General features: G+C 69.6%; 54 protein-coding genes (2 of these 54 only partly in view). 30 read left to right on the top strand and 24 right to left on the bottom strand.

Features of this window, described 5'->3' with window-relative positions; genetic code table 11:
• A protein-coding gene (locus tag EHF44_RS21400) for a cytochrome c biogenesis protein DipZ (RefSeq protein WP_124685716.1) crosses the window boundary here: on the bottom strand, positions 1-627 show its 5' portion. Its footprint begins 1,161 nt before the window's first position; only the first 627 of its 1,788 coding nucleotides appear in the window; the start codon lies at positions 625-627; the stop codon falls past the left edge of the window.
• Positions 628-854: 227 nt separating this feature from the next.
• On the opposite strand from EHF44_RS21400, the gene EHF44_RS21395 reads away from it, so the two are divergent.
• From EHF44_RS21395 to EHF44_RS21375, 5 genes are all read left to right on the top strand, one after another.
• On the top strand, positions 855-1,598 hold the full coding sequence (locus EHF44_RS21395; protein WP_124685715.1) for a response regulator: 744 nt from the start codon (positions 855-857) through the stop codon (positions 1,596-1,598).
• Entirely contained in the window at positions 1,595-2,905 is a 1,311-nt protein-coding gene (locus EHF44_RS21390) for an ATP-binding protein (protein WP_216644006.1), read from the top strand. The genes EHF44_RS21395 and EHF44_RS21390 overlap by 4 nt, the downstream gene beginning before the upstream one ends.
• Positions 2,906-3,852: 947 nt before the next feature.
• Positions 3,853-4,398 (top strand): copper resistance protein CopQ, encoded by a 546-nt coding sequence (locus EHF44_RS21385; protein ID WP_124685714.1) that lies wholly within the window; start codon positions 3,853-3,855, stop codon positions 4,396-4,398.
• A gap of 72 nt (positions 4,399-4,470) precedes the next feature.
• The gene (locus tag EHF44_RS21380) at positions 4,471-4,890 is read left to right on the top strand and encodes an organic hydroperoxide resistance protein (protein WP_124685713.1); all 420 of its coding nucleotides are present in this window, start codon (positions 4,471-4,473) and stop codon (positions 4,888-4,890) included.
• A 72-nt stretch (positions 4,891-4,962) separates the two neighbouring features.
• The gene (locus EHF44_RS21375; RefSeq protein ID WP_124685712.1) at positions 4,963-5,511 is read left to right on the top strand and encodes a thioredoxin family protein; all 549 of its coding nucleotides are present in this window, start codon (positions 4,963-4,965) and stop codon (positions 5,509-5,511) included.
• Positions 5,512-5,571: 60 nt separating this feature from the next.
• Here EHF44_RS21375 and EHF44_RS21370 read toward each other — a convergent pair whose 3' ends face one another.
• On the bottom strand, positions 5,572-5,910 hold the full coding sequence (locus EHF44_RS21370; protein WP_124685711.1) for a cupin domain-containing protein: 339 nt from the start codon (positions 5,908-5,910) through the stop codon (positions 5,572-5,574).
• A 204-nt stretch (positions 5,911-6,114) separates the two neighbouring features.
• Complete coding sequence (locus EHF44_RS21365) at positions 6,115-6,441, bottom strand: hypothetical protein (RefSeq protein WP_124685710.1); 327 nt, start codon at positions 6,439-6,441, stop codon at positions 6,115-6,117.
• 254 nt (positions 6,442-6,695) lie between these two features.
• Here EHF44_RS21365 and EHF44_RS21360 point away from each other — a divergent pair, with 254 nt between their 5' ends.
• From EHF44_RS21360 to EHF44_RS21345, 4 genes are all read left to right on the top strand, one after another.
• On the top strand, positions 6,696-7,286 hold the full coding sequence (locus EHF44_RS21360; protein WP_124685709.1) for an HD domain-containing protein: 591 nt from the start codon (positions 6,696-6,698) through the stop codon (positions 7,284-7,286).
• A 112-nt stretch (positions 7,287-7,398) separates the two neighbouring features.
• The gene (locus tag EHF44_RS21355; protein ID WP_124685708.1) at positions 7,399-7,620 is read left to right on the top strand and encodes a DUF2188 domain-containing protein; all 222 of its coding nucleotides are present in this window, start codon (positions 7,399-7,401) and stop codon (positions 7,618-7,620) included.
• 27 nt (positions 7,621-7,647) lie between these two features.
• Complete coding sequence (locus tag EHF44_RS21350) at positions 7,648-8,157, top strand: CinA family protein (RefSeq protein WP_124685707.1); 510 nt, start codon at positions 7,648-7,650, stop codon at positions 8,155-8,157.
• A gap of 207 nt (positions 8,158-8,364) precedes the next feature.
• Positions 8,365-8,748 (top strand): NUDIX hydrolase, encoded by a 384-nt coding sequence (locus EHF44_RS21345; protein ID WP_124685706.1) that lies wholly within the window; start codon positions 8,365-8,367, stop codon positions 8,746-8,748.
• A gap of 94 nt (positions 8,749-8,842) precedes the next feature.
• Here the strand turns inward: EHF44_RS21345 and EHF44_RS21340 are convergent, their stop codons facing one another.
• A complete protein-coding gene (locus tag EHF44_RS21340) occupies positions 8,843-9,424 on the bottom strand; it encodes a DUF4142 domain-containing protein (RefSeq protein WP_124685705.1) in 582 nt (193 codons plus the stop codon).
• Positions 9,425-9,561: 137 nt separating this feature from the next.
• Between EHF44_RS21340 and EHF44_RS21335 the strand changes: the two genes are divergently transcribed.
• The 4 genes from EHF44_RS21335 to EHF44_RS21320 all read left to right on the top strand — a co-directional run bounded on the left by EHF44_RS21335 (position 9,562) and on the right by EHF44_RS21320 (position 12,714).
• Positions 9,562-9,819, top strand: coding sequence for a hypothetical protein (locus tag EHF44_RS21335; protein ID WP_124685704.1), 258 nt, complete (start codon positions 9,562-9,564; stop codon positions 9,817-9,819).
• Positions 9,816-10,415 (top strand): BON domain-containing protein, encoded by a 600-nt coding sequence (locus EHF44_RS28995; RefSeq protein WP_124685703.1) that lies wholly within the window; start codon positions 9,816-9,818, stop codon positions 10,413-10,415. The genes EHF44_RS21335 and EHF44_RS28995 overlap by 4 nt, the downstream gene beginning before the upstream one ends.
• A gap of 215 nt (positions 10,416-10,630) precedes the next feature.
• Positions 10,631-12,049: a selenium-binding protein SBP56-related protein gene (locus tag EHF44_RS21325; protein ID WP_124685702.1), complete on the top strand. Its 1,419-nt coding sequence runs from the start codon at positions 10,631-10,633 to the stop codon at positions 12,047-12,049.
• 74 nt (positions 12,050-12,123) lie between these two features.
• Positions 12,124-12,714, top strand: coding sequence for a hypothetical protein (locus EHF44_RS21320; protein ID WP_253700348.1), 591 nt, complete (start codon positions 12,124-12,126; stop codon positions 12,712-12,714).
• Positions 12,715-12,736: 22 nt separating this feature from the next.
• On the opposite strand, the gene EHF44_RS21315 is transcribed toward EHF44_RS21320, so the two are convergent.
• The 3 genes from EHF44_RS21315 to EHF44_RS21305 all read right to left on the bottom strand — a co-directional run bounded on the left by EHF44_RS21315 (position 12,737) and on the right by EHF44_RS21305 (position 15,194).
• Positions 12,737-13,621 carry an isocitrate lyase/PEP mutase family protein gene (locus EHF44_RS21315; protein ID WP_124685700.1) on the bottom strand — a complete coding sequence of 295 codons (885 nt, stop codon included), beginning with the start codon at positions 13,619-13,621 and terminating at the stop codon, positions 12,737-12,739.
• A gap of 75 nt (positions 13,622-13,696) precedes the next feature.
• Positions 13,697-14,251, bottom strand: coding sequence for a hypothetical protein (locus EHF44_RS21310; protein ID WP_124685699.1), 555 nt, complete (start codon positions 14,249-14,251; stop codon positions 13,697-13,699).
• A 67-nt stretch (positions 14,252-14,318) separates the two neighbouring features.
• Complete coding sequence (locus EHF44_RS21305; RefSeq protein ID WP_172966150.1) at positions 14,319-15,194, bottom strand: LysR family transcriptional regulator; 876 nt, start codon at positions 15,192-15,194, stop codon at positions 14,319-14,321.
• Between the two features lie 90 nt (positions 15,195-15,284).
• On the opposite strand from EHF44_RS21305, the gene EHF44_RS21300 reads away from it, so the two are divergent.
• The gene (locus EHF44_RS21300) at positions 15,285-16,049 is read left to right on the top strand and encodes a sulfite exporter TauE/SafE family protein (RefSeq protein WP_124685697.1); all 765 of its coding nucleotides are present in this window, start codon (positions 15,285-15,287) and stop codon (positions 16,047-16,049) included.
• Between the two features lie 18 nt (positions 16,050-16,067).
• Here EHF44_RS21300 and EHF44_RS21295 read toward each other — a convergent pair whose 3' ends face one another.
• Genes EHF44_RS21295 through EHF44_RS21285 form a run of 3 tightly spaced genes read right to left on the bottom strand, consistent with a single transcriptional unit; the run spans position 16,068 to position 17,456 of the window.
• Positions 16,068-16,430, bottom strand: a complete 363-nt coding sequence (locus tag EHF44_RS21295; protein WP_124685696.1) for a hypothetical protein — start codon at positions 16,428-16,430, stop codon at positions 16,068-16,070.
• Positions 16,431-16,438: 8 nt separating this feature from the next.
• The gene (locus EHF44_RS21290) at positions 16,439-16,861 is read right to left on the bottom strand and encodes a cupin domain-containing protein (protein ID WP_124685695.1); all 423 of its coding nucleotides are present in this window, start codon (positions 16,859-16,861) and stop codon (positions 16,439-16,441) included.
• Positions 16,862-16,919: 58 nt separating this feature from the next.
• Positions 16,920-17,456 (bottom strand): DUF3016 domain-containing protein, encoded by a 537-nt coding sequence (locus tag EHF44_RS21285; RefSeq protein WP_124685694.1) that lies wholly within the window; start codon positions 17,454-17,456, stop codon positions 16,920-16,922.
• Between the two features lie 135 nt (positions 17,457-17,591).
• Here EHF44_RS21285 and EHF44_RS21280 point away from each other — a divergent pair, with 135 nt between their 5' ends.
• On the top strand, positions 17,592-18,056 hold the full coding sequence (locus EHF44_RS21280) for a nucleoside deaminase (RefSeq protein WP_124685693.1): 465 nt from the start codon (positions 17,592-17,594) through the stop codon (positions 18,054-18,056).
• A 26-nt stretch (positions 18,057-18,082) separates the two neighbouring features.
• Here the strand turns inward: EHF44_RS21280 and EHF44_RS21275 are convergent, their stop codons facing one another.
• The 5 genes from EHF44_RS21275 to EHF44_RS21255 all read right to left on the bottom strand — a co-directional run bounded on the left by EHF44_RS21275 (position 18,083) and on the right by EHF44_RS21255 (position 26,909).
• A complete protein-coding gene (locus EHF44_RS21275; protein WP_124685692.1) occupies positions 18,083-19,579 on the bottom strand; it encodes a DUF1254 domain-containing protein in 1,497 nt (498 codons plus the stop codon).
• Positions 19,580-19,695: 116 nt separating this feature from the next.
• Positions 19,696-23,517: an autotransporter outer membrane beta-barrel domain-containing protein gene (locus EHF44_RS21270; RefSeq protein WP_124685691.1), complete on the bottom strand. Its 3,822-nt coding sequence runs from the start codon at positions 23,515-23,517 to the stop codon at positions 19,696-19,698.
• Between the two features lie 186 nt (positions 23,518-23,703).
• On the bottom strand, positions 23,704-24,648 hold the full coding sequence (locus EHF44_RS21265) for a Bug family tripartite tricarboxylate transporter substrate binding protein (protein WP_253700346.1): 945 nt from the start codon (positions 24,646-24,648) through the stop codon (positions 23,704-23,706).
• 247 nt (positions 24,649-24,895) lie between these two features.
• On the bottom strand, positions 24,896-25,864 hold the full coding sequence (locus EHF44_RS21260) for a Bug family tripartite tricarboxylate transporter substrate binding protein (protein ID WP_124685689.1): 969 nt from the start codon (positions 25,862-25,864) through the stop codon (positions 24,896-24,898).
• A gap of 133 nt (positions 25,865-25,997) precedes the next feature.
• A complete protein-coding gene (locus tag EHF44_RS21255; RefSeq protein WP_124685688.1) occupies positions 25,998-26,909 on the bottom strand; it encodes a LysR family transcriptional regulator in 912 nt (303 codons plus the stop codon).
• Positions 26,910-27,095: 186 nt separating this feature from the next.
• Here EHF44_RS21255 and EHF44_RS21250 point away from each other — a divergent pair, with 186 nt between their 5' ends.
• The 3 genes from EHF44_RS21250 to EHF44_RS21240 are packed head-to-tail and all read left to right on the top strand — an operon-like array spanning position 27,096 to position 31,817.
• Complete coding sequence (locus tag EHF44_RS21250; protein WP_124685687.1) at positions 27,096-28,451, top strand: MmgE/PrpD family protein; 1,356 nt, start codon at positions 27,096-27,098, stop codon at positions 28,449-28,451.
• A 39-nt stretch (positions 28,452-28,490) separates the two neighbouring features.
• Entirely contained in the window at positions 28,491-30,626 is a 2,136-nt protein-coding gene (locus EHF44_RS21245; RefSeq protein WP_124685686.1) for an acetate--CoA ligase family protein, read from the top strand.
• 45 nt (positions 30,627-30,671) lie between these two features.
• A complete protein-coding gene (locus tag EHF44_RS21240) occupies positions 30,672-31,817 on the top strand; it encodes an acyl-CoA dehydrogenase family protein (RefSeq protein WP_124685685.1) in 1,146 nt (381 codons plus the stop codon).
• A 27-nt stretch (positions 31,818-31,844) separates the two neighbouring features.
• Here the strand turns inward: EHF44_RS21240 and EHF44_RS21235 are convergent, their stop codons facing one another.
• The 4 genes from EHF44_RS21235 to EHF44_RS21220 form a co-directional block, all read right to left on the bottom strand.
• On the bottom strand, positions 31,845-32,570 hold the full coding sequence (locus EHF44_RS21235) for a response regulator transcription factor (RefSeq protein WP_124685684.1): 726 nt from the start codon (positions 32,568-32,570) through the stop codon (positions 31,845-31,847).
• A 252-nt stretch (positions 32,571-32,822) separates the two neighbouring features.
• Positions 32,823-33,047, bottom strand: a complete 225-nt coding sequence (locus tag EHF44_RS21230; protein WP_124685683.1) for a hypothetical protein — start codon at positions 33,045-33,047, stop codon at positions 32,823-32,825.
• Positions 33,048-33,188: 141 nt separating this feature from the next.
• On the bottom strand, positions 33,189-34,748 hold the full coding sequence (locus EHF44_RS21225; RefSeq protein ID WP_124685682.1) for a methyl-accepting chemotaxis protein: 1,560 nt from the start codon (positions 34,746-34,748) through the stop codon (positions 33,189-33,191).
• 165 nt (positions 34,749-34,913) lie between these two features.
• A complete protein-coding gene (locus EHF44_RS21220; protein WP_124685681.1) occupies positions 34,914-36,329 on the bottom strand; it encodes a PLP-dependent aminotransferase family protein in 1,416 nt (471 codons plus the stop codon).
• Between the two features lie 138 nt (positions 36,330-36,467).
• On the opposite strand from EHF44_RS21220, the gene EHF44_RS21215 reads away from it, so the two are divergent.
• Positions 36,468-36,920 carry a carboxymuconolactone decarboxylase family protein gene (locus EHF44_RS21215; protein ID WP_216644010.1) on the top strand — a complete coding sequence of 151 codons (453 nt, stop codon included), beginning with the start codon at positions 36,468-36,470 and terminating at the stop codon, positions 36,918-36,920.
• A 29-nt stretch (positions 36,921-36,949) separates the two neighbouring features.
• Here EHF44_RS21215 and EHF44_RS21210 read toward each other — a convergent pair whose 3' ends face one another.
• Positions 36,950-37,504 (bottom strand): host attachment protein, encoded by a 555-nt coding sequence (locus EHF44_RS21210; RefSeq protein WP_124685679.1) that lies wholly within the window; start codon positions 37,502-37,504, stop codon positions 36,950-36,952.
• Positions 37,505-37,857: 353 nt separating this feature from the next.
• On the opposite strand from EHF44_RS21210, the gene EHF44_RS21205 reads away from it, so the two are divergent.
• On the top strand, positions 37,858-40,293 hold the full coding sequence (locus EHF44_RS21205) for a penicillin acylase family protein (protein ID WP_124685678.1): 2,436 nt from the start codon (positions 37,858-37,860) through the stop codon (positions 40,291-40,293).
• Between the two features lie 343 nt (positions 40,294-40,636).
• Here EHF44_RS21205 and EHF44_RS21200 read toward each other — a convergent pair whose 3' ends face one another.
• A complete protein-coding gene (locus EHF44_RS21200) occupies positions 40,637-43,657 on the bottom strand; it encodes an FAD-binding and (Fe-S)-binding domain-containing protein (RefSeq protein WP_124685677.1) in 3,021 nt (1,006 codons plus the stop codon).
• An 83-nt stretch (positions 43,658-43,740) separates the two neighbouring features.
• Positions 43,741-44,433, bottom strand: coding sequence for a GntR family transcriptional regulator (locus EHF44_RS21195; protein ID WP_124685676.1), 693 nt, complete (start codon positions 44,431-44,433; stop codon positions 43,741-43,743).
• Positions 44,434-44,683: 250 nt separating this feature from the next.
• Between EHF44_RS21195 and EHF44_RS21190 the strand changes: the two genes are divergently transcribed.
• The 4 genes from EHF44_RS21190 (at position 44,684) to EHF44_RS21175 (ending at position 49,190) form a co-directional block, all read left to right on the top strand.
• On the top strand, positions 44,684-45,889 hold the full coding sequence (locus tag EHF44_RS21190) for a pyridoxal-phosphate-dependent aminotransferase family protein (RefSeq protein WP_124685675.1): 1,206 nt from the start codon (positions 44,684-44,686) through the stop codon (positions 45,887-45,889).
• 181 nt (positions 45,890-46,070) lie between these two features.
• Positions 46,071-47,072, top strand: a complete 1,002-nt coding sequence (locus tag EHF44_RS21185; protein WP_124685674.1) for a Bug family tripartite tricarboxylate transporter substrate binding protein — start codon at positions 46,071-46,073, stop codon at positions 47,070-47,072.
• Between the two features lie 72 nt (positions 47,073-47,144).
• Positions 47,145-47,651: a tripartite tricarboxylate transporter TctB family protein gene (locus EHF44_RS21180; RefSeq protein ID WP_124685673.1), complete on the top strand. Its 507-nt coding sequence runs from the start codon at positions 47,145-47,147 to the stop codon at positions 47,649-47,651.
• A gap of 12 nt (positions 47,652-47,663) precedes the next feature.
• The gene (locus tag EHF44_RS21175; RefSeq protein WP_124685672.1) at positions 47,664-49,190 is read left to right on the top strand and encodes a tripartite tricarboxylate transporter permease; all 1,527 of its coding nucleotides are present in this window, start codon (positions 47,664-47,666) and stop codon (positions 49,188-49,190) included.
• A 28-nt stretch (positions 49,191-49,218) separates the two neighbouring features.
• Here the strand turns inward: EHF44_RS21175 and trhA are convergent, their stop codons facing one another.
• Positions 49,219-49,836 (bottom strand): PAQR family membrane homeostasis protein TrhA, encoded by a 618-nt coding sequence (gene trhA, locus EHF44_RS21170; protein WP_124685671.1) that lies wholly within the window; start codon positions 49,834-49,836, stop codon positions 49,219-49,221.
• A 369-nt stretch (positions 49,837-50,205) separates the two neighbouring features.
• Here trhA and EHF44_RS21165 point away from each other — a divergent pair, with 369 nt between their 5' ends.
• From EHF44_RS21165 to EHF44_RS21145, 6 genes are all read left to right on the top strand, one after another.
• Positions 50,206-50,424: a hypothetical protein gene (locus EHF44_RS21165; RefSeq protein ID WP_124685670.1), complete on the top strand. Its 219-nt coding sequence runs from the start codon at positions 50,206-50,208 to the stop codon at positions 50,422-50,424.
• A gap of 49 nt (positions 50,425-50,473) precedes the next feature.
• Entirely contained in the window at positions 50,474-52,669 is a 2,196-nt protein-coding gene (locus tag EHF44_RS21160) for a phosphocholine-specific phospholipase C (RefSeq protein ID WP_124685669.1), read from the top strand.
• Between the two features lie 136 nt (positions 52,670-52,805).
• Positions 52,806-53,204 (top strand): FKBP-type peptidyl-prolyl cis-trans isomerase, encoded by a 399-nt coding sequence (locus EHF44_RS21155; protein ID WP_124685668.1) that lies wholly within the window; start codon positions 52,806-52,808, stop codon positions 53,202-53,204.
• Between the two features lie 21 nt (positions 53,205-53,225).
• On the top strand, positions 53,226-53,975 hold the full coding sequence (locus EHF44_RS21150; protein ID WP_124685667.1) for a sulfite exporter TauE/SafE family protein: 750 nt from the start codon (positions 53,226-53,228) through the stop codon (positions 53,973-53,975).
• A gap of 150 nt (positions 53,976-54,125) precedes the next feature.
• Complete coding sequence (locus EHF44_RS28435; protein WP_172966149.1) at positions 54,126-54,263, top strand: hypothetical protein; 138 nt, start codon at positions 54,126-54,128, stop codon at positions 54,261-54,263.
• 165 nt (positions 54,264-54,428) lie between these two features.
• Positions 54,429-54,749 carry a hypothetical protein gene (locus EHF44_RS21145; RefSeq protein WP_124685666.1) on the top strand — a complete coding sequence of 107 codons (321 nt, stop codon included), beginning with the start codon at positions 54,429-54,431 and terminating at the stop codon, positions 54,747-54,749.
• A gap of 64 nt (positions 54,750-54,813) precedes the next feature.
• On the opposite strand, the gene EHF44_RS21140 is transcribed toward EHF44_RS21145, so the two are convergent.
• Positions 54,814-55,006, bottom strand: partial view of a hypothetical protein gene (locus tag EHF44_RS21140; protein WP_124685665.1) — the final stretch only. It continues 533 nt past the right edge of the window; only the last 193 of its 726 coding nucleotides appear in the window; its start codon lies off the right edge, out of view — the gene reads right to left on this strand; the stop codon is at positions 54,814-54,816.

Here is a 55,006-nt window from a genome sequence, read left to right as displayed (position 1 = left end):
GATGGCCGCCACGCCGCCCAGCACGCCCACGCCCTGGCCGCGGCGCAGCCATTCGCCCGCGCCCATCGACCGCTTCATGGCCGCGAAGAGCCGCCCGCCCACGCCCAGCGCGGCGGCCAGCGACGTCGCCGCGCCGGCCGCGTACGCCACCAGCAGCAGCGAACTCTGCACGCTGGCGCCCTGCAGCGCCGCCGTGGTCAGCACGATGCCGAGGATCGGGCCCGCGCACGGCGCCCAGAGCATGCCCGTGGCCACGCCAAGCAGCAGCGACGCCCACGGCGAGGCACCGGTGCCCGTGCCGTTGCCGGCCAGCCGGTTGCCCAGCGCCACCACCGGCCGCGTCAGCGCATCGGCCAGCCGCGGCACCAGCAGCGACACGCCAAAGACGGCCAGCAGCGCCAGCGCGGCGTAGCGGCCGTACTCGTTGGCGCGTACGGCCCAGGCCCCGCCCACCGACGCCAGCGTGGCCACGGCCGCAAAGGTCAGCGCCATGCCGGCCAGCATCGGCAGGCGGCCGCGCAGGAAGGGCTGGCCGCTGCCGCTCAGCACGAACGGCAGGACGGGCAGGATGCACGGGCTCAGGATGGTGAGCGCGCCGCCCAGGTAGGCAAGGATCAGCAGGGTCATGGTCGGGTCCTCTCGGCAAGGATGTCGGGCCAGCAATCTGGCATGCCCCAATGAGACGCCGCTGATCTACCGTAAATGTGTCGCCGAACGGCAAAGTTGTATGGCTTTGTGGGGCCCGCGCGCCCAGATACATTGCGATACACGGAAACCGGCGGCCGCCCATACAATCACGCCAACAGACGGATCGTTCACATTTCGCCAAGAACAAATTACCAGGGGTGACGCTGATGGAATCGCACGTAGACCACGTTCTGATCGTTGACGACGATCGGGAAATCCGGGAGTTGGTATCCACTTACCTGACCAAGAACGGCCTGCGCGTGACCATGGCGCCCGACGGCCGGCACATGCGCCAGTTCCTGGAGGCCAACACGGTGGACCTGATCGTGCTGGACGTGATGATGCCCGGCGACGACGGCCTGGTGCTCTGCCGTGAACTGCGCGCCGGCAAGCACAAGGCCACGCCGATCCTGATGCTGACCGCCCGCGACGACGAGACCGACCGCATCATCGGCCTGGAAATGGGCGCCGACGACTACCTGACCAAGCCGTTCGCGGCCCGCGAGCTGCTGGCGCGCATCAAGGCCGTGCTGCGCCGCACGCGCATGCTCCCGCCGAACCTGCAGATCACCGAGGCCGGCCAGTTGCTGGCCTTCGGCGACTGGCAGCTGGACACCACGGCGCGCCACCTGATCGACAAGGAAGGCACCATCGTCGCGCTGAGCGGCGCCGAGTACCGGCTGCTGCGCGTGTTCGTCGACCATCCGCAGCGCGTGCTGAACCGCGACCAGCTGCTGAACCTGACGCAGGGCCGCGAGGCCGACATGTTCGAGCGCTCGGTCGACCTGCTGGTCAGCCGGCTGCGGCAGCGGCTCAATGACGACGCCCGCGAGCCGGCCTATATCAAGACCGTGCGCAGCGAGGGCTACGTGTTCTCGATGCCCGTTGAAATCACGGAGGCACGTCAGTGAGCACTCGCCGCCGCTGGCACTGGCCCCATACGCTGGGGTCCCGGCTGTTCCTGATCCTGCTGACGGGGTTGATCGTCGCGCACCTGATGTCGATCGCGGTGCTGTTCTCCGAGCGCTACATGTCGGCCCGGCAGGTGATGCTGGGCACGCTCGAAACCGACGTGGCCACGTCCGTCGCCATCCTCGACCGGATTCCGGCCGCCGAACGGCCGCAGTGGCTGCCGCGCGTGAACCGGGGCAACTACCAGTACATCCTGGGCCCCGGGGCGCGGGGCGTGCCGGAAATGACCCAGCGCGGCAAGGACATCGCCGAGCGGATCATGGAGGCCACGGGCACGCGGTATCCGGTCACGGTGGAATCGATTCCCGGCGACGGCAAGCAGTTGCAGGCGCACCTGACGCTGACCGACGGCAGCCCGCTGACGATCGACGTGCATCCGCGCATGACACCCATCGCCGAATGGCTGCCCTACGTGCTGGTGCTGCAACTGGCCTTGCTGGTGCTGTGCTGCTGGTTCGCCGTGCGGCTGTCGATCCGCCCGCTGGTCGCGCTGGCCGAGGCCGCCGACGCGATGAATCCCAATGTGAAGTCGGCGCCGCTCGACGAGGACGGGCCGACCGAGGTGGCGCGCGCCGCCCGGGCGTTCAACGCGATGCGGGGCCGGATTGCGCACTTCGTGGCCGAGCGCGTGCAGATCCTGGCCGCCATCTCGCATGACCTGCAGACGCCCATCACGCGGATGAAGCTGCGCGCGGAGATGGCCGAGGATTCCGAGGAAAAGCGCAAGATGGTCAACGATCTGAACGAAATCCAGACACTGGTGCGCGAGGGCCTGGCCTACGCCCGCGGCGCCAGCGGCGACGGCGAGCCGCCGTCGCGCGTGGATTTGGGATCGTTCGTCGAAAGCCTCGTCTACGACTACCAGGACACCGGCAAGGACGTGGCGGTGGTGCAGAACGCGGGCGGCGCCATCCTGACGCGGCCCAACGCGCTGCGGCGCGTGCTGACCAACCTGATCGACAACGCCATCAAATACGGCGGCGGGGCGGCGGAAGTCGGCGTCCGCCGCGAACCGGGCGCCGTGGTCATCGCCATCATGGACCGCGGGCCCGGCATCCCCGAAGACAAGCTCGACGCCGTGCTGCAGCCGTTTGTACGGCTGGAAGGCTCGCGCAACCGCGAAACCGGCGGCACCGGACTGGGCCTGGCCATCGCCCACCAGCTCGTGACAGCCGCCGGCGGCTCCCTGAGCCTGCGCAACCGCGATGGCGGCGGCCTGGCAGCGGAAATACGGCTGGCGGCCTAGCTGGGCGGCAGGACGTCTGCCTTTGTTTCGTAGTTCCGGGGGTTGCTCCCCTTTTGCCGCTTGCGCTGGAATTCGGCTGCGAGCTCGGCGTCCCGGTGTCTTGCTCCCCTCTGCCGCCTGCGGGAAAGGGGAGACCACCATCGCTGGAATTCGGCTGCGAGCTCGACATCCCGGTGTCTTGCTCCCCTCTCCCGCCTGCGGGAGAGGGGTCGGGGGAGAGGGCCAGCGGTTCAAATCGCGATGTTGGTCGGCAAGCAGAGCCTCAACGCCCTCACCCCCAGCCCCTCTCCCGCGCTGCGGGAGAGGGGAGACCACCATCGCTGGAATTCGGCTGCGAGCTTGACGTCCCGATGTCTTGCTCCCCTCTCCCGCTTGCGGGAGAGGGGTCGGGGGAGAGGGCCAGCGGTTCAACTTGCGATGTTGGTCGGCAAGCAGAGCCTCAACGCCCTCACCCCCAGCCCCTCTCCCGCGTTGCGGGAGAGGGGAGACCACCATCGCTGGAATTCCGCTGCGAGCTCGACATCCCGGTGTCTTGCTCCCCTCTCCCGCCTGCGGGAGAAGGGTTGGGGGTGAGGGCCAGCGGTTCAAATCGCGATGTTGGCCGCCAAGCAGCGCAACCCCCCAGCCGCGGAGCAAACCGCACTTCCTGACGCCGCGCTCGCTGCGTCATCCCTTCCCAGCCCTCCCAGCAGCACCTCCCACCCGGCCTGCCCAGGCCCGGCCACCCGCCTTCCAGCCGTCCTTCCCCCCTTTTTGTACGCGACTGTATCAACGCGCCGCGACGATACGTGCCCTGACAGAACGGCCGTGAAGTCGCTACGGGCGCGATACGTCGGGCGCCTTAAATACGTTCCGTGGCAGCGCAACGCAACAACGACAAGGCGAAAACGCTGCTTCGGCACAACCCCGACTCATACCGCAAACCGCTATCCAAAAGGAAACCGATCATGTCCAAGACTCTCGCCCAACGCCTCGTCCTCGCCGTTGCCCTCGCTGCCGCCGCTGCTGGCGCACAGGCTTCCGTCCTCGGTGCCCGCGACCCGTTCACCGAAGGCGCCCGTTCCGCCACCGAAGCACGCGACCCGTACACGGAAGGCGCCCGCTCGGTGCAGGAGCCGCGCAGCCCGTACTACGACGGCGCCCGCACGGTAGCCCTGGTCCGCTCGGCTGATCCGTTCCTCGATGGTGCCCGCTCGGTGCAGGACCAGCGTAGCCCCTACTACGATGGCGCCCGCTCGGTCCAGGAACCGCGCAGCCCGTACTACGACGGCGCCCGCACGGTAGCCCTGGTCCGCTCGGCCGATCCGTTCCTCGATGGTGCCCGCTCGGTGCAGGACCAGCGCGACCCGTACTCGGAAGGCGCCCGCTCGGTGCAGGAACCGCGCAGCCCGTACTACGACGGCGCCCACACGGTGGCCGGCATGGACCGCACCGGCGTCTCGGCGCCCCCGGCCCGTAGCGCCGATCCGTACCTCGACGGCGCTTACGCCTGAGGCGGCATCCGCCCCCGATCGACCCTGAAAACCCTGACTCAACCCCTGCAACAGAAGGAAAAGGAAAGCACCATGACCCGCATCGAAAAAGTCCTGTACACCGGCAAGGTCCACGTCACGTCCGGTGGCCGCGACGGATCGGCCCGCAGCAGCGACGGCAAGCTGGATATCCAGCTCTCGCATTTCGCCGGCAAGGGCCAGGGCACGAACCCCGAGCAGCTGCTGGCTGCCGGCTGGTCCGCCTGCTTCATCGGCGCCATCGGCATCGCGGCGTCGAAGGCCAAGGTGCAACTGCCGCAGGACCTGTCGGTGGATACCGAAGTCGACCTCGGCACGGCCGGCGTGGAGTTCCTGCTGCAGGCCCGGCTGCGCGTGCACATTCCCGGCGTGGACCGCGACGTGGCGCGCCAGCTTGTGGAAACGGCGCACCGCACCTGCCCGTACTCGAAGGCCCTGCACGGCAACGTCCACATCGAGACCGAACTGGTCTGACCCGCCCCGCGTGCCCCGTGGCCTGCCCAGGCAGGCGGCGGGGCGCCGACCTTACAGAAAGGCCCCCGAATCATGCGTAACGTACTCCGCGCCATGCTTGCCGCCATCGGCATCGCCGCGATCTATACCTTCGGCACCGGCGCGATTGCCGAAAGCCCGAAAGTGGGCGACCAGGGCGCCGCGCCCGAATTCGTGGGCATCAACAACTGGCTGAACACGACCCCGCTGACCATGCAGCAGTTGCGCGGCAAGGTGGTGCTGGTGGACTTCTGGACCTATGCCTGCGGCAACTGCGTGAACACGCTGCCGTACATCAAGCAGTGGCATGACAAGTACAAGGACCAGGGGCTCGTCGTGGTGGGCGTGCACACGCCCGAGTTTCCGTTCGAGAAATCGACCGAGAACGTGCAGGCGGCGCTGAAGCGGTACGACATCCGCTACCCGGTGGCGCAGGACAACGCCTACGGCACGTGGTCCGCGTATCGCAACCAGTACTGGCCGGCGCTGTACCTGATCGATGCCAACGGCCGCATCGTCTACCAGCACTATGGCGAGGGCCGCTACAAGGAAACCGAGGCCGCCATCCAGAAGCTGCTGGCCGAACGCCGCGCCGCGCCGTAGCGCGGGCCACGGCGCGATGGCAAGGGGCCCTGCGGGGCCCCTTCTTGCGTGGATGCGTGGCTAGCGCGGGCCGTCCAGCAGCACGATGGTCAGCAGCAGCGACGCGTCGCTGAGCGCCTTCACGTCGTGCCGGACGTTGCCGGCCAGGTAGATCAGGTCGCCCGCGCGCAGCCGTTGCGAACCGTGGTCGAGCGCGACCTCGATCTCGCCCTCGATGCACTGGATCGTCAGCGGCCCGGCCACGGCGTGCGGCGGCAACTGCTTGCCGGCCAGCATCACCAGGCGTGCCACTTCCATGTGGGGCGCCTTGAACAGCGCGGTGGTGGGGGTGTTCTTGAGGTTGGCGCCCAGCGGCAGCACGCTGGCGGTCTGGCCGGACGACAGGTGGGGAATCGACATGGTGCTTCGCTCGCTGGGTGGGGATTGGCTGGTTGTACAGCCGCGCCAGGCTGCGCGCGGTAGCTTTCAGTCTATGGCCAAACGATGCCCGCGGCCCAGTGCGAGTGTGGCAAAGGCAGCGTATGTCGACCCGGGGCGGCATCGTCGGCGTGGGGCAGGCGCGGCCACGCCCGGTGGTCGGGCACGGCCGCGCGGGGGGGGGCCTCAGGCGGCGGCGCCGTCGGTGTAGACGTCGACCGTGCGCGCCGGCTCGGCGGACACGCCGCGGCGATCCATGCCCGACAGCGAGCGGTCGTCGTCACGCTCGCGCGTGACCGGCGCAACGTTGCGCGCGCCTTCGCTGTACGGGTCGAACTGGCCGCTGCGGGCGCCATCGGTGTAGACGTCGCGCGTGTCGACGCGGTAGCTGTAGCCGTACAGCTCGCCGGCAGGCGTGCCGCCGCGCGGGGACGCGGCGTGGGCGGCGCCGGCGGTCAGCCCCAGGGCAACGATGGCGGTGAAAAGGTGGAAAGCGGTAACTCTGCGGGACATGGCAACACTCCGTAAAACAGGTAGAAAGGCAACGAGCGCGTTGGCGCGCTCGGGGGGCTATAACGCACGAGCCGTACCACCATCAAACGGCCGCTTGAAGTGCCGGGCATGCCGCTCCCGGGGCCGATCCGGGCCCTCGGTGTCGGGCGATGGCCAACAGCGCGCACGCCGCCTGCCGGGCCGGGGCCGACACCCGCCGCGCCGCCGGGGCGCTGCTAGACTTCGGGCGTCCCCTGTAGCTGTCCGTCCTGACCGTGAACCTTTCCCACCTTGAACGCCAACTCCAGTTCCTGCGCGAGATCGACCGCCTCAAGCGCGTGATCCGCATGACGCCGCTGATCGACCAGTCGCGCCGCGAGAACAGTGCCGAGCACTCGTGGCACCTGGCCATGTACGCGCTGGTGCTGGCCGAGCATGCCGCCGAGCCCGTCGACGTGACCCGCGTGGTGAAGATGCTGCTGCTGCACGACATCGTCGAGATCGACGCCGGCGACGTGCCGTTCCACGACACCGCCGCGCATGCCGCCCAGGCCGCGCGCGAGCAACTGGCCGCCGAGCGGATCTTCGGGATGCTGCCCGACGCCCAGGCCGCCGAGTTCCGCAGCCTGTGGGACGAGTTCGAGGCCGGCCAGAGCGCCGACGCGCGCTTTGCCAAGGCGGTGGACCGCTTCCAGCCGCTGCTGCACAACGCGGCCACGGGCGGCGGATCGTGGGTGGAGATGCAGGTCACTGAGGCGCAGGCCGCAGCGCGTTACCGTCCGCCCATCGAGCGCGGCTCGCCGGTGTTGTGGGAAGAGGCCGCGCGGCTGGTGCGGCAGCACTTTGCCGGCGGCGCCGACCACTGACGCGGCGCCGATCGCCATTTGGCCTACACGGTTGTCAGACCCCGGCCGACTACCGCGCGGGGCGCTTTGGGTGAATAAGTACGCTATGTGACAAACATCCAGAGGTGACCCCATGAGCAAGGACGTACACGTGGTGCCCGCCCCCGAAGGCTGGGCCGTGGAAGAGGCCAGGACCCCGGCGGGCCGGAAGCTGTTCGCCACGCAGGAAGACGCCATCGAGGCGGCCACGGAGCTGGCCCGGCGCAACCAGTCGGAGCTGTTCATCCATGGCCGCGACGGCCAGATCCGCTCGCGCAACTCGTTCGGGCACGATCCCCGGTCGATCAAGGGATAGCTGGCCCGCGCGAATGGGAGGTCGATCATGCAACCGGCTGAACAGGCAGCGCAGTTCCTGCAGCGCCAGCAGTTGCGGCTGGCCACGGCGGAGTCGTGCACGGCGGGGCTGATCGCGTCGCATATCGCTGACGTGCCCGGCTGCGGCGGCACGCTCAAGTGCGCCATCGTCGCGTACTCGCCCGATGCCAAGGAGCAGATCCTGGGCGTCAATCCAGACCTGATCGCGCGCCACGGGCTGACCAGCGAGGCGGTGTCGCTGGCGATGGCGCGCGGCGTGATGCGCATCAGCCAGGCCGACGTGGCGGTGGCCAACACCGGCGTGGCCGACGATGGCGCGCCCGATGGCACACCGGCCGGCACCCAGTGCTTCGCGTGGCTGTTCCGCCTGCCGGGCAAGACCCAGACGGTGCGCGAGTACACCGAGACGCGGCGCTTCAGCGGCAATCGCACGGAAATCCGCAAGGCGGCGTCCGAATGGGCGCTGGAGCGGATTTCGCACTATCATGCGCTCGCCATGGCGGCCGGGCGGCCCTAGTGGCATGGCGCGTGCTTCGTGATGGCAATCCATTGCCGTGGCGGGCGCCACGGCGCACGCTGCGCGCGTGTCCGGAAATTCACCGTTCCGCACAGCAACGGCCGGGCTGACGCGCAAGCGGGCGGCGGGCGGCCGTCGCTATAGTGGAAACCACGCATCACGGGCCCCGGCACCATGCACCAGGCAACGCGCACCCCCACGACCGACATGCCATTCCTCAAACCAAAAATCAGAGCCACGGTCATCTGCGTACGCGCGGGTCAGGTGCTGCTCGTGTCGAAGGACGGCGCGCGCTGGGCGCTGCCGGGCGGGCGGCCGGACAGCCAGGAGCCGCTGATCGACACGGGCCGCCGCGAACTGCGCGAGGAAACCGCGCTGGAGGCCAAGGCGATGACGGCCGCGTTCCAGTTCATCGGGGCGACGACGGTCCACCACGTGTTCGCGGCCACGGTCGGCAAGTCGGCCAACGCCAAGCCGCGCAACGAGATCAAGCACGTGAAATGGACCTCGCCCGACGGGCTGGACCACCTGGACACCAGCCCGACCACGCGGGCCATCGTCTCGCAGTACTTCCTCTGCAACGTCGACTAGGCGCCCCGGGCCGGGCAGATTTTGCACCGGGTGTGCGCGATGCCCGGCACGATCTGCAATCGGCCGGACCGGCACGTGAAGCGGCGTGCCTCGGCTACTTCACCTGGCCGGCCATCTGGCGGGCCATCTCAAGATGGTGGTTCAGCGTGGGCAGCGTCTCGCGCGCGAACGCCTTGACGCCGTCGTCCTTGGTGTCGTCCACGGCCTTCCGGAACAGCGCCACGGCGTCCTGGTGCGCGTCCACGCCAATCTGCTGCGCGTAGGCCCGGTCGAAATCGGCACCCTTGAGCTGCCCGAGCCTGGCGAGCGCCTGTTTGTCGTTGTCCAGCGGGGACGCCGGCACCTGCACGCCCAGGCGCTGCGCGTGCTGCTTGAGCTTGGCCTCCGCCGCGCGATGGTCCTTGAGCATCTGCGCGGCAAACGCCTTCACGGCCGGGCTGCTGGCGCGGCTTTCGGCCAGCGTGCTGGCCTGGATCTCCATCGATCCGGCCAGCGCGGCCTTGCGCAGGAACATGGCGTCGGCGTCGCCGGCCAGCGCGGTGCCGGGTTTGTCGGACAGCGGCGCCGCCTGGGCCGGCGCGGCCAGCATCAGCAGCGATGCCGCGGCGGCCACGCAGCCAAGCCAGGCGCCGCCGGATCGTACATGGCGGGAAAGGCGGGAAAGTTGTGCGCGCATGATCGGCCTCCGCAGATCGTAGGTATCCATGGCACGCAAGACGCAAGGGACATGCCGGTGGCCGCCACGGCGCATGCCCGCCAGACAGGCACGATGCTTGCGCGCGGTTCCGCAGACAGGCTTTCTGGGAGATTGTGATGTCGAGCAAACCACGCACCGGCGGCGACGCCAAGCCCACCGACACGCCCACCAACCCCGGCGTGCGCACCGACCGCCGCGCCGACGAGGTGAAGAGCCGCAGCGCCGATCCGGGCCAGAGCAGCTACGGCGGCTTCCGCAACGAGGACCCGGGTGCCCAGCACCAGGCCGATTCGGGCGCGGCGGAGCCGTCCAGGGGCAAGGACGCGGGCGGCGAGTCCGGCAAGTCCGGCAAGCAGGGCGCGGGGCGGCCATGAGGCGCGGCCCGCCCGATGACCGCTACCTCGACACCCTGCGCCAGCCGCCGCGCGGCTACGGCGGCGATCCGCGCCGCATGGAGCAGATGCGCTACACGGGGCGCGCCGGCTGGGGCATCGACGGTGGCTATCCCAACGAAATCCGCGACGGCGACCGCTACGACGGCGCCGCCGCCTATCGCCCCGGCCGCGGGCTGGGTGGGCCCAAGGGCTACACCCGCAGCGACGAACGGATCCGCGAGGACCTGTGCGAGCGGCTGGCCCATGCGCGCCATGTCGATGTACGCGAAGTGGAGGTGAACGTGACCGATGGATGGGTGAAGCTGACCGGCACTGTGCCGGCACGCCAGCAGAAATACCGGATCGAGGACATCGCCGCGATGGTGTCGGGCGTCAAGGACGTCGAGAACGACATCCGCGTGGTGCCCGGCACGCAGGACACGAGCTGGACCGGCCAGCCCGGCGAACCGGGCCTGACCGGGCAGCCGGGGCAGGCCGACCAGCCCGGCACGGCCGGGCAGAGCGAGGCCGAGCCGACGCCCGAGGAACTGGCCGATCCCGACGCGCCCACCCGGCCCGACGGCAAGCCAGCCTGACACCTGTTACCGGCCCGCGTGGCCGGTGAAGTGGCAGGCGGTGAAGTGGCAGGCCCCCGGGGGACGCCACGGCCCGCGTATCGATATGCCGCGATCTTCGTTCGCGGCGGCCTTCCGTGCGCCTACGCTTGGCAGGCGCAGCCTTTGACGTGTCCGGTACGCCGACCTAGGCTACTCAGGCACGCGCCCCTGCGCGTTCCCGAGGAGACCTCACCATGGACCTGCGGCCCGATCCGACCTTCCATGCATCGCCGCGGCTCGCGATGCAGGCCCCGGCGGAAACCCACGCCTACACGCTGCTGCTGAGCCCCGATGCGTCGCAGCCCGACGCGCTGGCGGTCATCGACGTCAATCCCGCATCGCCGCGCTACGGCCAGGTGGTGCACACGGTACCCATGACGGCCAGGGGCGACGAGCTGCACCACTTCGGCTGGAATGCGTGCTCGTCGGCGCTGTCGCCGCTCACCGGCCACGCCTTCCTGCAGCGCCGCTACCTGGTCATCCCGGGCATGCGCAGCTCGCGCATCTACATCGTCGATACGCGGCCCGACCCCACGCAGGCACGCATCCACAAGGTCATCGAACCCGAGGAAGTGTTCCGCAAGACCGGCTATTCGCGCCCGCACACCGTGCATTGCGGCCCGGATGGCATCTACGTCAGCACGCTGGGCGGCGCCGGCCCCGACGGCACCGACGGCGCGCCGGGCATCTTCATCATGGACTGCGAGACATTCGAGGTGCTGGGCCGCTGGGAGATCGACCGCGGCCCGCAGGACAAGCACTACGACTTCTGGTGGAACCTGCCGCGCGACTACATGGTGTCGAGCGAATGGGCGCTGCCGCCGCAGTTCGAGCGCGGGCTGGTGCCCGAAGACCTGCTGGCCAACCGCTATGGCCACCGGCTGCACTTCTGGGACCTGCGCGCGCGGCGCAACGTGCAGACCATCGACCTTGGCGCGCAGCACCAGATGGCGCTGGAGGTGCGTCCCGCGCACGACCCCGTGCGCGAGTACGGCTTTGTTGGCGTGGTGGTCGACACGACCAACCTGGAAGGCTCGATCTGGACGTGGTGGCGCGAGGGCGGCCAGTTCCATATCGAAAAGACCGCGACGATCCCGCCCGAGCCGGCTGCCGCCGACGACCTGCCGCCACTGCTCAAGGGCTTTGGCGCCGTGCCGCCGCTGGTGACCGATATCGACCTGTCGCTCGACGACCGCTTCCTGTACGTGTCGTGCTGGGGCACGGGCGAGATGCGCCAGTACGACGTCAGCGACCCGCGCAAGCCCCGGCAGACCGGATCGGTGCACGTGGGCGGCATCGTCCGGCGCACGCCGCATCCCGATGGCCAGCCATTCGCGGGCGGCCCGCAGATGGTGGAGATCAGCCGCGACGGGCGGCGCGTGTACTGGACCAATTCGCTCTATTCCACCTGGGACGACCAGTTCTACCCCGACGGCGTGCCCGGCACGCAGGTGATGGCCCATGCCGGCCCCGAGGGCGGGCTGACGCTCGACGACAGGTTTCGCGTGACGTTCCCCGACGGCTATCGCGCGCATCAGATCCGGCTCGAAGGCGGCGACTGCTCGACCGATTCGTTCTGCTACACGTCGGTGCAGGCGCCGGAGCACGCTTGACCGCAAGCTGGGAGCCGGTCGGCCTGTGGGTCGCCGTGGTGGCGAGCGGCCTCTACCATGGCATCAACCCGGCGATGGGCTGGCCGCTGGCCGTCTCCGGCGCGATGCTCGCGCGCAGTGGCCGGCAGTTGCCGGTGTCGCTGGGCTACCTTGGCGTGGGCCACGCGGTGGCCGTGCTCGCGCTCACGCTGCCGTTCGGCCTGCTGGCCGCGCTGGCCGCATGGGCGCCGACGATCCGCATGACGGCGGCGGTGCTGGTGACGGCCTGCGGCGTGGTGCTGCTGTGCCGGCGCCGGCATCCGCGCGTGCTGGCGCGCATCCCGCCGTCGCGGCTGATGCTCTGGTCGTTTGCGGTGGCGCTGGCCCACGGTGCCGGGCTGATGCTCCTGCCGATCTACCTGGGCCTCTGCACCGCGCCCGATGCCGGGCACCAGGCGGCCACCACGCTGGCCTTCGGCAACGCCGGCACCGCGCTGCTGGTGGCGGCCATCCACACCGCCGCGATGCTCGTGGCGGGCGGCGCGCTGGCGTGGCTGGCGTGGCGCTACGTCGGCCCGCAACTGGTCTCGCGCAGCTGGTTCAACCTCGACGCGGTCTGGGCGCTGAGCCTCGTGATCGTGGGCGTGGCGTCGCTGTGGCTGCTGGCCGTGGATCCAGGTGTCTGAGCGATTGGTGTCAGTCGTCGCGTCAGTCGTCGCTCTGATAGCGGCCGTCGAGCTCGTCGTAGCGCGGCTTGCGCACCAGCCGCTGGCGTTCGCCGAACGGGGCGACGATGGCGGGGTCCTCGGTCATCTGGCCCTGGGTCTGCAGCAGGTCCAGCGCCTGCTGCATGCCGCGCACGGCGCCCTGCAACGCGGCGTTGGCGTACAGCACCAGGCCGTAGCCCATCCGCTCCAGCGCGTCGCGGCCCTGCACCGGTGTCTTGCCGCCGATCACGATGTTGATCAGCAGCGGCACGTCGAACAGGCCGGGCAGCCGCTCGATGTCGCGCAGGTCCTCGATGGCCTCCAGGAACAGGATGTCCGCGCCGGCTTCGGCAAACCGGTGGCCCCGGTCGATGGCGTCGTCGATGCCGTGCACGGCCGCCGCATCGGTACGGGCCACGATCAGGAAGTCGGGGTCGTCGCGCGCGTCGGTGGCGGCCCGGATCTTGCCGACCATCTCGCCCGTGCCGATGACCTGCTTGCCGGCAAAGTGGCCGCACTTCTTCGGCATCACCTGGTCTTCGAGCTGGATGGCATCGGCGCCGGCCCGTTCCAGCGTGCGCACCGCGTGGTGCACGTTCAGCGCGTTGCCGAACCCGGTGTCCGCATCCACCAGCAGCGGCAGGTCCACGGCGTCGCGCACGCGGGCGGTGTGCTCGGCGATGTCGCTCAAGCCGATGAAGCCCAGGTCGGGCAGTCCGAACGACATGTTGGTGACGCCCGCGCCGGTCAGGTAGACCGCCTGGAAGCCGAGGTCCTCGATCACGCGCGCGCTCATGGCGTTGAACGCGCCGGGCATCAGCAGCGCCTGGCGCGCCGCCACCTGCTGCCGGAACGCCTGCCGGCGGGCGGAGGCTTTGGAAGTCATGGGGATTCTCCAGTCAGGCGGGACGCCGGCGGCATCCCGATGCAGGCTGAAGATTACACCTTGCCGGGCAACCGGCTAGAGCGCCGCCGGCACCTTGGCGGGGGCGGGCGCAGCCGAGGCGGCGGGCGCCTTGTCCGGGGTGCTGCCATAGGCAAAGTAGCGCGCCTTGGCGCCCTTGCCCCAGTACGCCACGGTGAACTGCTTGCCGTCGCGGGCGTACAGCAGTTCCAGCGTGCCATTGGCGGCCGCCCACTCGGCGTAGGCGTTCTGGGCGTTGGCGTCGGTCTTGCGTTTCGATTCGTAGCGCGCGTCGAGCTTGTGCGTGACGTCGTCCAGCGCGGTGCGGTCGAAGGTCAGCGTCACCAGCGTCACCAGGTCCTGCGCATCGCAGTTGACGACCGCGCGCGTCAGTCCGGGCAGGTTGAATCGTTCGAGGTGGCGCAGCTCGAAGGCGTCGCCGCCGGCCCACGGCGTCTTGCCGGTCTTCTCGCGGTTCGGGCCGGGCGTCAGCCTTGCGCACTGGGTCTTGCCCAGCTCCAGCCCCAGCGGCGCCGCGACGGCGCCCACGGTGGACTGCGCATGGGCCGCGCCGGCCAGGCAGGCCAGGGCCAGCAGGAATACTTGCTTCATGGGATTGCTTCCAGACGATGTCCCGGGATTTTACGGCTTTCCGCGGGCCCGACTTGAGCGCGGCCGGTCAGCCTTCGGTCAGTTGCCGCGCCAGCAGTTGCGCGTGGGGCGTCAGCGCCTGGAAATCGCGCGCGCAGAGATAGAGGCGGCGGGCCGCCCAGGGTTCGGACAGCGGCAGGATGGCCAGCCCGCGCGGCATGGTCTGCGCCAGTGCGTCGGAAACGATCGAGATGCCGATGCCGGCGTCGACCAGCATCGCCACATGCTCGACGTTGCGAAGCTGCACGCGGTAGTGCAGCTGGCGCCCCAGCCGCGCGGCGCGCTCGGCCAGGTGCGATTCCAGCGCCGTGTCGGCCACGCCGACGATCGGCTCGCCCACGATGTCCGCAAACGCCACCGTTTCCTGCGTGGCAATCGGATGCATGTGGCCGGCCACGACCACGAGCTGGTCCTGGGCGATGCGGTGGGTCTGGAGCGTCGAGACATCGGTGATGTCGGCGACGATGCCCAGGTCGGCGCGGCCCTCGGCCAGCGCCTGGACGATCTCCGCGCTCGGACGCTCGCCCAGGTCGACTGACAGGTCCGGATGGGCGGCCAGAAAGCGGCACAGGTGGGGCGGCAGGAAGGCGGCCAGCGCGGCGGTATTCGACAGCAGCCGTATGCGGCCCTTGAGGCCCGTGGCGTAGTGGCGCAGTTCGCCGCGCATCTGCTCCACCTGGCCCAGGATCGAGCGCGCGTGGCGCACCAGCGCCTCGCCTGCCGCGGTGGGCCGCACGCCGCGCCGGTTGCGTTCCAGCAGCGGCGCGCCCAGCGCGGCCTCCATGCCGGCGATGCGCTCGCTGACGGACGCCACCGCAAGGTGCATCGCGCGGGCGCCGTGGGTCAGGCTGCCGCATTCCACGACGCTCAGGAACAGCCGCATGTCGGTCAGGTCGAAACGCACCGCAACGCCCCTCTGCTTTCGGATGCGCCGAAGTCTAGCACCGGAAATGCCAGATTGCGGACCGGGCCGCCGGTGCATAGCATTCCGTCCATGGATCCGATACTGATGGTTTTTGGCGCTGGATTTGTGGCTGGCGCGATGAACGCCCTGGCTGGCGGCGGCTCGTTCGTCAGCCTGCCGGCGATGATCGCCGCCGGGGTGCCACCGGTTCAGGCGAACACGTCCAGCACCGTGGCGCTGTTCCCGGGCGGGCTCGCCAGCGCGTGGGCCTATCGCGACGGGCTGGGCCCGGTGGGCGCCGTGTCGCTGCGGGCGCTGCTGGTGGCCACGCTGTGCGGCGGGCTGGCCGGGGCGCTGCTGCTGTTGCGCACGCCATCGGCCGCGTTCACGTTCGTGCTGCCGTGGCTGCTGCTGGTGGCCTGTGTGGCGCTGGCGTTCGGGCGCCAACTGGGCGAGGCGCTGCGCAGGCGCTGCCATGTCCACGCCAATGCCGTGCTGGCCGTGCAGTTTGCGCTGGGCGTCTACGGCGGCTATTTCGGCGGGGCCGTCGGCATCATGATGATCGCCATGTGGGGCCTGCTGGACAGCCGCGACATCAAGCGGCTCAACGCCCCGCGCACGCTGATGGTCAGCGCCGCCAACGCGGTGGCCGTGATCGCCTTTATCGTGGCGGGAGCCGTGCGCTGGCCAGAGACGCTGGCGATGCTGATCGGCGCCGTGCTGGGCGGCTACGGCGGCGCGCTGCTCGGCAAGCTCACGCCGCCGCGCGTGGTGCGGGCCGGCACGCTGCTGGCCACGTCGTGCATCACGCTGGCGTTTTTCGTCAAGACCTACGGGCCGGGCATTTTCCGGTAGCGCCCCCCGCCGGATCGGTCAGACCGCGTCCGTGGCGATGGCGGCATCCAGCATGGCGATGGTCAGCCCCACCAGCAGTGCCACCGCCGACGCAATGAACCAGCGCACGGTCTTGCGGTACTCCGGGATGCTGTCGTCTTCCAGCCGCAGCGCGCGAAACAGGGCCAGGATCTGCAGCGCCACCGCGACGATCAGGCACAGCGCGGCCAGCAGCGCGCTGGCGCCCCAGTGGCCGGGACTCTCGAACCCCCAGAAACGCCAGAACGCCAGCGAAAAGCCCAACAGCACCGTGATGGCCGTGATGATGCCCTGCCGGAAGCCCGACGGGACGCCGGACGGCGGCGCAGGCGGTGGCGGGTGCGGCCCATCCGGCGTCGGCATCGGCGCGCTCAACCGGCGGCCCCCGGCATCTGCACCATGGCCAGCGTGGCGATATTGCCGCCGATCACGCGGCTGGCGTGGCCCTTGCCGTGCGTGTCCTCCAGCAGCAGTGCGTTGCCCGGTACCAGCGCGCGGCGCTCGCCGTCCGATGCCTCGAACTCCATCTCGCCATCAAGCACGAAGATCCACATGCGCACCGGCGCGGGATGGAACTGGCCGACCCAGCCGGTGGGGATGACCAGGAAACCCTGCCGCTCGGCCGGGTCCAGGCGCGAGACGCGGAACGCTGGCGCCGGCGGGGCGAAGTCGCGCTCGTGCATGTCGAACGACAGCGCGCCGAAATGCGATTCGCCGGCGTCGTCGCTGTAGAGGCGCCCGAAGGCCAGCGTCGAATGGCTGACGGGCGGGTCGGTGGAGGTGGCGTCGGCCATGGCAGGGCTCCGGTCCGCGTGGCGATCTACCCAGTCTAGTCGCGGCCCGGCTGCCGGCCTAGCCCTGCACGCGCCGCGCGATGGCGCGCTCGAACCAGTCGTCGAGCATGGCTTTCTCGTAGCGCAGCGGGTCGCTGGGGCCGTACAGGTTGACGCCCCAGTTGAAGTGCATGTTGTGGATGCGTTCCTCGCGCGTGGCCAGCGTCTCGTCGCCGTGCGTCAGCACGTAGCGCAGCGTCATGCGCGGCCACGTGGCGTCGCGCACGATGCGCAGGCCGCTTGGGTAGCGCCAGTCGACGTAGCCGGCCAGGTCGATGTCCAGCACCTCGATCGACAGCGCGTAGCCGGGCGGCAGCCCACGGGCGGCCAGCTTCTGCAGGTGCTGGCGGATCGCCTGCAGCACCTGCGCGTCGCTGCCGTAGCCGGCGTGGCGCGAGGCGTCCTGGTACGTGTCGGGATGCAGGAACGTGACGGTCAGCGCGCTCGGCGGCTCGGCCGCCAGGGCGCCGCCCATGGTGGCCAGCATGGCAACGAGCGGCGCGCCGGCCAGCCGGATGGAGAAGCGCCAGGGAAGGCGCAAGGGAAAGCGAGACATGGCACCCCGCCGCGAAAACGCCCGGCTGCACCGCTGGCACGGCACGGCTTCCAGCCGGTGAAGCGCGTGGCCTGCTTCAGCTTAGTACACGGCGCAGCGGTTATGATCGGACCCTTCGCACGATGGAGACCGAGCATGACGCAAGCCCAACAGTATCTGCAGGAAGCCATCCGCCTGGCGCGCGCCAACATGGAGGCGGGCGGCCGCCCGTTCGGCGCCGTGATCGTCCGCGATGGCCAAGTCATCGCCACGGCCGTCAATGAGATCCACAAGACCCAGGACCCGACGTCGCACGCCGAGCTGAACGCCATCCGCGCCGCCAGCCACAAGCTTGGCAGCCCCAGCCTGGCCGGCTGCGCGGTCTACGCCAGCGGCCACCCGTGCCCGATGTGCATGGCGGCGATGCGGCTGGCCGGCGTGACCGAGGTGGCCTACGCCTATTCGAACGACGATGGCGAGCCGTTCGGGCTGTCCACGGCGGCCATCTACGCCGACCTGGCCCGGCCCTTCGCCGAGCAGTCGATGACCATCCAGTACCTGCCCGTGCGGCAGCAGGGCGAGCCCGACCTGTACGAGGCCTGGCAGCAGCGGCAGCGCTGACATCCGCCGCGCCGCCGCCGGCGGCGCTACTTCTGCCTGACCAGGTCGCTGGGCTTCCACGCCTTGTCGAAGAACGCCTGGGTCGGGCCGTAGAGCCGCAGGATCACGAAGTAGCCCTGCCCCGGCAGCGTGCGCAGCCAGTTGCGGCCCTCGCCCGGCGATGTCGGCCCGAAGTAGATGTCGGTCGATCCATCGGCGTTCTGCGCGGGCTTGTCCATCGTGTTGATCGACGGGAAGGGCTGGCCGTTGTCGACGCCGGTCGCCTTCAGCGAGTCATAGATCGTGACGGACCAGAACAGCGCGGCCGGCACGTCCTTCGGCAGCGTCAGCTTGTAGCGGTTGCCGCCGCTCAGGAACTTGCCGTCGGCATCGACGAACGTCGCCGGATACTTGGCGCCCACGTTCACCATTTCCACGGCCATGCCCGGGCTGGCCGAGTAGGCGTTGGCAAAGAACCCGGTGCGCGGGTCGATGTAGTTGAACGTCTCGGCCGTGAACGTGGCGTTGCCCGGGAAGACGTTGAGCCAGCGCCGGTCCGGGTACCAGAGGCCGTTCTCGACGATGGTCTGCGGCTCGTAAGACGCCACGTGCGCCATCTTGGCCGCCGTGCGCGCGGCCTTGTCCAGCAGCGCCCGCTGCCGCGCGTCCGGCGCGAACGGCTTGTCCTTGCGGATGCCCAGCGCGGCCAGCATGCCGCGCATTTCCATGTCCTGCGGGTCGGCGTACTCGTGCGCGATGTAGCGGGCCAGCATGTCGAAGGCCGAGCCGTCGGTGGGGTACAGCATGTCGACGGGCACGCCCGACGCGTTCGGGAACTGCATCGGCCGCGCCGATGCCTCCTTGCCCAGCGGGTAGATGCGCGTCTGTTCCATCACGCGCACCGGCTCGGCCAGCGCCTTCGGGTCCTTGAAGAAGCCGCGCCAGAACACGAACACGCCGTAGGTGCGCGAGCGCATGGTGATGTAGCCCGGCGGCACCTCGCCGCGGTAGTCGGGCGGCAGCAGCAGGTACTTGCCGCCCTTGCCCTTGTCGGGCCCTGGCAGGCCCACGTCGCCGCACCAGCGGCGGCCTTCGATCTCGCCTTCCGTGCAGATCGGCCGCTGGAAGAAGTCGTCGAGGATGCCCTGCAGGCCCGGCGGCACCTCGATCACCATCGGCCCGTCCTCCTTGAGGTCCAGGTAGCCCATGGCGTAGATCACGTCCGAGTTCGGCGTGGTGACCCGCGTCTTGGCGTTCAGCCGGTCCTTCCAGATCGGCAGCACGTTGTAGCCCTTGCCGAACGTCTTCTCCGAGCCTTCCTTCATGCCGTACATGTTCAGCGCCGGCAGCGCCCAGATGTAGCTCTGCACCGCGCGCTGGAAGTACAGCTCGTCCTGCAGCGCGGTAATGCCCTGGCGGGTCGGGTAGCCGCCCTGGAACGGCGTGCCCGCCAGATTCTCGTATCGGGAAGACTGCCCGTGTGCCGCGCCGGCCAACGCCATCGCCAGCGGGGCCGCCGCCATCCATTTCAGTGCTCGTCGCATCGTGTTCTCCGCCAGTTGTGCCGGGTTCGACGGAAATGGTATCGACGATGCACCGGGTGCGGCATTCACTTCTTTCGGCGAACGATATGAATTTTCTCGGGCGGGGCCCCGGACGGCTACTTCCAGGTGTACTTGAAGCCGACGCGGGCCGCGTACTGGTAGTAGTTCTGCTGGCCCCAGGAGCCCGAGACATTGGCCCAGGCCGTGCGGCCCTTGCCCAGGTCCGCGTTCAGACCCAGCTTCAGCTCCATCCGGTTGTGGGGATAGAGGGTGCCCACCGGGATCTGGTTGAAGGCGATGTTGCTGTCCGTGTCGCTGTACCACCAGTTCACGGTCAGGTACGGCTGGTACTTGCGGCCGTCGGCGCGGTCGTAGGTGCGGTGCGTGCGCACGCCGAGCCGGGTGATGACGCCCGAGCTGTCGGCGCCGTTCACGCGCGTGCCGTTGGGCTCGGTGACATCGTCCTCGTTATAGTCGACGTAGATCAATTGCGCCTGCGGCTCCACCACCCAGCGGTCGCGCAGCGGCACCGCGTAGCCCGCCTCGCCCGACAGCGCCAGCCCCTGCGCGTGGTAGCGCACCGAGGGCAGCAGGTCGCCCTCCACGCGGTTGGTGAACCAGCCGTACTGGAACCACGTGTCGACGTAGGCGCCCAGCCGGTTTTCGTCGTTCTGGTACCACGTGCCGTACGCGCCGACGCTCCAGCCTTCCACCTTGCCGCGCGCGTGGAACGCGTTGCCGGCGGCGTCCGCGTCGGTGCTGGCGTTGCCGTAGCTGGCCATCAGCCCGGCGTGCGCGCGGTCGGTCTCCGAGCCCAGGTGCCACTTGGCAAGTTCGAGCCCGCCGTGCAGCAGGAACGAGTCGGTGCTGGTCTTGTAGACGCCGTCCTTGCTGCGGCTGCCCTGCCAGTTGCCCACGGCGCGCAGCCAGCCCGTGCGCGGCTTGTCCTCCGCCCGGTCGAAGCCCTGCGCTTCCACGTACTGCGGCTCGCCCAGCCGGTCGTGCAGGCTGTGGACGAACATTTGCCCGGCCAGCCGCTGGTTGGCCAGGTAGGCCGCCACCTCGGGCCGGTACAGTGCCTGCGGGTTTGGCGTGGGCTCGGGGCTGCGCTCGGAGCGCAGGTACCAGACGTCGCGATTGGCGCCGGCCTGGTCGCCGCGAAACAGGCGGTACTCGTAGACGCCGGCCACGGCACGGCCGTTCAGCGCGAACGCGTTGGGGTCGCTGGCCGACGGCGCCTTGTTGGTCAGCTCGACCAGCGCGATGCCGGCGCCGTTGGTCAGCGCGCCCGCGCCGCCCACGTTGTTCACGGCGATGCGGGTCGGCCCGCCCGGGCCGGTGGCGGTGGCGTCGACGACGAGCATGTCGGACCGGCTGGCCGCGCCGCCTTCGTTGAGCACCGTGTTGAGCTTGAGCGCGCCGCCGTTCGACACGAATGTGCCGCCGCCATCGGCGCCGGGCGTCTGCCCGCCGGTGATCAACAGCACGTTGCCGACGGCCGTGCCGCCACCGGCCACGTCGATGGTGCCGCTGTTCGTGAACGTCCGCACGCCCAGCAATTGCCCCTGCACCGCGCCGCCCAGCACCGGCGCGTTGGCCGACTGGCCGAGCGGCAGGTAGGCGCCGGTGGCGTCGAATGTGGCGATGGCGTCGGCCGGGCTGCGCGTGGCGGCCGTGCCGACTGGCTGCGGCGCCAGCGACAGCGTGCCGCTGTTGTCGACGCTGTTGGCGCCGCTCGTGCCCAGGTTGGCCACCGCCACCTGCCAGGTGTCGCGGACCCCCGTGCCGCTGCCGTCGATGAACCGTCGCAGGTTCCAGGCCCCGGCGTTGGCGATCTGCGTGGCCGACGTGGCGGCGGTGACCACGCCCGTCATCGCGCCCGTGTTGCGCAGCACGAAGCTGCCCGCCGCGCCGTTGTCGGCCGCCACCGCCACGTCGCTGAGCGCCGACAGCCCGGCCCCGTTCTGCACGGCCTGCGCCGCGCCGCCCACGCGGATGCCGGCGCTGGTGCCCCAGCCCGCCGAAATCGGCCCGGTGCTGGTGACGTCGACCGTGCCCTGCGTGGTGGCCTCGATGCCGGATGCGTTGTTGCCGACGGTCTGGATGCCGCCGCTGTTGGCCACGGTGATGGCCGCGGCGGCAGTCGCCTGGGCCAGGATGCCTTGCGAGTCGGCTACGCCGAGCGTCTGGATCGATCCGGTGTTCGTGATCTGCTGCGCGCCGGTGCTGCTGAAGCTGCGCATGCCGCGCTGGGTGGCGCCGCGCGCGAGGATCGCGCCGGCGTTGCGGACGGTGACGCTGCCCGCGCCGGTGCCGCCGCTGAAGCCCGAGCCGGCGACGATGCCCGCGCCCGACCCGTTGACGTCGATCTGCCCGCCCTGGAAGTCGATGCTGACCGGGCCGCCCAGCGTGGTGGCCTGCAGGCCGAACGAGCCGCCGCCGGAGCCGTCGCCGCCGCCGTTGTCGGCATGGGTGACGATGGTGCCCGACGCGCGCACGGTCACGGGCGCGGTGGCTGAATCATTGGTGGCGTAGATGCCGTTGGCGTTGGCGTTGAACGTTTCGAGCTTGCCCCCGTGGTAGTCCACCGTCGTCGCGTTGGTGTTCGAATGGGCGCGGATGGCGCCCGCGCCGTTGCCGACCACCGTGATGTTGCCGGAATAGTCCACCGTCGACGTGCCGTTGACCGCGCTCATGATGATGCCGTAGCCGCGCCCCGAGGTCGGCGCGCCGCGCACGGCGATGTCGCCCGAGCCCGTGACCTGGGCGTTGCTGGCGCCGCGCGCGATCACGTAGATGGCGCGCGACCCCTCTGCGTCGCCGGCGTTGGCGGGGCTGCCCACGGTCAGCGTGCCGTGGTTCTCCACGGCGATGTTGCCGTCGGTGGCGCCGCCGCTGACGTAGATGCCGTGGCCCTGTATCCCGGTGGTCGTCAGGGCGCCACGGTTGACGATGGTGATGTCGCCGCTGGTGGTGGCGGCGGCGCGCAGCGCGCTGCCGGCCGTGCCGTCGGTCGTGATCGCGCCCGTATTGCGGATGCTGACCGCGCCCGTGCCGCCCCAGCCCAGGATGCCGAACGCGTTCTCGTCGATGGACCGGATGCTGGCGCCGTTGTCGATCGTGATCGCGCCGCTGCCGACGGTGCGGGCCCAGATGCCGGCGTGGTTGGCCTTGCCCGCTTCCAGGCCGGGGTCGGCGGGGTCCGCCACGCCGTTGGTGTTGTCGACGATGATCGACACGCCGCTGCCTACCGTCGCGGAGATGGTGCCGGCGCCCACTGCGCGGCCATGGACGCCGTTGCCGCCCACCACCGAGATCTGGCCCGTGCCGTTGTGCACGATGCTGGCATTGCCGCCGCCGGTGTTGTTGGCGTCCAGCCCGTCATGGTCGTTGCCGTTGACGAGGTTGGTGATCTGGAGCGCCGTGCCGGCCGTCACCGAGATCGATGCCGCGCCCCCCGTGTTGTTGAGCGCGTTGGCGCCGTCCAGCGCAGTCGCGCCGGTCAGCGTGATGCCGGTGGCACCGCCGGAGAACGTCACCGTGGCGTCGCCCGGCGCGCCCGTGACCTGGGCCTGGACCCCATGGGCGTTGCTGACCGTGGCGCTGTTCGTGATCGTCGCGCCGTCCACGGTCACCGACGCGCTGGCCTGCCGGCCGAATGCCCGCAGGCTGGAGGCGGTACTGCCGCCGAACGTGGCGCCTGGCAGCGTGCCCAGCACGGCCGCCGTGCCGATGGCCGGCTGGCACAGCACGCCGGTCGGAAAGCTGCCCGAGATGTCGCTGCCGCAGCGCGCCGTGGCCTGGGCGGCGGCCGGCGTGGCATGCACGGACAGCGCCACCAGCGCGGCGGCGCCCAGCGTCACGCGCGGCGTGGGCGCGTCCGGCTCCGGGCCATCGTTGCGGAAGGGTGGGTAAGAAGCAGACGCAGCCAGGCCCATGACATCGTTCGCCGGGGAACCATCGTCACTGCATTGTTGGCGGTCGCGTCACCTTCCGTAATTGGATCTTTTTTGATTGCGTCTGAAGAGATTTGTTAGAAGTATCAAAATCTCTGACTGCGCAGTGAAGGTGCGGGCGGGCCGGCTTCCGGTGGAAACGGCCCGCCCGTCCGGGCCGGCTGCCGTTCAGTCGAGCGTGATCTTGCCGGCCTTCACGATCTGCGCGTAGCGCGTGGTGTCGCGCTCGATCAGCTTGCGGAACTCGTCGGGCGTGCTGCCCACCGGGATGAAGCCCAGCTCGGTCAGCTTCTTCGCCACGTCGGGGCTGCGCGTGGCGGCCGCGATCTCCTTCGCCATGCGGTCGACCACCGGCTGCGGCGTGCCGGCCGGGGCCAGCAGGCCGGTCCACGAACTCATGATGAAGCCGGGAAAGCCGGACTCCTCCATGGTCGGGATGTTGGGCTCGCCGGGCCAGCGCTTGGCGGATGCCACGGCCAGCACGTTGATCTTGCCGGACTTCACGTGCGGCATCGGCACCAGCAGCGGGTCGAACGCCACGGAGACCTCGCCGGCCACCAGCGCGGGCAGGATCGGCGCGCTGCCGTTGTACGGCACATGCGTCATGCGGACTTTCGATTCCATCGCCAGCCGCTCGCCGGTCAGGTGCGCCGAGCTGCCGACGCCGCTGGAGCCGAACGTCAGCGCGTCCGGATGCTTGCGGCCGTAGTCGACCAGCTCGCCGACGCTCCTGGCGGGCACCTTCTTGCTGGCAAACAGGAACAGCGGCAGTTCTGCCATTTCCGCCACCGGCGTCAGGTCCGACGGCTTGTAGCTGAGCTTGGAGTACAGCGACATGTTGGCGCTGTACGCGGCCAGCACCGACACGAACGTGTAGCCGTCCGGCGCCGAGCGCGCGGCCACGCCCACGCCCAGCGTGCTGTTGGCGCCGGGCTTGTTCTCGATGATGATCGGCTGGCCCAGGCTCTGGGACACGCGCTCGAACACCACGCGCGACACGGTGTCGGTAGACCCGCCCGGCGTGTACGGCACGATGACCTTGATCGGCTTGCTGGGCCAGGCGTCCGCGGCAAAGGCGGACGGGGTGGACAGGGTGGCGATGGCAACGGCCATCCCGCACGCGGCACGCGCGGCTTGACGCTTGATACGCACTACATCTCCTTCACTGACGTTCTGCTCGCACCCGGTGGCGGCGCCCCGAGGCTCTCGGCCGGACGGCGCCGGCCGGGCGATTATCGGCGAGGAACCGGGCGGCCGGCGTCAGGGTCAGCCCCCGGTTGTGCGATGCAATGTGCGATAGCCGCACCGGCGCGGGCCGGCCATGCTGCAGGGCAGGCCGGCATGGCGCGACGGGTGCCGGTCAGTCGATGCGCGCGCCCGAGCTGACCACCACGGGCTTCCACGCCTGGTACTCGGCCACGACGAACTTGCCGAACGCGTCGGGCGTCAGGCTCATCGCCTCCGCGCCCTGCTGCGCGAGCTTGCTGCGCATCTCGGGCTGCGACAGCGCGTCGGTCACCGTGCGGTTCAGCCTGGCGACGATCTCCGGCGGCGTGCCCTTCGGCGCGAACAGGCCGAACCACGCGCCCGTCACCACGTTGCGCACGCCGGCCTCGGCCATCGTCGGCACGTCGGGCAGCGCGCTCGACCGCTTGCGCGACGTCACGGCCAGCGCGCGCAGTTGCCCGCCGCGGATATGCGAGATCACCGACGGCACAGTCGCGAACATGAACTGCACGCGGCCGGCCAGCAGGTCGTTCAGCGCGTCGGCGCCCTTGTACGGCACGTGGGTCGTCTTGGTGCCCGCGCTCTCGTTGAACAGCACGCCGGACAGGTGCGCGGCCGTGCCCACGCCGGTGGAGCTGAAGTTGAGCTGGTTCGGGTGCGCCTTGGCGTAGGCGATGAACTCCTGCACGGTCTTGGCCGGCACGCCGGGGCTGACGACCATCACGTTGGGCACGTCGGCGATGGGCGCCACGGCCTGCAGGTCGGTCTGCGGGTTGACCTTGAGGCGGCTGTACAGCGTGGGGTTGATCGCCACGGGGCCCACCGACGTGGCCAGTAGTGTGTAGCCGTCGGGGTCGCTGCGGCCGACGAAGTCCGTGCCGATGTTGCCGCCGGCGCCGGGGCGGTTTTCCACCACCACGCTCTGGCCCAGCGCCTTGCCCATCTGCTGCGCCACCTCGCGCGCCAGGATGTCGGTGGTGCCGCCGGCCGTGAACGCCACGACCACGCGGATCGGCTTCGACGGGTACGGTTGCTGGGCATGGGCTGTCGCGGCGCAAAAAAGCAGTACGCCGGCGGCCGAGCGCCGCAGGAAGTCTTTCATCGCTGTCTCCGTGTGTCTCTTGTCATGGGGCCTGCCGCTGGCGCGGTAGCCCTGGGACCATCTTAGAAAGACGGCGGCGCCGAGCTTTGACGAAACAGAAACGCTGCGTTCTTGCCGTGCGGCGGGGGCGCGCCTACCTGGGCTTCAGGAAATGCTGCTCCATCGCGGCGCAGCGGCTCAGGTATTCCAGCAGCCGGCCCACGGCCGATGGCAGGCTGTCGCGGTCGCGCACGCAGACATAGAACGCGCGCTCGGCCCAGTCGTCCTTCAGCGTCAGCAGCGACAGGCCCATCATCTGCAGGTAGTTGCGGGCGATGCCCTCGGGCACCACGGCCAGGCCCAGGCCCTCGCGCACCATGCGGCAGCGCGCCTCGAAGTTCGACACCTGCGTCTTGACGGTTAGCGGGCGCGAGATCGTTCCGGACACCAGCGTCAGGAACGCGTCGAACGTGTGGCGCGGAAAGTAGCCCAGGAAGTCGTAGTCCAGCGCCTCTTCCAGATGCAGCGCACCGCGCGCCTCCAGCGGATGCCCGCGCGGCACCACCAGCCCCACGCGGTCCTGGCGGTATGGCAGCGAGTGCACGCCGGGGCTGGGGCTGCGCGCGTGGTAGATGCCGATGTCGGCGTCGCCGTTGGAGACCATGCGCGGGATGTCGAAGCTGAACGCTTCCACCAAGTCGATGCGGGCCTCGGGGTCGTGCTTCAGGAAGCCGCTGATGTCGGCCGGCAGGAACTGCAGGATGGTCGACCGGTTGGACGCCAGCCGGATCTTGGCGATGCCGTCGAGCGAGTAGGCCGCCAGCGCGTCCTGCGCAAGCTGCACGCTGCGCACGATGGCCTTGGCGCGCTGGTAGAGCATGGCGCCGGCCGGCGTGGGCTCCACGCCGCGCCCGTGGCGGCGCAGCAGCGCCGTGCCCGCGCGCCGTTCCAGCTCGGCAATCCGCTTGCTGGCGGCGGAGGTGACCAGGTTCTCGCGCTCGGCCGCACGTGACAGGCTCTTCTCTTCCACGGCGGCAATCAGGATGGCAAGCGAAGGAATGTCCATGTCCATGGGTCGGGCGTGCTCCGGAAGGAAAAGCTGCGCGCAAAACGGCGTGCGCCGAGTATGCACCAGCCCGGGCCGGGCCGGATACGCGGCCGGGCTCGGGAGCTTTCACCAAATGTCAAAGCTGGGCCGGTGGCGGTTCGTACGATGGAGGCATTCCAGAGGAGACCACCGGAGACCCCCGGCATGCTGATCGACCGATTTGCCGACTATGTCGGCAGCCAGGCCCATGCGCCGCTGCCCGACGACGTACAGCACCACGCCCGGCGCGTGGTGATCGACTGGTTTGCCGCGCTGCTGGCCGGCGTGCCGATGGCGCCGGGCCAGCAACTGATGAAGGCCCATCGCGCCGAACTGGGCGTGGGACACAGTACCGTGCTGGGCCACGGCACCACGGCCTTCCCGGCGCTGGCCGCGTGGATCAACGGCAGCGTGTCGCACGCGGCCGAGTTCGACGACATCTACCGCGACGCGGTCTATCACCCGGGCTGCCCGACCATCGCCGCCGCGCTGGCCGTGGCCGAGCAGTGCGACGCCAGCGGCACCGACCTGCTGCGCGCCGTGGTGGCCGGCTACGAGGTCTCCACGCGCATCGGCACGGCGATCCAGCCCGCGCACTACCGCTACTTCCATACCACCGGCACGGTCGGCTGCATCGGTGCCGCGGCGGCCGGCGCGCTGCTGCTGGCGCCGGGCGATGCCGGCGTGGCCGGCCATGCGATGGCCACGGCCACCACGTTTGCCTCCGGGCTGCAGCAGGCCTTCCGCTCCGATGCGATGACCAAGGCGCTGCACGCGGGCCATGCGGCCCAGACCGGCGTGCTGGCCGCGCAGGGCGCCGCGCATGGCGTGACCGGCGTGCGCGACATCCTGGAAGGCGACGCCGGCTTTGGCGCGGCGCTGGGCGGCAGTCCGGACTGGTCGCGCGTCACCGACGGCCTGGGCAGCGACTTCCACGTCACGCGCATCACGCAGAAGAACCACGGCTGCTGCGGCCACACGTTCGCCGCCATCGACGCCACCATGCAGCTCGTGCGCGACCACGATCTCGATCCGTCGCGCATTGCCGCCGTGCACGTGCAGGCGTACCAGGTGGCGCTGGACGTCACCGGCAACTTCCATCCGGCCACGCCGTTCGAGGCGCGCTTCAGCCTGCCCTACGTGGTGGCGCACGGCATCCTGCACGGCGCGGTGCGGCTCGATGCGTTCAGCCCCGCGCGCCTGGCCGATCCCGCCATCCGCGCGCTGATGCAGCGCATCACGCTGACCGCCGATCCCGCGCTGACCGCCGCCTTTCCGCGCCAGCGCGCCGCGCGCGTGGCGATCGAGTTGGCCGACGGCCGCCGCCACGAGCACTTCGCGCCCTACCGGCGCGGCGATCCCGAAGCGCCGCTCGACGACGCGACGCTGGCGGACAAGTTCATGGAGCTGGCCGGCCCCGTGCTGGGCACGATCCGCGCCGCCAGCCTGCTGGACGCGCTGTGGCAGCTCGACGCGCGCCCGGTGCGCGCGCTGGGGCTCGGTGCGCTGCGCGCGCGCTGAAGCCATCCCCTCATTGATACCGAAGCAGACGGAAGAGTCATGACGAGAGTCGACAAGGAAATCGTGGCCGGCGCGCCCGCCGTGGCCGCCACGGGCAAGGACCTGGCGCGCGCGCTGTTCGCGCCGCAGGCCGTGGCGCTGGTGGGGGCATCGGCCGACGAGAAGAAGAACACGGCCCGGCCGTTGCGCTTCATGCGCAAGCACGGCTTCCAGGGCCGCATCCTGCCGGTCAACGCCGGCCGGAGCGAGGTGATGGGGCTGGCCGCGTACCCGAGCGTGGCGGCGCTGCCCGAGCCGATCGACCACGCGTTCGTGATGGTGCCCGGCGCCCACGTGGCCGAGGCGCTGGCGCAGAGCGCCGCGCAGGGCGCGCGCGTGGTGACCATCTTCTCCGATGGCTTTGCGGAACTGGGCCAGGCCGGCATGGCGGCGCAGCAGGCGCTGGCCGAGCAGGCGCGCGCGCTGGGCGTGCGCGTGCTGGGGCCGAACAGCATCGGCGTGGTCGACATCCATAGCGGCGCGGTGCTGTCCGTCAACGCGGTGCTGGAGATGGACGCGCTGCATGCCGGCCCCGTCAGCGTGGTGTCGCAGAGCGGGTCGATGCTGGGCGCGCTGCTGTCGCGCGGCGCGGCGCGCGGCATGGGCTTTGCCAAGCTCGTGTCGGTGGGCAACGAATGCGATATCGGCGTGGGCGAGCTGGTGGACCTGCTGGTCGACGACGCTGCCACCGAGGTCATCCTGTTGTTCCTGGAAACGATCCGCGACGCGGCGGTGCTGGGTCCGGCGCTGCGCCGCGCCAGGGCCGCCGGCAAGCCGGTGCTGGTCTACAAGCTCGGGCGCTCGGCGCAGGGCGAGGCGCTGGCCCAGTCGCACACGGGCGCGCTGGCCGGCAACGACGCGGCCGTGGACGCCTTTCTGCGCCAGCATGGCGCGATGCGCGTGGAGCTGCTGGAAACACTGTTCGAGGCGGCGCCGCTGGCCAGCCGCTACGCGCGCACGGTGCCCGCGCTGGACCGCGCCCCGCGCGTGGCCGTGGTGACGACGACCGGCGGCGGGGCGGCCACGGTGGTGGACCGCCTGGGCCTGTCCGGAGTCGAAGCCGTGGCGCCGCCCGACGCCTTCATCGCACACATGGCGGCGCGCGGCGTGAAGATCCGGCAGACGCCGATCATCGACCTGACGCTGGCCGCCACCGGCGCGCAGTACCGCGACCTGGTGGAGCAGATGCTGCAGGGCGACTGGTGCGATGCCGTGCTGTGCGTGGCCGGGTCGTCGGCGCAGTTTCATCCGCAGCTTGCGGTCAGGCCCATCGTCGAGGCGTCGGCGGTGGGCGGCAAGCCGCTGCTGGCGTTCCTGTCGCCGGAAGCCACGCAGTCGCTGCAGGTGTTGCAGGACGCCGGCGTGCCCGCGTTCCGCACGCCCGAAAGCTGCGCCGATGCGCTGGCCTGCCTGTTTCGCGCGGCCCGGGCGGGCCAGGGGGCGCCCGATGCGCCGCTGCCGCCGCTGGCGTGGCCGGCCGGGCTGCCGACGCAGGGCGACCTCAGCGAAATCGAGGCCGCCGCCGTGTTCGCGGCGCTGGGCGTGCCCGTGGCGCCGGCGGCGCTGGTCGATCCGGCGTCGCCGGCCCACGCGGTGCCGTATCCGGTGGTCGCCAAGGTTTGCTCGCGCGACATCCTGCACAAGACCGAGATCGGCGGCGTGCAGGTGGGCGTGCGCGACAACGCCGAACTGGCCGCCGCCGTACAGCGCCTGATGGCCAACGCGCGCGCCCACGCGCCGGCTGCCCGCGTCGACGGCATCCTCGTCCAGCGCATGGAGGACCGGCTGCTGGAGCTGATGCTCGGCTATCGGCTGGACCCGCTGGTGGGGCCCATCGTCGTGCTCGGCGCCGGCGGCATCACGGCCGAGCTGCATCGGGACGTCAGCCTGCGGCCGGCGCCCGTCAGCCTGGCCGACGCGCGGCAGATGATCGACGAAGTGCGATCCACGCGCATCGTGCGCGGCTTCCGTGGCCTGCCGCGCGGCGACGTCGACGCGCTGGCCGATGCCATCGTCCGCTTCTCTCGCCTGGCGGCACTGGACGGCGCCACCGTGGCCGAGGCCGAGATCAACCCGCTGTTCGTGCGCGCCGACGGCGTGGTCGGCGTCGACTGCGTGCTGCGCCTGGCCGACTGACCGGCACGCGCAGCCATCCCCATACCCAGCCTCACCGGAGACACCATGCATTTCAAGCTCACCCCCGAACAGCAGGAATTCCAGGACGCCGTGAGCCGCTTTGCCGAAAAGGCACTGCGCCCCGGCGCCCGCGAGCGCGCCCATACCGACGCCTACCCTTGGGACGTGGCGAAGAAGATGGCCGAGCAGGGCCTGCTCGGCATCACGATTGCCGAGGCCGACGGCGGCCAGGGCGGCACGCTGATGGACGCCGTGATCGCCATCCAGGCCGTGGCGGCCCACTGCCCGCGCAGCGCGGACGTGGTGCAGGCCGGCAACTTCGGCGCGATCCGCGTGCTGGCCGAGTACGGATCGCCGGCGCAGAAGGACAAGTGGCTGGCGCCGCTGCTGCGCGGCGAGACGCTGATCTCGGTCGGCATGACCGAGCCCGAGGCCGGATCGGCCGTGACCGAGCTGAAGACCAGCGCCACGCCCGACGGCGAGGGCTTCCGCATCAACGGCACCAAGATCTTCACCACGCATGGGCCCCATGCCGACGTGATCCTGGCGTACGTGCGATTCGGCCCCGGCGTGGGCGGCATCGGCTCGGTGCTGATCGACACGAAGGCGCCGGGCGTGCGCATCGGCCAGAAGTCGCGCTTCATGTCGGGCGAGGAATGGGCGCAGATCTACTTCGAGGACGTCTACGTGGCGCCGCAGGACGTGCTGCTGGGCGAGGGCGGCTTCAAGAAGCAGATTGCCGGCTTCAACGTCGAGCGCATGGGCAACACCGCGCGCTCGCTGGCGCTGGGCCGCTATGCGTACGAGGTGGCGCGCCAGTGGGCGCTGCAGCGCAAGCAGTTCGGGCGCCTGCTGTGCGAATTCCAGGGGCTGCAGTGGAAGTTCGCCGAGATGAAGATGAAGCTCGATGCCGGCCAGCTGCTGCTGTACCGGGCGGCCAGCAATGCCGACAGCGGCCTGCCGTCGGCCGAGGAAACGGCCATCGCCAAGGCGTTCTGCAACCAGGCCGGCTTCGACATCGCCAACGAGGCGCTGCAGGTGATGGGCGGCATGGGCTACAGCCAGGAGGAACTGGTCGAGTACTGCCAGCGGCGCTGCCGGGGCTGGATGATCGCCGGCGGCTCGATCGAGATCCTCAAGAACCGCATTGCCGAGGCGGTCTTCGAGCGGACGTTCTCGCAGCGGCCCTGAGCGCCGGGTGTGCCGGGGGCGCCGGGATCAGGCCGCCTCGGCTGTCACGGCGGCCGACGGCACGCTCAGCATGGCGCCTTTCTCGCGCGCGCGGAACACGGCCTCGGTCTTGCTGCGGGCCGCCAGCCGGCGGTAGATCTGCAGCGTGTGGCTCTTGACCGTTGGCACCGAAATGTCCAGCCGGCGGCTGATCAGCTTGATCGACATGCCCTTGGACAGCAGCACGAGCACGTCGTACTGGCGCTGCGTCAGGTTCAGCAACTGGGCCTCGGCGGCAAACGCGGGCAAGCCCTGGCCGACATTGCGCGCGGGCACCATCGGCAGGACCACGGCAACCCCATCGTCGGACGGCGCGGCTTCGCGGCCGGGCTCCGTGCCGCCGGTGCGCATGGCGCCGATGATCCGGCGCATGGTCTGCTCGATGTCGTCGGCCGGGGCGTTCTCCGGCAGCCACGATAGCAGCGGCGACACCGTGCGCGGGGGCGTCCACTGGACCGTGCCGCTGGAGCCCAGGTACAGCACGCCCCGGACGGCGTCGGCGGTGCCCAGCAGTTCGAGCGTGGCGGCGTCGTACCCCTGGAACAGGTCGCCGACGATCAGCAACTCGATACCCCGCAGGGAATGGGCGCGCGATGGCGATGGCGACAGCGCAGGCGAGACCACGCTGGCGTCGTGGACGTCCGCGATCCGGTGCAATACCTGCTGGATGCCAAGGCCGATCAGCGGCCTGGACTCTAGAACCGCAGCCTTCATCTGAAGCTCCCCTTGTTTCTGATTTTGTGTTTGAAAAAGGAGCAGCGCAAAAACCGTTCCAGAATGAAAATCGCGCCACAACCCGCATGGCGCCGTGAAAACCTGACCGGCGCCCGTTACGTGTTACGTAACATTGGGCGCCGCACGTGCTGCAATATTTACCTTTTTTCCGATTGCCAGATTAAGGTGGGGTTAAGTCGAAATGTATGCATGCCCCGCCGTTGGGGGGTATTCGGATAATCGCCGCGGCATTTACTGGCTGGTCGCGTCCGCGTCGCCTTCGCCCGCCAGGCGCTCGTTCGGCGTCTTGCCGGGCGCGGGGTGCTCGGGTTTGAGCACGTGGCCGGAGGTTTCGTCGTCGACGAGTCCATTACCGTCGCCGGACACCTTGATTTCGACTGTCTGGTTTTCGCTCGCCTTGTTCGCGTCGTTTTCGGCGGGGGTGTTTTGCGGGGCATTGTCCCGGGGCGTATTCATCTTGGACTCCTTTGGCTGCTGAATAAGACATGGGTAACCGGATGTGCTTGGCGCAGCAAGGTTCAGACCAAGGTTTGCCGCCGGAACGCAAAAAGGCCCGCATCGCTGCGGGCCTCTGATACCAGCGCGAAGCCGGGCGGGTTACAGCGCCCCGGCCAGCCGGAACTGGCCCACGGCGCGGTGCAGCGCGTCGGCCTGGTCCTCCAGCGACGCGGCGGCGGCCGTGGCCTGCTCCACCAGCGCGGCGTTCTGCTGCGCCATCTGGTCCATCTGCGACACCGCCTGGTTGACCTGCTCGATGCCGCCGGTCTGTTCCTCGGTGGCGGCGCGCATCTCGCCCATCAGGTCGGTCACGCGCTTGACGGCCTCGACGATCTCTTCCATCGCCTTGCCGGCGCCTTCCACCAGCGTCGCGCCGTCTTCCACGCGCTGGGCCGAGTTGTCGATCAGCGACTTGATTTCCTTGGCCGCCGTGGCGCTGCGCTGGGCCAGGCTGCGCACTTCCCCGGCCACCACCGCGAAGCCGCGGCCCTGCTCGCCGGCCCGGGCCGCTTCCACGGCCGCGTTCAGGGCCAGGATGTTGGTCTGGAAGGCGATGCCCTCGATCACGGCGATGATGTCCACCACCTTGCCCGAGGCGTCCTTGATCTCGCCCATCGTCGCCACGACCTTGTGCACGATCTCGCCACCGCGCACGGCGATATCCGACGCGCCCTCGGCCAGGTGCGCCGCCTGGCGCGCGTTATCGGCGCTCTGGCGCACGGTGCTGGTCAGTTCCTCCATGCTCGCGGCGGTCTGTTCCAGCGACGCCGCCTGTTCCTCGCTGCGGCGCGACAGGTCGACGTTGCCGGCCGAGATCTGGCGCGCCGCCCCGGCGATGGCGTCGGCGGAGCCGCGGATCTGGCCGATGGCGCCGGTCAGCCGCGCCTGCATCTGCTGCATGTTGTACAGCACGCTGTCGCGGTCGTGCGGCGCGGTCTCGACCTGCGTGGCGAGGTCGCCCTCGGCGATGCGCGCGGCAATGTGCGACGTCAGCGCCGGTTCGCCGCCAAGCTGCTTCTGCAGGCTCATCGACACCCGCACCATCACCACGCTCATCAGCGCGCCCACGGCCACCAGCCAGCCCAGCGCCTTCCAGAGCGCGGCGCGGAATTCGGCGTGGATGTCGTCGAGGTACAGGCCGGCGATGAAGTCCCAGTCCCACGGCTTGAAGTTCAGCGTGTAGCTGAGCTTGGGTTGCGGCGCCTCGGCGCCCGGCTTGGGCCACAGGTATTCGATGAAGCCCTTGCCGGTGGTCTTGCCGATCTGCGCGATGTCGCGGAACAGGTAGACGCCGTTCGGGTCCTTCATGTCGCCCATGAACTTGCCATTGAGGTCGGACTTGATCGGATGCATCAGCACGACCATGTCGGAGCGCATGATCGTGAAGTAGCCGTCGGCGCCAAAGCGGATGGCCCGCACGCGGTCGATGGCCTGCTTCTGCGCGTCCTCGCTGCTCAGCTTGCCGGCGCGCGCCAGCGCCTCGTATTCAGCAACCACTGAATTTGCCACGTCGGTCACCTGCTCCAGCGCCACCTTGCGGTCCTCCAGGCGCTGCTCGCGCATCTGCCAGACGTTCCACAGCGTGATGGCCAGCAGGCAGGCCCAGCTCAGCACCAGGGGCAGCATGAGCTTCTTTCTCAGACTCAGGTTTTGCAGCATCCAACTCCTCCGTTTCGCTTCGTTGATCGGCGGGACGTTTGGTCGCACGTCCTCTATGAGCGGCGCTAACGGCCGTCCGGAGCGGAAACTTGACTGAGGATTGATACCAATAGCGTGGGTAGTGGCGTGGGCGCCGCTTTCCGGCCGCCCCATGCCACGCATGCCTCACGCGAACTTGCGGATCAGCTGCTGCAGCCGGTCGCAGGCGTTCGGCACCTGCCGCTCGATGGCCGTGGCCGCGCCCAGCAGCAGCCCGGCGCGGGCCGTGCCGGGGTCGCAGTAGAAGCCGGACAGCGGCGCCGGCGCCAGCCCGTAGGCATAGGCTTCGCGGGCGATGCGCCGGTCGTCGGTGCCATCGGGCAACTGGACGACGACGGCCAGCCCGGCCGCGTAGGCGTGGAACTGGCGCGCCTGCAGCGCGGCCAGCAGCGTCTGGCTGCGCTGGGCGTAGATCCGCTTCATCCGGCGCAGGTGGCGCATGTAGTGGCCGTCGCGCATGAATTCGGCGGTGGCCAGTTGCACGGCCGGGCCCGGCGCCGATCCCAGGCAGGCCACGGCCTCCTCGAAGCGGCCGACCAGCGCCGGCGGCGCGACCACAAAGCCAAGCCGCAGCGTGGGGCTGATGGTCTTGCTGAACGAGCCGATGTGGATCACGCGGCCGGCGCGGTCCAGCGACGCCAGCGCCGGTGCCGCCCGGCGCCGCAGCTGCAACTCGCCCAGGTAGTCGTCCTCGATGACCCACGCGCCGGCCCGGCCCGCCCAGTCCAGCAACTGCATGCGCCGTGCGAGCGACAGCGTCGGCCCCAGCGGCGCGTGCTGGCCCGGCGTCACGAGCGCCACGGCGGCGTCGGGCGCCAGCCGCTCGCCGTGCGCCACGTCCAGCCCGTCCTCGTCGACCGGCACCGCAACCGTCCGGAACTGGGCGATCGACAGCGCGGTACGGCTGGGCAGGAAGCCGGGATTCTCGACCCAGGCCGCGCGGCCCGGCGCCGGGATCACGCGCAGCGCCACGCCCAGCGCGCCCGTGAAGCCGGCGGCGATGAAGACCTGCGACGGCTGGCAGTCGATGCCGCGCGACAGCGCCACGTGGGCCGCGATCTCACGACGCAGCGCGTGCTCGCCGCGCGGATCGGGGTAGGACGCGGGCGCCTCTACCTCGTCGCGCACGGCCCGCGCGCGCAGCCGCGCGACCAGCGACACCGGAAAGCAGTCGGACGCCGGCACGCCCATCTGGAACACCGCCGGCCCTGGCAGAAAATGCTGGTACAGCGCGGACTGCAGGTCGGCGTCGATGGACCGCGCCGCGCCGGTGGGGCCGGGCACCGCGGCCGGCTGGTCCGCCACCCGCGTGCCGGCGGCGCGCGATGCGACCAGCAACTGCGCATCGACCAGCCGCTCGTAGGCGGCCTTGACCGTGCCGCGCGCCACGCCAAGCTGGGTGGCAAGGTCCATCCACGACGGCAGCCGCGCGCCGGGCGCCAGCACGCCGCTCTCGATGGCGGCGGCGATACCGGCGCGGATCTGCTCCGCAAGTGACGTGCGGGACGTGCGGTCAAGCTGCAGGTGAAGTGGGGGCGGCATGGTCGGGGGCGGGGTGGTGCGGGATCGGCCTGGTACAGCCGGTTGCGCGCATTTTGGTGCTTTTCGGTGTACCAGCCAGCGGCCATGATTCTACCCATCGGCCGGGCGCTCGACCCGGCCTTCCACGACAGACAGGAGTTGGCAATGCGACTGGACTACACCAAGGCGGCGCCGGGCGGCGTGAAGGCATTCGGCGGCGTCTACGGCTACATCATGCAATCGGGGCTTGAAGACGTGCTGGTCGAGATGGTCTACCTGCGCGTGAGCCAGATCAACGGCTGCGCGTACTGCCTGGACATGCACACGCGCGACCTCGTCAGGAAGGGCGTGTCGCCGCAGAAGCTGGCGCTGGTGCAGGTCTGGCACGAGGCGGGCAGCCTGTTCAGCGCGCGCGAGCAGGCGGCGCTGCGCTGGGCGGAATCGGTCACGCGCGTGGCCGAGACCCACGTGCCGCAGGCGGATTTCGACGCCGCCGCGGCCGTGTTTGCCGAGAAGGAACTGGCCGACCTGACGATGGCGATCGGCCTGATGAACGCGTTCAACCGGCTGGCCATCAGCTTCCGGCGCGGCCCGGAGCCGGCCGAAGGCTGAGTACCCCGGCTGCCGGTGACGATGGCGGCCTAGCGCATCGGCAGGCTGTCGATGGCGTTGCCGCCGCCCTGGCCGGTGGGCACGCGCGCGTCGCGGCGGGCGGGCACGATGCCATCGTCGGCCAGCCGCTGCTGCAGGGTGCGGTTGTCGAGCTGGCAGTAGTCCTTGCCGATCTCGCGCGTGATGGCGTCGCTGACCGACGCCGGCAGCGCCTGCCGCAGCAGCCCCAGAAAGCGCGGCGGCGCGATCACGACCAGTTCGTCGAACCGTTGCCGGTTGCGCGCGTCCTCCAGCAGCTTCGCCACGCGGCGCGAGAAAAGCTGCGCCTCCTGATGCAGGGCGTCCTCGCCGGCCGACGACACCACCGTGGCCGTGCGGCCCGCGTGCGCGCCGGGGTGGCCGGCATCGCCCTGCACCGGGGCCTGCCCACGGCGGCCGTAGGCGTCGCGGCGCAGGTCGGCATTGTCGGCATGGGCGCCGGCGTCCGTGACCTTCTCGACTTCTTCCAGGCGGGCGTTGTCGCCCTGCGGCGCCAGCACGCGGGCGACACCTTCGTCCGCCACCAGTATCCAGACTGTTTTCATGGGAAGTCTCCGATTGGGGCCTGCAAATCAGGCCCGTGGAGACAGAGGCTTGCAAACACCACGCCACGCCCGCCGGAGTGCCCGCGCGGCGGGTCGCGGCGGCGCCGATTGCAGCTTCGACGGGCAGCGTCGCAAGATTTGCAGCCCAGGCGTCATCAACCGTAATCAAAACGCCCGGCCATCCGCGCCGGGATTGGTTGCCGCACCAGATGAGAATCATTATCAGCCTCGGCTTGCGGCGCCGGACGTGGCCGCCGCACCGCATGGACGATGCGGCGGGGTTGCGGCGGCGCATGATCGCCGTGGCCGTCACATTCCGCTATCCTCGCAGCAGTTTCCGCCGAGGAGTCGCGATGTCCCGTCTGATCCGTCCATGGCGCGGCGCTGTTGCCGTCGCCGCCTGGCTGGCCGCCGCCAGCCTGCCCGCCGGGGCCGCCGGCCCCGACAAGTTCGCCGTGCCGGGCCTGGAAAAACCGGCCACGGTGCTGGTGGACCGCTGGGGCGTGCCGCACATCTACGCCAATACGCTTTACGACGCATTCTACGTGCAGGGCTTCATGGCCGCGCGCGACCGGCTCTGGCAGATCGACCTGTGGCGCAAGCGCGGGCTGGGCGAGATGGCCAGGGACTTCGGCCCGGCCTACGTCGACGGCGACCGCATGGCGCGCGCGGTGCTGTTCCGCGGCGACATGTACCGCGAATGGCTGGCCTACGGGTCCGATGCCAAGCGCGTGGCCGAGGCATTCGTGGCCGGCGTGAACGCCTACGTGGCGCAGGTGGAGGCCCGCCCGGAACTGCTGCCGCCCGAGTTCAAGATCCTCAACTACAAGCCGTCGCGCTGGCGCGCCGAGGACGTGGTGCGCATCCGCCACCACGGCCTGACGCTGAACTTCACCGGCGAGATCGACCGCGCGCAGGTGTTCTGCCACGCCAGGCCGAACGCGGTGCGCGCCGACTGGGTGCGCCGCGAACTCGATCCGCCGGTGGAGCCCAGGCTGCCGGACGGGCTGGACCCGTGCGGGCTGCCCGGCGCCGAACTGCGCAAGGCGTACGACCTGGCCACGGCGCCGCCGCGCTTTCCGAAGGACTGGTGGCAGGGCGCCGCCAAGGCCGCCAGCCTGCCGGTGGACCAGCTCTACGCAACGGTGGACGCCAACAGCGACACGGGCCGCAGCCTGGGCTCGAACAACTGGGTCATCGCCGGCAGCCGCACCACCACGGGCCGGCCGATCCTGGCCAATGATCCGCACCGCGCGCATGGCGCGCCGAGCCTGCGCTACATCAGCCACCTGAACGCGCCGGGGCTGTCGGTGATCGGCGCGGGCGAGCCGTTCCTGCCCGGCATCTCGATCGGCCACAACGGCACCATCGCGTTCGGCCTGACCCGGTTCTACATGGACCAGGAAGACCTCTACGTCTACGAGACCAATCCCGCGCAGCCACACGAATATCGCTACAAGGGCCGCTGGGAGCCGATGGAAACGGTCACCGAGCAGATCGCCGTGCGCGGCGAGCCCACGCCCCGCAAGGTGACGATCGACTACACGCGGCACGGGCCGGTGCTGTACGCCGACGCCAAGGCCGGCCGCGCCTACGCGCTGCGCGCCGCGTGGCTTGACTACGGCATGGCGCCGTACTTCGGGTCGATGGACTACATGCGCGCCCAGAACTGGGACCAGTTCCGCGCGGCGATGAACCGCTGGGGCGCGCCCGGCGAGAACCAGGTGTACGCGGACCGCACCGGCAACATCGGCTGGATTCCGGGCGGCCTGACCGTGAACCGCCCGAACTGGGACGGCCTGATGCCGGTGCCCGGCGATGGCCGCTACGAGTGGGCCGGCTATCGCAACATGGACGAGTTGCCGTGGGCGTTCAACCCGTCGCCGGGCTTCGTCGTGACGGCCAACGAGAACAACATCCCGCCCGAGCATCCGGCCGCGAAGATCGGCGTGGGGTACGAATGGAGCGACAGCTCGCGCGCACGCCGGCTCAAGGCGCTAGTGGCGGCGAATCCGCGCAGTTCGCTGGAGGATTCGATGGCGTGGCAGAACGACACCGTGTCGCTGCCCGCGCAGCGCGTGGTGGCGCTGGTCAAGCCGCTGAACAGCAGCGACCCGCAGGTGCAGCGCGGGCTGGACCTGCTGCGCAACTGGGACGGCAACGCCCGCGCCACCAGCGCGCCGGCCGCGCTGTTCGAGGTCTGGTTCAGCAAGTACCTGCGCCCGGCGGTGGTGCGGGCCGCGCTGCCGGCGGACGCGTCGCGCCTGGTCGGCGCCGGCGACGCCAGCCGCGTGATCGCGGTGCTGGAGCGTCCCGACACGTGGATGGCGATGGACAAGCGCAACGACATCCTGTTCGGCACGCTGAAGTCGGCCATGGTCGAGGTCGAGAAAAAGCTCGGCACCGACCCGAAGGCGTGGCAATGGGGCAAGCTGCACACGGCTGTGTTCAGCCACCCGCTGGACCCGATCCTCGACGCCACGCAGCGCCAGCAGTTCGACGTCAACGCGGGCCCGATCGGCGGGTCGTCATTCACGCCGATGAACACGAGCTACCGCAACAGCGACTTCCAGTTGACCGCCGGCGCGTCGTTCCGCATGGTGCTCGACGTCGGCAACTGGGACGCCTCGCGCGCGGTCAACACGCCGGGACAGTCGGGCAACCCGGCCAGCCCCCACTACCGCGACCTGGCGCCGCTGTGGGCCAAGGGCGATTACTTTCCGCTGGTCTACACGCGCAAGGCGGTGGAAAAGGAAAGCAGGGAACGGGTGGAACTGGTGCCGCAGTAGGGGGGGGGTGTGCTCCCCTCTCCCGCTTGCGGGAGAGGGGCCGGGGGAGAGGGCCAGTGGTGCAAATTGCGACGGTCGGCAAGCAGAACCTCGTCGCCCTCTCCCCCAACCCCTCTCCCACGGTGTGGGAGAGGGGAGCAAGGCACGCAGTGGGCGACGACAGGTCGGGATTTCAGGCGCCGGCCCTCTCCCCCAACCCCTCTCCCACGGTGTGGGAGAGGGGAGCAAGGCACGTAGTGGGCGACGACAGGTCGCGATTTCAGGCGCCGGCCCTCTCCCCCAACCCCTCTCCCACGGTGTGGGAGAGGGGAGCAAAAACAAACCAAACCAAACCAAATCAGACCTACAACGCCATCTCCAGCACCCGGGCTACGTGGATGGCCTGGCGGCCGGTGCCGTCGTGGATCTGGTGGCGGCAGCTGGTGCCGTCGGCGACGACCAGCGTGTCGGCGTCGGCCTTGCGTACGGCGGGCAGCAGCGACAGCTCGCCCATCTTCATCGAGACCGCGTGGTGCTCGGCCTCGTAGCCGAAGCTGCCGGCCATGCCGCAGCATGACGATTCGATCAGCGACGTCTTCAGCCCGGGAATCCAGCCCAGCACCTGTTCCACCGGCCGTACCGCGTCGAATGCCTTCTGGTGGCAGTGGCCGTGCAGCAGCGCCTGGGCGTGGCCGACTGGCTTCAGCGCCGGGGCAAAGCGGCCGGCGGCGTGCTCGCGGACCAGAAATTCCTCGAACAGGAACGCGTGGTCGGCCAGCCGTTGCGCGGCGTCGCCGTAGCCGTACTGCAGGAATTCGTCGCGCATCGACAGCAGGCACGACGGCTCCAGCCCTACCACCGCCACGCCCCGTTCGACGTACGGCAGCAGCGCGTCGAGCGCGCGCCGGGCCTCCGCGCGGGCCTCGTCGACCAGCCCGGCGGCCAGGAACGTGCGGCCGCAGCAGAGCGGGCGCTCGCCGGGCACGCCGGACAGGTGGACGGTGTAGCCGGCCGCCTGCAGCACGCGCTGCGCCGCGCGGGCGTTTTCGGGCTCCATGTGGTTGTTGAAGGTATCGACGAACAGCAGCACTTCCTTGTCCGCCGTGGGCTGGGCGACATAGTCGTCGCGCACGAAGGCCGGCTGCCAGCGCGGCAGCGAGCGCCGCGCGGACAGGCCCAGCAGCCGCTCGCCAAGCTGCGGCAGCCCCGGCACGCGGTCGCGCAGGTTGAACAGCCAGGGCAGCTTGCTGGCGATGCCGGCGTAGCGCGGCAGGAAGGCCACCAGGCGGTCGCGCGCGCGCAGGCGGCCGGCGCGGGCGTTGGCGGCGCGCACCTCGATCTTCATCTTGGCCATGTCGATGCCGGTCGGGCAGTCGCGCTTGCAGCCCTTGCACGACACGCACAGGTCCATCGTCTCCTTGACGGCCGGGTCGAGCAGCCCGTCGGGGCCAAGCTGGCCGGACAGCGCCAGCCGCAGCGTGTTGGCGCGGCCGCGCGTCAGGTGCTGCTCGTCGCGCGTGACGCGGTAGCTCGGGCACATCGTGCCGGCGTCGAATTTGCGGCAGTGGCCGTTGTTGTTGCACATCTCCACGGCGGCGGCCAGGCCGCGCGCGGGGTCCAGGCCCGTGCCCGGCGCGCTCTCGGCCTCGGTGACGGGGTCGCGCGTGACGTTCCAGGCCGACCAGTCCAGCGCCGGCGTCAGCGGCGTGACGGAGTAGCCGGGCGGAAAGCGGAACAGCGCGGTGTCGTCCATCTTCGGCGTGCGCACGATCTTGCCCGGGTTGCAGCGATTGTCCGGATCGAACAGCGCCTTGACCTCCTCGAACGCGCGCGCCAGCGACGGCCCGAACTGCCAGGCCACCCATTCGCCGCGGCACAGGCCGTCGCCGTGCTCGCCCGAGTAGGCGCCCTTGTACTCGCGCACCATCGCGGCGGCTTCCTCGGCGATGGCGCGCATCTTGGCCGCGCCGTCGCGGCGCATGTCCAGGATCGGCCGCACGTGCAGCGTGCCCACGCTGGCGTGGGCGTACCAGGTGCCGCGCGTGCCGTGCTTGTGGAAGACCTCGGTCAGGCGCGACGTGTACTCGGCCAGGTGTTCCAGCGGCACCGCGCAGTCCTCGATGAACGACACCGGCTTGCCGTCGCCCTTCATGCTCATCATGATGTTCAGCCCGGCCTTGCGGACTTCCCACAGCGCCTTCTGCGGGCCGGCGTCGGGCATCTCGACCACCGATCCGGGCAGGCCCAGGTCGGCCATCAGCTCCACCAGCTGGCGCAGGCCGCGCAGCGTGGCGTCGCGGTCCTCGCCGGCGAACTCGACCAGCAGAATGGCCTCGGGCGCGCCGATCAGCGCGCGCTCGATCACGGGCCGGAACGCGGGGTTGCCGCGCGCCAGGTCGATCATCGTGCGGTCCACCAGCTCCACGGCGGCCGGCTTGAGCGCGACGATATGGCGCGTCAGGTCCATCGACTGGTAGAAGGTGGGGAAGTTGACCACGCCGAGCGTCTTGTGCGTGGGCAGCGGCGCCAGCTGCAGCGTGATCTGCCGGAAGTAGGCCAGCGTGCCTTCGGAGCCCACCAGCAGGTGCGCCAGGTTGACGCTGCCGTCGGCCGTGTAGGGCCGCTCGTTGCGCGGCGCGAAGATGTCGAGGTTGTAGCCGCCCACGCGCCGCAGCACCCGGGGGTACATCTGCGCGATGGCATCGGCTTCGCGCGCGGCAATGCGGCGCACGCCGTCGGCGATGGCGCGGTGCGGGGCGTCGTCCGCCGGCCACTGCGCGTCGAAGCGCACGTCGTCGCCATTGGCCAGGATGGCCTGCACGCCCAGCACGTTGTGCACCATGTTGCCGTACTGGATGGAGCGCGAGCCGCACGAGTTGTTGCCGGTCATTCCGCCGATCGTGCATTGCGCGGCCGTGGAGACGTCCACCGGGAACCACAGGCCGTGCGACTTGAGCCAGGCGTTCAGGTGGTCCAGCACGATGCCGGGCTGCACGGTCACCGTGCACGCCACGGGATCGAAATCGACCACCTGGTTCAGGTACTTGCTGTTGTCGATGACCAGCGCCTCGCCCACGGTCTGGCCGCACTGGCTGGTGCCGCCGCCGCGCGGCAGCAGCGGCGCCTTGAGGTCGCGGGCGATGTCCAGCGCCAGCCGGGCGTCGGCTTCGTCGCGCGGCACCACCACGCCCAGCGGCATGATCTGGTAGATCGACGCGTCGGTGGCATAGCGGCCGCGGCTGGCGGTGTCGAACAGCACGTCGCCGCGCAGTTCGGCGGCCAGGCGCCGGTACAGCGGCGATTGCAGGGCGGGGGCGGACGCCGCGCCGGGCATGAAGCGCAGCGGCTGCACGCCGGGCGGCGTGGGAGTGACGGGCAAGGCCATGGGCGGGGATGTCTCCGGGTTGCGGGCGCCTTGCCGGACCCCGCCACCTGTGCCCGATGCGCGCCGCGCGGCGCGCAGGCGGCTCAGGCGGCGACGTCCTGGGCGCGTTCTAGTTCGGCGATCAGCGCGTCGTGCTTGTGCTTCAGGTGCGCGCGCAGGATGTCTCGCAGCGCCGCGCCGTCGCGTCTGGCCAGGGCATCGAGCATGGCGCCGTGCTCGCGCACGGCCATGTCCCATTTGTCGTGGTCGAAGTTCGAGCGGAAGCGCAGCGCCTGGATACGCAGGTTGATGCGGCGATAAGTCTCCTCAAGGATCGGATTGCGCGCGGCGGCGTTGATGGCGTCGTGGATGCGCCGGTTCAGCGCGTAGTAGTTGGGCAGGTCGCGCCGCGCATGGCAGGCCAGCATCTCGAAGTGCAGCGCGCGGATTTCGTTCAGCTCGGCCTCGGTGATGCGCTCGCAGGCCAGTTCGCCGGACATGGCCTCCAGCGCGCCCATCATCTCGAACAGGTGGTCGATGGTTTCCTTCGACAGCACCACGACCTCGGCGCCGCGGTTGGGCAGCAGCGTCACCAGGCCGTCGGCGGCCAGCACCTTGAACGCCTCGCGCAGCGGCGTACGCGACACCTGGAGCAGATCGCACAGCACGCGCTCGTTCAGGCGGGTGCCGGGCGCCAGATCGCCTTCCATGATCATCGTGCGCAGGCGCTGGGCCACCGCCACATGCAGGATCTGGCGGTCGACGGCTGGCGCGGAGAGGGTTGGAATTGTGCTCATCAGGGATCGTGTGGCTTGACAGTATTGTATTCAAAACCTACTCTGGGGCAAGCACGAATCAGGTTCCGGTAGCGTTTTCCCTTACCGGAACCCGGCGGCGAGCGGCAGGTATTCCTTATAGACGTCGATTTATAAGGGTTTGTAGCGGAGAGGCAGGTGCTTGCGCCGGCCAACATTATCCCGCATGCCGACGCGGTCGTGCATCCCGGTTTTTTGAATACAAAATTCAAACGTAAGGACGCGAGGCGACATGATCCGACTGAATTCCCATCCGAGTGGCCGGCACTTCCTGCAGATTCCGGGCCCCACCAACGTGCCCGACCGCGTGCTGCGCGCGATGGACTACCCGACCATCGACCATCGCGGCCCCGAGTTCCAGCAACTGGGCAAGAAGGTGCTGGCCGATATCCGCAAGGTGTTCCAGACCACGCAGCCGGTGGTGATCTACCCGGCGTCGGGCACCGGCGCGTGGGAGGCGGCGCTGGTCAACACGCTGTCGCCCGGCGACAAGGTGCTGATGTACGAGACCGGCCACTTCGCCTCGCTCTGGAAGAAGATGGCCGACAAGCTGGGCCTGAAGCCCGAGTTCATCGTCGGCGACTGGCGCCACGGCGTGGATGCCGCCGCCATTGGCGCGCGGCTGGCCGAGGACCGCGGCCACGAGATCAAGGCCGTCTGCGTGGTGCACAACGAGACGTCGACCGGCGTCACGTCCGACATCGCGGCCGTGCGGCGCGCCATCGACGGCGCCAGCCATCCGGCGCTGCTGCTGGTCGACACCATCTCGTCGCTCGGCTCGGTCGACTACCGGCATGACGAGTGGGGCGTGGACGTGACGGTGTCGGGCTCGCAGAAGGGGCTGATGCTGCCGCCGGGCATCTCGTTCAACGCGGTCAGCCAGAAGGCCGTGGCGGCGTCTGCCCACGCAAAGCTGCCCAAGGCGTTCTGGGGCTGGGACGAGATCCTGGAATCGAACAAGAACGGCTTCTGGCCGTACACGCCGGCCACGAACCTGCTCTACGGGCTGTCCGAGGCGTGCGACATGCTGTTCGAGGAAGGGCTGCCCAACGTCTTTGCGCGCCACCAGCGCCACGCCGCCGCCACGCGCGCCTGCGTGACCGCCTGGGGGCTGGAGATCCTGTGCCAGAACCCGGCCGAGTACAGCCCGGCGCTGACCGCCGTGGTCATGCCCGATGGCCACAACGCGGACGCGTTCCGCAAGGTGACGCTCGAACATTTCAACATGTCGCTGGGGCAGGGGCTGTCCAAGCTGTCCGGCAAGGTCTTCCGCATCGGCCACCTTGGCGATTTCAACGACCTGACGCTGATGGGCACGCTTGCCGGCGTGGAGATGGGGCTGGCGCTGGCCGGCGTGCCGCACCAGACCGGCGGCGTGCTGGCCGCGATGGCCAGCCTGCGCGAGGCGGCGTCGAAGCCGGCGCTGCGCGCGGCGTAGCACGCCATGGCATGACACAGGCGCCCCGCTTCCCCAGGACAACAGGACGGGAGCGGGGCGCAGATCAGCAGGGATCGGCACAGGCCCGATCCGGTTTTTCCAGGAGTCCGCAGCACCCGCAGTCATCACCGCAAACCGAGGCCGCCCGCCAGAGGCGCCCCGCTACCCTAGGAGACAGATCATGACGTTGCGTTATGCCGCACGCGCGCTCGCGTGTGCTTCGCTGTTCGGCGCTGGTTGGGCCACCCCGGCCCTGGCCTGGGAGCCGACCAAGCCCGTGGAAGTGGTGGTGCCGTTCAGTGCCGGCGGCGCGTCGGACCAGATGGCGCGCTCGATCCAGGGCATCATCGCCAAGCACAAGCTGATGAACCAGCCGATGATCGTCGTGAACAAGGCGGGGGCCAGCGGCGCGGAAGGGCTGATGGACACCAAGGCGTCGAAGGGCGACGCGCACAAGCTGCTGGTCACGTCGTCGGCGCTCTACACGGTGCCGATGATCAGCCAGTTGCCGTTCAACTGGCGCGACCTGACGCCGGTGGCGATGGTCGCCATGGACGAGTTCGTGCTCTGGACCAACGCGCAGGACCCGTACAAGACGCCGTCGGACTACCTGGCCGAGGTCAAGAAGAGCCCGGGCAAGTTCAAGATGGGCGGCACCAGCTCCAAGCGCGAGGACCAGATCATCACCGCGCAGACCGAGCGCAAGGCCGGCGTGCGGTTCATCTACATCCCGTACAAGGGCGGCGGCGAGGCCGCCACGCAGCTATCGGGCAAGCACATCGACTCCAACGTCAACAACCCGTCCGAATCGGTGGGCCAGTGGCGCGCCGGCGAGCACCGCGCGCTCTGCGTGTTCGCGCCGGACCGCATGCAGTACACCTCGAAGATCACCGGCACACAGAGCTGGCACGACATTCCCACCTGCAAGGAGCAGGGGCTGGACGTGCAGTACCAGATGCTGCGCGTGTTCATGCTGCCCGGCGGCGTCAAGCCGGACCAGCAGAAGTACTACGTCGACCTGATGCAGAAGGTGGTGGCGACGCCCGAGTGGAAGGAATACCTGGAAAAGAACGCGCTCAAGAACGACTTTGTCACGGGCCAGAAGCTGACCGAGTTCCTGACGACCGACGAGACGCGCCACAAGGACATCATCAAGGAAGCGGGCTTCGTGGCGGCCAAGTAGGGCAGGGTGGTCTCCCCCTGGCCCGCCGCGCGGGCGGGGGGAGCCTGACACAAGAGCGGGGAGACGGATTCCATGCACGACGAAACACATGAGGACGCCGCGCCGGCGGCGATATCGGTGCGCGCGGCGGAGATCGCCATGGCGGTGCTGATCGCGGCCGGCGCGGTGGTGGTGATGGTCACCAACTACGGGATCGGCGCGGGCTGGGCGCCCGACGGGCCGCAGGCCGGCTATTTTCCGCTGCGCATCGGCGCGCTGATCTTCATCGCCTGCCTGGCCGTGCTGTGGACGGCGCTGCGCACGCCGAACGACGCCGTCTTCGTGACGTGGCCGCAGTTGCGGCAGGTGGCGGTCATTCTGGTGCCGCTGACCGTGTACGTGGCGCTGATCGGGTTCCTGGGCATCTACGTGGCATCGGCCATCTTCATCGCCGGCTTCATGCTGGCCATCGGCAAGTTCGCGTGGTGGCGTGCCGTGCTGACCGGCGTGGTCATCAACGCGGCGCTGTTCTGGATCTTCGAGATGCAGTTCCGCGTGCCGCTGCCCAAGGGCCCGCTCGAAGCGGCCTTCGGCTTCTGAAGGGGAACGCGCATGGAAGAACTCAATGCATTGATGGGCGGCTTTGCCGTGGCCATGTCGTGGCACAACGTCGGCCTGATGCTGGTGGGCATCCTGCTCGGCATCGTGGTGGGCGTGCTGCCGGGGCTGGGCGGCCCCAACGGCGTGGCGATCCTGCTGCCGCTGACGTTCTCGATGGAGCCCACGTCGGCCATCATCATGCTGTCTTGCATCTACTGGGGCGCGCTGTTCGGCGGGGCCATCACGTCGATCCTGTTCAACATCCCCGGCGAGGCGTGGTCGGTGGCCACGACGTTCGACGGCTACCCGATGGCCCAGCAGGGCGAGGCCGGCCGGGCGCTGACGTCGGCGTTCACGGGGTCGTTCCTGGGCGCGCTGGCCGGCGTGCTGCTGATCACGTTCCTGGCGCCGATGGTGGCAAAGTTCGCGCTGCGGTTCGGGCCGCCGGAATTCTTCGCGGTCTACTTCCTCACGTTCTGCAGCTTCATCGGCATGGGCAAGGAGGCCAAGGCCAAGATCGTCATCGCGATGTGCATCGGCTTTGCGCTGGCGGCGGTGGGCATGGACACGGTGTCCGGCACGCTGCGCATGACCTTCGGCTCCACCGAGCTGCTGCGCGGCTTTGACTTCCTGGTGGTGGTGATCGGCCTGTTCGGCATCAGCGAGATCCTGATGACGATGGAAGAGGGCGTGGCATTCCGCGGCAAGAAGGCCAGCATCGACCTCAAGGTGGTGCTCAGGACGTGGGCCGAACTGCCGCGCTACTGGATGACGCTGATCCGCTCGTCGGTCATCGGCTGCTGGCTTGGCGTGACGCCGGGCGGCGCCACGGCGGCGTCGTTCATGGGCTACGGCGTGGCCAAGCGCTTCTCGCGCAAGCGCGACACGTTCGGCAAGGGCAACGTCGAGGGCGTGATCGCACCGGAATGCGCCGCGCATGCGGCCGGCACCAGCGCGCTGCTGCCGATGCTGGCGCTGGGCATCCCGGGGTCGGCCACGGCGGCGGTGCTGCTGGGCGGGCTGATGATCTGGGGCCTGCAGCCGGGGCCGCTGCTGTTTGCCGAGCAGAAGACGTTCGTCTGGGGGCTGATCGCCAGCATGTACCTGGGCAACCTGGCGGGGCTGATCGTGGTGCTGTCCACGGTGCCGCTGTTTGCCGCCATCCTGCGCATTCCGTTCGCGATCATCGCGCCGCTGATCCTGGTGGTCTGCGCCATCGGCGCGTTCACGGTGCACAACGCCATGTTCGACGTCTGGCTGATGCTGATCTTCGGCGTCATCGGCTACGTGCTCAAGAAGCTCGACTACCCGCTGGCGCCGCTGGTGCTGGCGCTGGTGCTGGGCGACCGGGCCGAGGACGCGTTCCGGCAGACCATGCTGATGTCGCAGGGCGAGATGAACGTGTTCTGGTCGAACGGCCTGGTCGGCACGATCATGGCGCTGGCCGTGGTGATCCTGGTGTGGCCGGTTGTCGGCGGGGTGCTGGAAAAGTCTCGCCGCCGCAAGATGGTGTCGGCGCCGGGCGGCGCCGCGGAGTAGCCCCGGCCCAGGGCGGGCCGCGACGCATTCAGTTGACGTAGAACAGGATGCTGATGAACTGGCAGAAGCTGCCCGCCAGCACGAACAGGTGCCAGATGCCGTGGAAGTGCCGCACCTTCTCGTCGAACAGGAAGAAGCCGATGCCGGCGGTGTAGATGGCGCCGCCGGCCACCAGCCAGTACAGGCCAGCCGGGGGCAGCACCGCCGTGAGCGGCTGGAACGCGATCAGCACCAGCCAGCCCATGATCACGTAGATCGACAGCGACAGCACGCGGGTGCGGTGGCCGATCCATAGCTCCTGGACGATGCCGATGGCGGCCAGCGCCCAGTTGATACCGAAGAGCGTCCAGCCCCACGGGCCGCGCAGCGTGACCAGCGCAAACGGCGTGTAGCTGCCGGCGATCAGCAGGTAGATCGCGCAGTAGTCGAGTCGCCGGAACACGTCCTTGGCCGGCCCGCGCATGCTGTGATAGACCGTGGAAATCGTGTAGAGCAGGACCAGCGTGGTGCCGTAGACCACCGAGCTGACCACCTTCCAGACGTCGTGGTAAAGCGCCGACGTCGTCACCAGTACGGCCATCCCTGCCGCGGACAACACCGCGCCAACCAGGTGGCTGTAGCCATTGAACCGTTCCCCGCGATACATCCCGAAAGCTCCGTGTGCGTAGTTGGCAAGCGGCCATTGTGGCATGGATCGGCGCCATACCCCGACGAAGCGGGCAGAAGCCGCGCAATTGGCCCCGCCAACATGACGTCCGTGTGTCCGGCTGTCGTTTTGCGTTCGTTTTCCGTTCATTCGCAAACGGTTGACTTTCAAACGGCCGATCGTATCGTTATGGTCACATGGTTGACATATCAAGCGTCCAGACTTCCACGTCTCGCCCGCCGATACCCCTCCACCGGGGGGTAATCGTTGTCAGACAAGACATTGGAGGACAAAGGCGGCCGGGATGTGCACGGGCGACAAGGTGCTTCGACGCCCGGATCAGTCACGCGAACCAACCTGACCTCGACCATGATCCTCACGAAACCTGTTCATTCGCGCATGCACAGGCCGCTGCTTGGCGCCGGCGTGCTGTGCCTGGCGCTGCTGCTGGGCGGCTGCGGCGGCGATGACAACAACAACAGCGGCGGCCAGCCCACGCCGCCGCCGGCCACGGGTGGCGGCAACGACGGCGGCGGCACCAAGCCGCCCGCCGCCTGCACCACGGCGCATTGCGCGCCGGCACCGTGACGCAGGCGCCGCGCCTGCACCGATCCCACCCAACCGACACGCTCCCCGCATGACATTCAACCCCTCCAAGCGCAAGTTCCTGCGCAACACGCTCGGCACCGCGGCCGCCGCCGCCACGCTGGCATCGTTCCCGCCCAGCATCCGCCGGGCGCTGGCCATCGAGGCGAACAACGCCACCGGCACCATCCAGGACGTCAAGCACGTGGTGCTGCTGATGCTGGAAAACCGCTCGTTCGACAACTACTTCGGCACGTTCAAGGGCGTGCGCGGCTATGGCGACCGCTTTGCGATCCCGCTGGCCAACGGCCAGAACGCGTTCTTCCAGACCGACGCCACCAACAACACGATCACCCCGTACCGGCTGGACGGCTCGCTGGGCAACGCGCAGCGCGCCGGCAGCACGCCGCATACCTGGCCCGACGCCCAGGCCGCGTGGGACCACGGCCGCATGAACCGCTGGCCCGTGGCCAAGAACCGGCTGTCGATGTCGTACTACGACACGGCCGAGATTCCGTTCCAGCGCGCGCTGGCCGATGCGTTCACGCTGTGCGACGCCTACCACTGCTCGATGCACACGGGCACCATCCCGAACCGGCTGTTCTACTGGACCGGCACCAACGGCCCCAGCGGCGCCAACGTGGCGGCCATGGTCAACGAGTTCAACGGCGGTAACGACGTGGGGCCGTCCACGCAGGGCTGGACGTGGAAGACCTACGCGGACCGCCTGGTCGACGCCGGCGTGAGCTGGAAGGTCTACCAGAGCCTGGCCGACAACTACGGCTGCAACGAGATGATGAGCTTCCGCCACTGGCGCGCGGCCATCGAGTCGATGCCGGTGGCGCGCCGGCCCGTGGCGCTGCCGGGCACGTCGCCCGCCTACGATCCGGCCATCGACGACGCGCTGAGCCCGCTGGCCAGGGGCTTTGGCAACACGATGCCCGACGGGCTGCTGCAGTCGTTCCGCGACGACGTGCAGAACGGCACGCTGCCCGAGATTTCGTGGATCATCCCGCCGTCGCTCTACAGCGAGCATCCGGGGCCGTCCAGCCCGGCGCAGGGCGGCTGGTACGTGCAGCAGGTGCTGGACGCGCTGACGGCCAACCCCGAGGTCTTCAGCAAGACCGTGCTGCTGATCAACTACGACGAGAACGACGGCTTCTTCGACCACGTGCCGCCGCCTTCGGCCCCGTCGCGCAATGCCGATGCCTCGCTGGCCGGCGGCAGCACGCTCAGTGACGCCGACATGGCGTTCGAGTACCACAACTACACGCCGGCCACGGCCGCCCAGTCGGCCATCGACGGCAAGCCCTACGGCCCGGGCCCGCGCGTGCCGATGTGGGTGGTGTCGCCGTGGAGCCGCGGCGGCTACGTCAATTCGCAGGTGTTCGACCACACGTCGACGCTGCTCTTCCTGGAAAAGCGCTTTGGCGTGAAGGAGCCGCAGATCGGCGCCTATCGCCGGGCGGTCTGCGGCGACCTGACGTCGGCGTTCAACTTCGTCAACCCGAACAAGGACCCGCTGCCGACGCTGGCCGGCCGCAGCACCAAGGTGACGGTGGACAACCTTGCGCTGACGCAGAAGGCGATGGCCGCCATTCCGGTGCCCACCACGCCGGCACTGCCGGCGCAGGCCACGGGCACGCGGCCGTCGCGCGCGCTGCCGTACGAGCTGCACACCACGTCGCGTGTCGATGGCACGGCCCGGACCGTGTCGCTGACGTTCGCCAACAACGGCACGGCCGGCGCGGTCTTCCACGTCTACGACCGGCTGCACCTGGACGCCATCCCGCGCCGCTATGTCGTGGAGGCCGGCAAGAGCCTGGACGGCGTGTGGAACGTGGCGGCCGACAACGGCAAGTACGACCTCTGGGTGCTGGGCCCGAACGGCTACCACCGCGCGTTCATCGGCGATGCCAGCGAGCAGGCCGGCGCGGCTGGCGCCGAGATCCAGGTCTGCTACGAACTGTGCGAGCCGCCGGTGCTGCAGGTGAAGCTGTACAACCGGAGCGACAAGGCGTGCACGTTCGGCGTGGCGGCCAAGGCGTACCGCACGGACGGCCCGTGGGGCCAGAAGGTGGAAGCCGGCAAGGTCGGCGAGCTGACGTGGCCGCTGGCCGACAGCGGCAACTGGTACGACTTCGAGGTGAGCTGCGACATCGCGCCGTCGTTCCGCCGCCGCGTGGCAGGCCGCATCGAGACCGGCAAGGATTCGGTCAGCGACCCGGCGATGGGCGTGGTGGCCTGAGGCGTGCCGTGGCGGTGCCGTGCCCCCCGCGCGGCACCCCGGGGCCGGCCGGCATGGCGTGTACACTTGCCGGCTGGCACCGGGCCGCGCCGCGGCGTCGGGCGCCATCCTCCAGAACCCGACTCGACAGGATTCCATGAAGACCATTCCGATGTTCCTTGCTGCCGTCGCGCTGACCGCCTCGGGTGTGGCCGCCGCCGCCGAAACGCTGCCTTCGGGCGTGGTGATCGAAACCGTGACCAAGGGCACGGGCGCCTCGCCCAAGGCCAGCGACACCGTGAAGGTGCACTATCGCGGCACGCTGACCGACGGTAAGGAGTTCGACAGCTCGTACAAGCGCGGCCAGCCGATCTCGTTCCCGCTGAACCGCGTGATCCCGTGCTGGACCGAGGGCGTGCAGAAGATGCAGGTGGGCGGCAAGGCCAAGCTGACCTGCCCGGCGTCGACGGCCTATGGCGCGCGCGGCGTGCCGGGCACGATCCCGCCCAACGCGACGCTGAACTTCGAGGTGGAGCTGCTGGGCATCGGCGGCTGATTCCCGCACCGGGGCAGCGCCGTGGATTCCGTCATCGTGATCGTCGCGCTGGGCGCGGCGGTTGCGGGCTTCGTGCAGGGGCTGTCCGGCTTTGCGTTCGGCATGGTCGCCATGTCGTTCTGGGCGTGGGGCGTGGACCCGCGCATGGCCGCGGCGATGTCGGTGTTCGGCGCGCTGACCGGGCAACTGCTGGCCGCCGTGACCGTGCGGCGCCAGTTCCATCTGGCGGCCGTGCTGCCGTTCCTGCTGGGCGGCCTGGTCGGCATTCCCATCGGCGTGAGCCTGCTGCCCAGGCTGGACGTCAACCTGTTCAAGCTCTGCCTGGGCACCATCCTGATGGTGTTCTGCCCGATCATGCTGGTGGCGGCGCGGATGCCGAAGATCCATCACGGCGGCCGCGTGGCCGACGCGGTGGCCGGCGGCATCGGCGGCATCATGGGCGGCATTGGCGGCTTCACCGGTGTGGTGCCGACGCTCTGGTGCACGCTGCGCGGGTACGACAAGGACAAGCAGCGCGTCATCATCCAGAACTTCAACCTCGGCGCGCTGATCGTGACAATGGGCGTCTACATCGGCACCGGCATCATCACGCGCGAGATGCTGCCGATGTTCGCCATCGTGGCGCCCGCGATGCTGGTGCCGACACTGATCGGCACGCGGGTCTACCTCGGCATCAGCGACATCACGTTCCGGCGCATTGTGCTGACGCTGCTGACCGGCTCGGGCGTGGCGATGCTGGTGTCGGCCGTGCCGCGCGTGCTGGCATCCTGAGTGGCGAATACGTAACGTCTGGCGACGCGACACGGCCCCCGGCATCAGGGTTTATACTGACGCCCGCGCCGGTCCCGCGTGGCCCGGCTTTTCGCCTATCTTTGAGTCAGGACCGGCCCTCTGCGCCGTCCGCAGGCTCTCCGCCGCATCATGAACAAGCGTTTCTATCTCTTCTGCGCCACCACGTGGACCGCCGCCGCCATCCTGATTTTGGGCAACGGCGCCATGTCCACGGACGTCCTCAGCGGCGTGGTGGCCCTGGCCGGTTTCGACCTGCTGCGCCCCTGACCCCCTCTGCCTTGCGTGCCGCCCGGCACGATTTCGGCTTCGCACGGCCGGCTGCGCCCCGCGCGCGATCAGAGATGGCGGTTTCACTATCTGACGGCTACGCTTACGGATGGCCGTGCGGTTTCCGCACGATGTGTATCCACCCACCGTTTGCAGGAGATGTCGATGAAAGCGTCCACGATGGCACTGGCGGTAGCGGCAATGGCGGTACTGGCTCCGGGACTGGCAACCGCCGCCGGCCCGGCCAACCCTGCCGACCGGTACGACTACAACATGCGCGCCACCAACAAGGACGGCTATGTGCCGGACCCGGCGCGTGTGACCAACAAGGACGGCTACGTGCCCGACACCGCCCGCGCCGGCGACAAGTTCGACCCGTACACCCAGGGCGCGAACCAGGGCACCGCGTCGGCGCTGACCGACAGCAAGGCGACAAAGAAGAAGTCGTCGACCAAGGCACACAAGAAGGCGCCGGCTGCGCAGTAAGCGCTTTGGCAGGGGTTTGGCGAGCGTGGCCAGACCTCTTGTCTTCTTTCAAGCCAGATGATCCTCACCTGTGCAGGATCGCTACTTCAGCGACACATCGTTCTTCGATGCTGATATGGATCTTTCGGCTTCCGTAGTGGATGCCGGTCACCCCCCGTTCAAACATTCCCCACGCGTACGCTGGCTCGAATCTCGGAAGATCGGGCGTTTCCCGGTGTAAAGAGGGGGCAGGGTGCAAGGGTCGATAATCGCCGCCG

The organism is Cupriavidus pauculus (genome assembly GCF_003854935.1).
In the GTDB taxonomy this organism is placed as follows: Bacteria; Pseudomonadota; Gammaproteobacteria; order Burkholderiales; family Burkholderiaceae; genus Cupriavidus; species Cupriavidus pauculus_C.
This window is presented reverse-complemented; position numbering and strand designations above follow the sequence as displayed.

What these genes read in the sequence shown, in the direction of transcription:
- EHF44_RS21185 (WP_124685674.1), top strand. Translation starts at nt 46,071, where the DNA reads ATGACGTTGCGTTATGCCGCACGCGCGCTCGCGTGTGCTTCGCTGTTC.
- EHF44_RS21235 (WP_124685684.1), bottom strand. Translation starts at nt 32,570, where the DNA reads ATGAAGGCTGCGGTTCTAGAGTCCAGGCCGCTGATCGGCCTTGGCATC.
- EHF44_RS21350 (WP_124685707.1), top strand. Translation starts at nt 7,648, where the DNA reads ATGCAACCGGCTGAACAGGCAGCGCAGTTCCTGCAGCGCCAGCAGTTG.
- EHF44_RS21180 (WP_124685673.1), top strand. Translation starts at nt 47,145, where the DNA reads ATGCACGACGAAACACATGAGGACGCCGCGCCGGCGGCGATATCGGTG.
- EHF44_RS21200 (WP_124685677.1), bottom strand. Translation starts at nt 43,657, where the DNA reads ATGGCCTTGCCCGTCACTCCCACGCCGCCCGGCGTGCAGCCGCTGCGC.
- EHF44_RS21155 (WP_124685668.1), top strand. Translation starts at nt 52,806, where the DNA reads ATGAAGACCATTCCGATGTTCCTTGCTGCCGTCGCGCTGACCGCCTCG.
- EHF44_RS21295 (WP_124685696.1), bottom strand. Translation starts at nt 16,430, where the DNA reads ATGCCGACGCCGGATGGGCCGCACCCGCCACCGCCTGCGCCGCCGTCC.
- EHF44_RS21310 (WP_124685699.1), bottom strand. Translation starts at nt 14,251, where the DNA reads ATGAAGCAAGTATTCCTGCTGGCCCTGGCCTGCCTGGCCGGCGCGGCC.
- EHF44_RS21290 (WP_124685695.1), bottom strand. Translation starts at nt 16,861, where the DNA reads ATGGCCGACGCCACCTCCACCGACCCGCCCGTCAGCCATTCGACGCTG.
- EHF44_RS21325 (WP_124685702.1), top strand. Translation starts at nt 10,631, where the DNA reads ATGGACCTGCGGCCCGATCCGACCTTCCATGCATCGCCGCGGCTCGCG.
- EHF44_RS21245 (WP_124685686.1), top strand. Translation starts at nt 28,491, where the DNA reads ATGACGAGAGTCGACAAGGAAATCGTGGCCGGCGCGCCCGCCGTGGCC.
- EHF44_RS21240 (WP_124685685.1), top strand. Translation starts at nt 30,672, where the DNA reads ATGCATTTCAAGCTCACCCCCGAACAGCAGGAATTCCAGGACGCCGTG.
- EHF44_RS21300 (WP_124685697.1), top strand. Translation starts at nt 15,285, where the DNA reads ATGGATCCGATACTGATGGTTTTTGGCGCTGGATTTGTGGCTGGCGCG.
- EHF44_RS21315 (WP_124685700.1), bottom strand. Translation starts at nt 13,621, where the DNA reads ATGACTTCCAAAGCCTCCGCCCGCCGGCAGGCGTTCCGGCAGCAGGTG.
- EHF44_RS21340 (WP_124685705.1), bottom strand. Translation starts at nt 9,424, where the DNA reads ATGCGCGCACAACTTTCCCGCCTTTCCCGCCATGTACGATCCGGCGGC.
- EHF44_RS21355 (WP_124685708.1), top strand. Translation starts at nt 7,399, where the DNA reads ATGAGCAAGGACGTACACGTGGTGCCCGCCCCCGAAGGCTGGGCCGTG.
- EHF44_RS21190 (WP_124685675.1), top strand. Translation starts at nt 44,684, where the DNA reads ATGATCCGACTGAATTCCCATCCGAGTGGCCGGCACTTCCTGCAGATT.
- EHF44_RS21175 (WP_124685672.1), top strand. Translation starts at nt 47,664, where the DNA reads ATGGAAGAACTCAATGCATTGATGGGCGGCTTTGCCGTGGCCATGTCG.
- EHF44_RS21370 (WP_124685711.1), bottom strand. Translation starts at nt 5,910, where the DNA reads ATGTCGATTCCCCACCTGTCGTCCGGCCAGACCGCCAGCGTGCTGCCG.
- EHF44_RS28995 (WP_124685703.1), top strand. Translation starts at nt 9,816, where the DNA reads ATGAGGCGCGGCCCGCCCGATGACCGCTACCTCGACACCCTGCGCCAG.
- EHF44_RS21165 (WP_124685670.1), top strand. Translation starts at nt 50,206, where the DNA reads ATGATCCTCACGAAACCTGTTCATTCGCGCATGCACAGGCCGCTGCTT.
- EHF44_RS28435 (WP_172966149.1), top strand. Translation starts at nt 54,126, where the DNA reads ATGAACAAGCGTTTCTATCTCTTCTGCGCCACCACGTGGACCGCCGCC.
- EHF44_RS21335 (WP_124685704.1), top strand. Translation starts at nt 9,562, where the DNA reads ATGTCGAGCAAACCACGCACCGGCGGCGACGCCAAGCCCACCGACACG.
- EHF44_RS21375 (WP_124685712.1), top strand. Translation starts at nt 4,963, where the DNA reads ATGCGTAACGTACTCCGCGCCATGCTTGCCGCCATCGGCATCGCCGCG.
- EHF44_RS21210 (WP_124685679.1), bottom strand. Translation starts at nt 37,504, where the DNA reads ATGAAAACAGTCTGGATACTGGTGGCGGACGAAGGTGTCGCCCGCGTG.
- EHF44_RS21275 (WP_124685692.1), bottom strand. Translation starts at nt 19,579, where the DNA reads ATGCGACGAGCACTGAAATGGATGGCGGCGGCCCCGCTGGCGATGGCG.
- EHF44_RS21195 (WP_124685676.1), bottom strand. Translation starts at nt 44,433, where the DNA reads ATGAGCACAATTCCAACCCTCTCCGCGCCAGCCGTCGACCGCCAGATC.
- EHF44_RS21145 (WP_124685666.1), top strand. Translation starts at nt 54,429, where the DNA reads ATGAAAGCGTCCACGATGGCACTGGCGGTAGCGGCAATGGCGGTACTG.
- EHF44_RS21395 (WP_124685715.1), top strand. Translation starts at nt 855, where the DNA reads ATGGAATCGCACGTAGACCACGTTCTGATCGTTGACGACGATCGGGAA.
- EHF44_RS21380 (WP_124685713.1), top strand. Translation starts at nt 4,471, where the DNA reads ATGACCCGCATCGAAAAAGTCCTGTACACCGGCAAGGTCCACGTCACG.
- EHF44_RS21285 (WP_124685694.1), bottom strand. Translation starts at nt 17,456, where the DNA reads ATGTCTCGCTTTCCCTTGCGCCTTCCCTGGCGCTTCTCCATCCGGCTG.
- EHF44_RS21260 (WP_124685689.1), bottom strand. Translation starts at nt 25,864, where the DNA reads ATGAAAGACTTCCTGCGGCGCTCGGCCGCCGGCGTACTGCTTTTTTGC.
- EHF44_RS21205 (WP_124685678.1), top strand. Translation starts at nt 37,858, where the DNA reads ATGTCCCGTCTGATCCGTCCATGGCGCGGCGCTGTTGCCGTCGCCGCC.
- EHF44_RS21225 (WP_124685682.1), bottom strand. Translation starts at nt 34,748, where the DNA reads ATGCTGCAAAACCTGAGTCTGAGAAAGAAGCTCATGCTGCCCCTGGTG.
- EHF44_RS21320 (WP_253700348.1), top strand. Translation starts at nt 12,124, where the DNA reads ATGGGCTGGCCGCTGGCCGTCTCCGGCGCGATGCTCGCGCGCAGTGGC.
- EHF44_RS21220 (WP_124685681.1), bottom strand. Translation starts at nt 36,329, where the DNA reads ATGCCGCCCCCACTTCACCTGCAGCTTGACCGCACGTCCCGCACGTCA.
- trhA (WP_124685671.1), bottom strand. Translation starts at nt 49,836, where the DNA reads ATGTATCGCGGGGAACGGTTCAATGGCTACAGCCACCTGGTTGGCGCG.
- EHF44_RS21255 (WP_124685688.1), bottom strand. Translation starts at nt 26,909, where the DNA reads ATGGACATTCCTTCGCTTGCCATCCTGATTGCCGCCGTGGAAGAGAAG.
- EHF44_RS21270 (WP_124685691.1), bottom strand. Translation starts at nt 23,517, where the DNA reads ATGGGCCTGGCTGCGTCTGCTTCTTACCCACCCTTCCGCAACGATGGC.
- EHF44_RS21365 (WP_124685710.1), bottom strand. Translation starts at nt 6,441, where the DNA reads ATGTCCCGCAGAGTTACCGCTTTCCACCTTTTCACCGCCATCGTTGCC.
- EHF44_RS21250 (WP_124685687.1), top strand. Translation starts at nt 27,096, where the DNA reads ATGCTGATCGACCGATTTGCCGACTATGTCGGCAGCCAGGCCCATGCG.
- EHF44_RS21385 (WP_124685714.1), top strand. Translation starts at nt 3,853, where the DNA reads ATGTCCAAGACTCTCGCCCAACGCCTCGTCCTCGCCGTTGCCCTCGCT.
- EHF44_RS21280 (WP_124685693.1), top strand. Translation starts at nt 17,592, where the DNA reads ATGACGCAAGCCCAACAGTATCTGCAGGAAGCCATCCGCCTGGCGCGC.
- EHF44_RS21160 (WP_124685669.1), top strand. Translation starts at nt 50,474, where the DNA reads ATGACATTCAACCCCTCCAAGCGCAAGTTCCTGCGCAACACGCTCGGC.
- EHF44_RS21345 (WP_124685706.1), top strand. Translation starts at nt 8,365, where the DNA reads ATGCCATTCCTCAAACCAAAAATCAGAGCCACGGTCATCTGCGTACGC.
- EHF44_RS21265 (WP_253700346.1), bottom strand. Translation starts at nt 24,648, where the DNA reads ATGGCCGTTGCCATCGCCACCCTGTCCACCCCGTCCGCCTTTGCCGCG.
- EHF44_RS21230 (WP_124685683.1), bottom strand. Translation starts at nt 33,047, where the DNA reads ATGAATACGCCCCGGGACAATGCCCCGCAAAACACCCCCGCCGAAAAC.